Raw genomic sequence first — 57,671 nt, 5'->3', positions numbered from 1 at the left:
AGGTTATTCGAAGCGCGAGGGGTCGCCGGCACCGACGCGGACGACGTCGGGGAACCCGTCGGACCAGTCGACGACGGTGGTCGGCTCGGTCCCGGCGTCCCCGCCGTCGACGACGGCGTCGAGCACGTGGTCGAGCTCTTCCTTGATGGTCCAGCCATCGGTCAGCGGCTCGGCCTGGTCCGGCAGGATCAGCGTCGAGGACAGCAGCGGCTCCCCCAGCTCGCGCAGCAGCGCCTGCGTGACGGCAGAGTCCGGGATGCGCACGCCCACCGTCTTCTTCTTGGGGTGGGCAAGCCTGCGGGGCACCTCGGCGGTGGCCGGGAGGATGAACGTGTACGCCCCTGGCGTGGCGGACTTGATGGCCCGGAACGCCGAGTTGTCGAGCTTCACGAGCTGGCCCAGCTGAGCGAAGTCCGAGCACACCAGCGTGAAGTGGTGCTTGTCGTCGAGCTTGCGGATGCTGCGGATGCGGTCCGCGCCGGCGTGGTAGTCCATGCGGCAGCCCAGCGCGTAGGAGGAGTCGGTCGGGTAGGCGACCAGGGCGTCGTCGCGGAGCATGGCGACGACCTGCGCGATCGTGCGCGGCTGGGGGTCGACGGGGTGGACGTCGAAGTAGCGGGCCATGCCACCGAGCCTAGTGCGGCACGCGGGTCCGCGCGCAGTACTCAGCCGGCAGAGAGGGCGCGCCGCAGCTCGTCACCGCTGGCGTTCCCGCCGGTGCACACGACGCCGACACGGCGGCCCGCGAAGCGACCCGGATCGGCCAGGACGGCCGCGAGCGCCGCCGCTCCGGCACCTTCGGCGACGGTGTGCGCGCCGGTGAGGTAGAGGTGCTGGGCGGCGGTGATCTGGTCGTCGGTGACGAGGACGAAGTCGGTGAGGTGGTCGCGCATGAGCGCCTGGGTGACCTCGAACCCGCAGCCGACGGCGAGGCCTTCGGCGCGGGTGGTGTTGGCGCGCTGGGCGAGCGTTCCGGTGTGCCAGGAGTCGTGGGCGGCGGGTGACGCGGCGGACTGGACGCCGATCACGGCAGTGCCGGGGGCGACGGCGGTTGCCACGAGGCCGGCCGCGGCGGCGCCGGACCCGCCGCCGACGGGCACGACGAGGACGTCGAGGCCCGGTGCCTGCTGGAACAGCTCGAGGTAGAGGGTGCCGACGCCGGCGATGATGTCGGGCTCGTTGGCGGCGCCGACGAGGCGGGCGCCCGACTCCTGGGCGAGCTCGGTGGCCCGGGCGCGGGCGTCGTCGAAGGTGGCGCCGTGCAGGAGCACGTCGGCGCCCTGGTCGAGGACGGCGCGCAGCTTGACGGGGTTGGGGTCGTCGGGCATGACGATGGTGCAGGCGGTGTCGGTGAGCCGGGCGGCGTAGGCGACCCCTTGGGCGTGGTTGCCGGTGGAGTAGGCGACGACGCCGTGGGCGCGTTCGGTCTCCGTCATGGAGAGCAGGAGGTTGCCGGCGCCGCGGGCCTTGAAGGCTCCGGTGCGCTGCTGGTTCTCGTGCTTGACGACGATCGCGGCGTCGGCGGCCCGGTCGAGCTCCGCGTACTGGCCGACGGGGGTGCGCACCACGGTGCCCTCCAGGCGGGCCTGGGCGGCGAGGATGTCGGCGATGGTGGGGAGGGCCGCTGGCGAGTGGCGGGGCGGCAGGGTCGCGAGCGTCATGGATCCAGCGTGACCCGGACATGACCCATAGGTCTAATACCTGTTACGAAGACTTTCGATCGATGTCACCTATCTTTCTGCGTTAGCCTGGGGACATGACCGCAGAGCTCGACCTCACCCGGCTGCGCGTCCTCGCGGCGGTGGCCCGTACCGGTTCCGTCACGGCGGCAGCGAAGGAGCTGCACTACGCGCAGCCCTCGGTGAGCCATCACCTGTCCCGCCTGGAGGCCGACGCCGGGATCCCGCTGCTGCAGCGGCACGGCCGCGGCGTCCGCCTCACGGAGGCCGGCCGCCTGCTCGCGACCCGGGCCGAGGAGATCCTCGGCCGGGTCGAGGGCGCCCGCCGTGAGCTCGACGCGCTGGCCGGCCTGCGTGCGGGCCGCGCCCGCCTCGCGGCGTTCCCCTCCGCCCTGGCCACCGTCGTGCCCGACGCCGTCGCGCGACTCCAGCAGGAGCACCCGGGCCTCTCCGTCGGCCTGGTGGAGCACGAGCCGCCGGACGCCGTCGACGCCCTGCAGTCGGGCGCCGTCGACGTCGCGCTGGTGTTCGAGCACACCGACGTGCGGCACGCCCGCTCCATGGAGGACCTGTCGCGCTACGAGGCGACGACGATCCTCGACGACCCGGTCAACCTCGTGACCGCGATCGATCTCGACGCGGCTCCCGTGCCCGGCTTCGTACCCGACCTGAAGCTGCTCGACGACGCGGAGTGGATCGCCGGCTGCGAACGGTGCCGGGCGGACATGGTCGCCCGCTGCGCCGCCGTGGGATTCGCCCCGCGGATCGCGTTCGAGACCGACGACTACGTGGCGGTCCAGGCCCTGGTCGCCGCCGGTGCGGGCGTGAGCCTGCTGCCCGGGCTCACGCTCCGCGCCCACCGGAACCCCGGGATCGCCTTCGCTCCGCTGCAGGGCGCCGTCCGCCGGGTCATGGCCCTCACCGTGGGCCCGCCCGCTCCCCCGGCGGCGGCGCTGATTCGGCAGCTCGTCGCCGCAGGCGCTAACGTCCCCCTGTGATCCAGGCCACCCACGCGTGCCCGGCCGGCTGAGGACGGACGACGGCCCCGATGCTCCTGCTGTCCACCTTCTTCTACTCCGCGGGCGCCGCCGTCGCGGCGTTCCTGGCGCTCGAGGCGTACCTGGTGGTCGCCGCCACCGACAACACCTACCCGAGCATGGTGCTGGCCGCCGTGGCCGCCACCGGCCAGGTCGCCGGCAAGCTGCTCTGGTACTGGGCCGGCGCCGGGACCACCCGCCTGCCGTGGCTGCGCCACAAGCTGGAGTCCCCGAAGCCGGCCGCCGCGATGGCCCGCTGGCGCGACCGCACCGACGGCCGCCCCGTCTACATGGGCGTCGTGCTGCTCGCCTCGGCGTTCGCCGGTCTGCCGCCGTTCATGGTGATGTCGGTGGTCGCGGGCGTGCTGCGCGTGCGGCTGTGGCTGTTCATCGGCACCGGGCTGGTCGGGCGGTTCTTCCGGTTCTGGATAGTGCTCGAGGCCGCCGACTACGCCTGGCTCCTGCTCTAGGGTCTCCGGCCCGAGGCACGCCGAGCCGCTCGGAGGTCGGTGGCGCTCAGAGGTCGGTGGCGCCGTCCAGCGCCTCCCGCAGCAGGTCGGCGTGCCCCGCGTGCCGGGAGTACTCCTCCACCATGTGCACGAGGATCCAGCGCAGGGAGATGTAGCCGCTGCGCCCCGGGCGCACGGTGGTCCGGTCCAGGACTCCCGCGCCGTCCGGCGGCGTCTCGCCAAGCACCTCGTCGAGGATCCGGTCGGAGGCCGCGACGGCGTCGTCGAACACGGCGGTGAGCTGCTCGGGTGTGTCCTCGAGGGCGCTGTGCCAGTCCCAGTCGGCGTCGGCCGCCCAGTCGACCGTGTCCCACGGCGGGGCCGGCTCGTTGCCCGCCAGCCGCACGTTGAACCAGACGTCCTCGACGTAGGCCAGGTGCTTGAGCATCCCGGCCAGCGTCATGGTCGACGGCGGGAGCGGCGTGCGCAGCTGCTCCGCCGTCAGGCCCTCGCACTGACGGCGGATCGTGGCGCGGTAGAAGGTGATGAACGACCGCAGCATCGTCACCTCGTCGGCGGCGAGCGGCGGGTCGGTCCGGGGGACGACGCTGCCGCCGGCGTCGGGCACGGTCGGCTGCGTGCTCGGCTGCGTGCTGGGCTGCGTAGTGGGCTGGGAGCTCATGCACTGACCGTACCGATCGCCAGAACGTGCTGGCTCATGTCGGTGACCCCCGGCGTCGTCGACAGCGCGCGGGCGATCGTGAGCGCGGCGCCGATCAGCTCCGGCGCCTCGGGGGCGTCGAGCCGGACCCGTTCCAGGGCGCCGCCGGCGGGCCCCTCGACGCCGTGCACGACGACGTCGGACAGGCCGGCCTCTGTCGCCTCCGCGGCGAGCTCGGCCGCGTCGTGGAAGTGGGCTGCGGGGAACACGATGTCGTCCGGGGCCTGACCGTGCTCCAGGACCGCCTGCCAGGCCGGCGGGCCGAACGTCGCGTAGCCGCCGCCGACGAGCGCCGCGAGCCGGGTGATCCCGGCCGCGACCACCGTGCCGCCCGGACGCGTCACCCGCACCGCCTCGCGCAGGGCGAGCAGCCGGTCGGCCCGGGTCGCGAGGTGGTAGAGCGGACCGAGGAGCAGCACGGCGTCGAAGTCGTCGTCGCCGAGGCCCAGCCCCGCTCCGGCCAGGTCCCGGGCATCCCCGACCCGCGCCTCGAAGGTGCCGTGCGCAGCGGCGCGTGCGACCTGGGCGGCGACCGGGTCGACCAGCACGACGTCGTAGCCGTCGTCCGCCAGCGGCGCCGCGTGCACCCCGGTGGCGCCGCCGACGTCGAGCACCCGTGCGCCGGGCGCGAGCCGCTGCCGGATCAGCTCCTGGGTCCGGGTGTGCTCCACCGGGCCCTGCGCCGAGCCGACCGTCAGGCGCGCGTGCTCGTCCCAGCCCGTCCGCCCGGAGTAGTACTCCTGGACCCGGGCGTCGACACTGCTCTGCTCGGTGGCATACCGCCCGGTCCCGCCGCTGTCCCGCTGGTCGCTCCCCATGGCGGGACCGTAGCGGCGCCGTCGAAGGGGCCGCCACATGTTTCCGGGAGGAAAACACTTGAGCAATTCACCCGCGCCGAATCGTTACGTGTCCGGTTCGCCTCTTTTGCTCGGAGTGTGAGCATGGCAACATGCGCAAGGTGCACCTGATCCGAGAATTCGCACCTGACGCCTATGATTTCGCGCTGTCGTCCTGGTCGTGGATCGGGACCGGTGACAAGACCCCGCGCTTCGCGTCCTGCTTCGGCGACATGTTCCTCGAGTCCGCCGACGGCTGGTGGTTCCTCGACAGCGTGGAGGGCACGCTCGATCGCTGCTGGGACTCCATGGAGGGCATGTTCGCCGACCTCGAGGGCCCCGACGGGCGCGCCGAGTACCTGCTCGAGGAGACCCTGAACGCCGCGCTCGGACAAGGGCTGAGCCTGGGCGAGGACGAGGTCTTCGCCTTCCTGCCGCCCCCGGCCGTCACGGGCACCATGTCCGTCAGCTCTCTCGCGCCGCTGCGCTTCGCCATCGCCGCGAACCTCGCCGGACGCATCCACGGTGAGCTGAACGGTGTGCAGCCCGACGCCGGCGCGTCCGCGCTCTTCGCCGCCCAGCGGTACGCGGCCCAGCAGGCCGCGGCGCAGGAGGCGGCGGCACGCGAAGCGGCGGCAGGGCAGACGGCAGCCCAGCAGACAGCGGCTCAGCAGGCCGTGGCCAGGCAGGCGGCAGCCCGGCGGGCGGCAGCGCAGGAAGCGGCAGCCCAGCAAGCAGCACGCTTGGCGGCCTCGCCCGTCGCGACGTCGCAGCGGGTCGCCGCGGCGTCCACGTTCGACGCACCGAACCCCCAGACCGACCGGTGGCAGCCTGCCGCGCAGCAGGCAGGTTACGAGCCCCAGTACGCGGCGGGCTCGGAGCTGGACTACGGGTCCGGTCAGACCTCGGCCTACGACACGGGTGGCTACGCCCCGGTGCCCGCCGCGGCCGGGTATGCGGCCGGGTATGGGGCGCCTGTGGCGGAAGCCCACGCGGCACCGGCCGGGGTCGGCACCTACGACTACGTGGACACCGCGCACACCGCCGACTCCGGCCAGTTCAGCCAGTACATCGCCGACCAGTACAACACCGGTCAGATCGCCGCCGTCGACCACGGTGCCGCAGCCCCGGCGCGGCCGGGACCGCAGCAGGGCGGACGCTGGTCGTTCGCCTGACGCCGGCCAGGCCCGTACCTATTCCTCCAGGCCCGCCACGGCGGCCAGGATCAGCGCGGACCCGACGATCCCAACCGGGCCGAGCCGCTCCCCCAGCACGACGGCCGCCGCGACCGCCGCCGTCACCGGCTCCAGCAGGGTCGCGACGACCGCCGCGCCGCTGCGCGTGGTCCGCAGGCCCGCGTAGAACAGGCCGTACGCCAGCGCCATCGTGAAGATCCCGAGATAGGCGAGGGTGGCGAGCGTCGTCGGGTCGCTCGTGACGAACGGTCCGCCGCCCGCCAGCGCCACGGGAACCAGGCCGACGGCGCCCGCCGTCGTCGCCACCGTCGTCAGGGCGAGCGGGTCCACGCCGTCCGACGCGAGCAGCGTGCCGCCGAGCGCCGTCGTCGCCGCGTAGACGGAACCCGAAGCGATCGCGAGCAGCAGGCCGAGCAGGGGCCGCGGGCCGACGGCGCTCGCACCGGACGACGCACTCACCAGCACGAGGCCGGACAGCGCTGCGCCGACGACCAGCGTCAGGCGGACGGTGCTGCGGGCCGCCGTCCGGCGTCGTGCCCGCACGAGGTCGACGACGGCGAGCAGGACCGGCGCCAGCCCCAGGCTGACCACCGTGGCGACCGTGACACCGGCGGTGGCCACGGAGCCGAAGTACAACGCCTGATAGGCACCGGTCCCCAGGCCGACGACGGCGGCGCGGACCGGATGAGCCCGCACGAGAGCCACGAGCCGTGGTCCCCTGCGCAGGACGAGCGAGGCCGCGACCAGCGCGACGGCCGCGATGGCCATGCGGTAGGCGCTGACCGTGAGGACGGACATCGACGAGTGGTCGCGGAGGATCTCGAGGGCGAGGCCGCCGGTGCCCCAGAGGATTCCGGCGAGGCTGACGAAGAGCAGCCCGATACGAGTCGATGAGATACGAGTTGATGACATGTGTGCTCCTGGCCGGTCCCGAAGGCTCCGGCCCGTTCCGAGGGACGGGGAATCGTCGTGGAGCACGCCCCGGCGCCGGCCCGCGCGGGCCGGTCGTGGTGCCGCTCCGGTCAGACGACCGGGGGCGGCAGGACGGAACGAAGAGGAGTCACGACCGGGATGCTAGCAGCGCCCGTCGGGATGTCGGTGGGGTGCGCCCGTCCGCGTCCGTCCGGACCCTTCTTCCCCCTTTCGAGACGAAGGGCCGACGGCGAGTCCGCGGACGGCGGGTCAGGCCTGGCCGAGCTCCCTCACGCGGCGGAGCACGTGCTCCGGCACCACCTCGGACACGTAGTCCTCGGTCACGGGCGCCGACGCGACCCGGCGCACGGGCACGTGCCCGGCCCAGCCGGCGAGCTCCAGGTCGCCCGGCTCCAGGGAGGCGCCGCCCGCGCGCTGCTTCATCGAGGCCTCGGCCAGCGGCAGCGCGATCACGGCCGTCGCCGCGAGCTCCTTGCGCGTCGCCGGGGGCAACGCCGCCGCCCGCCCGGGCATCATGTGGTCGACGACGAGGTCGAGCGCCCGCCGCCGTTCGTCCGGGTCCGTGACCTGGCGCGGTCGCCCGATCACCACCGCCGACCGGTAGTTCATCGAGTGGTGGAAGCCGGTGCGCGCCAGGACCAGGCCGTCCAGCTCCGTCACGGTGACGCAGACGTCCTGCTCCAGCGCCGGCGCGAGCCAGCCCGCGGCGACCGACCCGTGCAGGTAGAGCGTGCCGCCGGCGTCGGGTCCGGACTCGTCCACGGCGAAGGCCGTGGGCAGCACCACCGGATGCGTTCCCGCGACCACACCCAGGTGCGCCACGAGCGCGTCGGAGAGCAGCGCCATGAGCCGACGCCGGTCCTCGACCTGGCGGTTCCGGCCGCGGGTCGGGGTGGTGCGGGGGGTCGGTGAGAGATGCTGCGTCGTCATGCCGCTAGCCTGGCCCGAAAGTGGCCGGTGGACACGAGCCAGTTCGCCACGATTCGAACAGGCCACTTGCCCGCCTCCGCGATCACCCCACCCGAGAGAGGCTCATGCTCCCCGTACGTCTCGACCGCGCCCGCCCCACGCCGCTTCCCGCGCAGCTCGCGGCCGCCGTCCGGGGGCTCGTGACCGACGGCACGCTCACGACGGGCGACCGCCTGCCCTCGAGCCGCGCCCTGGCGGCCGACCTAGGTGTGGCGCGCGCCGTCGTCGAGCAGGCGTACGACCAGCTCCTGGCCGAGTCCTGGGTCGAGACGCGCCGGGGTTCAGGCACGTTCGTGGCGTCCGGCGAGGTTCTTCCCACGGCCGCTCCCCCACCGTGGCCCGCGACGCGCGAACCGCAGTACGTGCGCCTCGACGCGGGCACCCCGTGGATCGACCCGCGCCACCTCGCAGGCTGGCGGCGGGCCTGGCGCGAGGTCTCCGCCGCGGTCCCGCCGCGGGGCTACCCCGACCCGCGCGGGCTGCCCGACCTGCGGGAGGCCCTGGCCGAACGGCTCGCCCGCACCCGCGGGCTGACCGTGGAGCCCGACGAGATCCTGGTCACCGCCGGCACGACGGACGGACTGCGGCAACTTTTGGGCGCGCTGGGCCCCGGGGGCGTCCTCGTCGAGGACCCCGGCTACCGCGCGGCCGTCGAGACGGTCCGGTCGGCAGGACGTGCCGTCGTCGACCATCCCGCGCTCCTGCCCGTCACGGACCTGGCCGGCTGCGCCGCCGCGTACGTCACGCCCGCCCACCAGCACCCGCTGGGCCGGGTCATGCCCGCGGCCGACCGGCTCGCACTCCTGGCGGCCGCCCGGGACGCGGGCGCCGTCGTGGTCGAGGACGACTACGACTCCGAGTTCCGGTACGACGTCGCGCCCGTACCCGCCCTCGCCGCGCTCGACCGGTCGCGGGTCGCGTACCTGGGCACCGCCTCGAAGTCGGTGAGCCCGAGCCTGCGGCTGGGCTGGCTGGTCGCGCCGCCGTCGCTCAACGAGGACCTCGTCCGGCGCCGCGCGGTCACGCACGACACACCACCGTGGCCCAGCCAGCACGCCCTGCTGACCCTGCTGCGCGACGGCTGGGTCGACAAGGTGGTGCGCACGGCCCGGCGCGTCTACGCGGACCGGGCACCACGGGTGGCGGCCGCGCTGGCGCCGCACGCCCAGCCGGCGGGTCCGCTCGCCGGGATGTACTCGACATGGCTCACCGACCCCGCGTCGGCCGAGCGGGCGCGCGCGGCCGGGCACGCCGCCGGCTTCGACGTGCCGCTCCTTGCCGACTACTGCCGCAGAGCGGACCGGACCGGCCTCGTCGTGGGCTTCGGCGGGGTGACCGATGTCGAGCTCGCCCGCGCGCTCGACGCGATCGTCGGCGGGCTGGCCGAGGGCTGATCCGGCAAACCGCGGCCGCAAACCTCGGCGGCGGGCTCGCCCGTGGCCCGCACACCTGCCGCCGCGTGTACGCGATCTTGTGCGGCGTGTCGGAAACCGGTTGCTCGCACCCCTTTTCGCCCCGCCATGTGAGCGCTAACATCGCGATGCCGGGCAGAGCCGCCCGGCCCTCCCGCAACGACGCCAAGGAGCCCGCCATGCGAACGCCACGCCATCACGAGCACGCCCCACCTGCTGGGTCAGGAGCCACCGGACCAGGTATCACCGGACCAGGTATCAACAGGTTAGGAACCACCGGATCAGGCCCGCGGCCGGCCTCAGCCGCTCAGCTGCCGCCGACGCTGCCCCGGCCCCGAGCACCCCACCGGCCACCCGCGGCGCGGCGGACTCGGGTCGGTGCGCTCTTCGCGGGTGCGCTCGTCCTGGTCACCGCGGCGACCGGCCTGTCCGCCCAGGCCGTGCCGACCACCCAGGTCCCTCCCCCGCCCGAGACCACACGGCAGGAGGCGGCACAGGCCGCGGCCACACGCTCCGAGTCCGCGCGACCCGAGACCGACCAGCCCGAGACCGACCAGCCCGGCATCGAGGCTGCCGCCGACCCTGCGGTCCAGGCCCAGGCCCAGGCCGCTGACCTCACCAACCCCATCCGGTCCAACGGCGCCGACCCGTGGCTCGAGTACTGGGACGGTTACTACTACCTGTCGACCACGACGTGGGACTCCACGGTGATCATGCGGCGCGCCACGACGCTGGCGGGCCTGAAGACCGCCTCGGACACGGTGGTCTGGAACGACGCCGGGGTCGCCAACCGGTGCTGCTCCCACTGGGCGCCCGAGTTCCACCGGATCGGCGGCACCTGGTACCTCATGTACACGTCGGGCAACAGCCAGACCAACCTGGACGGGCAGAAGCTGCGCGTGCTGCGCTCCACCGGCCCCACCCCGATGGGCCCGTACGAGTTCATGGGCACGCCGCTGCCGAACCAGTGGAACATCGACGGCACCTACCTCGAGCTCGACGGGCGCCTGTACCTCGTCTGGTCGGAGTGGAACGGGCCGAACCAGACGGTCCGGATCGCGCGCATGTCGAACCCCTGGACGGTGTCCACGAACGGCTACACGATCGCCCAGCCGAGCCATGCCTGGGAGACCATCGGCAGCCGGGTCAACGAGGCGCCGGCCGTGCTGCAGCGAAATGGCCGCACGTTCATGACCTATTCGGCCTCCAGCTGCAACACGCCTGACTACAAGCTCGGGCTGCTCACGCTGACCGGCAGCGACCCGCTGCGGGCCGCCTCGTGGACCAAGAGCTCCCAGCCCGTGCTCCAGCGAGGCAACGGCGTGTACGGGCCGGGCCACAACGGGTTCTTCACGTCGCCGGACGGTACCGAGGACTGGCTCGTCTACCACGGCAACACGACCGCGAGCCAGGGCTGCGGCAACACACGCCAGACCCGCGTGCAGCGCATCACCTGGAACAGCGACGGCACGCCGCGCTTCGGTGCTCCGGTGCCGAGCGGCCAGGTGCTGACGCCGCCGTCGGGCGAGTAGCCGACCCGGGCGACCCAACTCTCCTTCGAGGTCTAAGCTTCTCCGTACTGAAACGTCTCAGAGCGGAGAAACTTAGGCCTCGAAGGAGAGGGCCGACGCCGGGAGCGGGCTCAGCCGCACCGGCCGACGCGGTCAGACCAGCGAGTCCAGCCAGGCCTCGTGCAGGCGTGCGTACTGCCCGTCCCCGGCGATGAGCTCCGCGGGCGTGCCGTCCTCGACGATCCGCCCGTGCTCCATCACCAGCACCCGGTCGGCGATCGCCACCGTGGACAGGCGGTGGGCGATGATGATCGCCGTCCGGTCCGCGAGCAGCGTCTGCAGCCCGCGCTGCACGAGCCGCTCGCCGGGCATGTCGAGCGAGGACGTCGCCTCGTCGAGGACGAGCACCGCCGGGTCGGCGAGGAACGCCCGGGCGAACGACAGCAGCTGCCGCTGCCCGGCCGACACACGCCCGCCGCGCTTGTTCACGTCGGTGTCGTACCCGTCGGGCATGTCGAGCACGAACTCGTGCGCCCCGACCGCCCGGGCCGCCGCCTCGATCTCCTCCTGGGTGGCGTCCGGGCGGCCGAGCGCGATGTTCTCGCGCACGGACCCGCTGAACAGGTACGCCTCCTGGGTCACCATGACGACGGCGCGGCGCAGGTCGCTCGACGACAGGTCACGCACGTCGACGCCGTCCAGGCGCACCGCGCCCTCCGACGCGTCGTAGAACCGGGTCACCAGCTTGGCCACCGTCGACTTGCCGGCGCCGGTGGTGCCCACGACGGCCACGGTCTGCCCCGCGGGGATCGAGAGGTCCAGGTCGGGCAGCACCACGGGTCCGTCCCCGTACTGGAACCGCACGTGGTCCAGTCGCAACTCGCCGCGGGCCCGGCCGCCGTCGCCCAGCGGCAGGGACGTCGGGTTCGCGGGCTCCGTGACGGTGGGCTCCTCGGAGAGCAGGCCCGACACCTTCTCCAGCGCCGCGGTGGCCGACTGGAAGGAGTTGTAGAACATGCCGAGCTGCTGCACCGGCTGGAAGAACCGCTTGCAGTAGAGCAGCACGGCCGCCAGGACGCCCACGTCCATCGTGCCGTCCAGGACACGCCAGCCGCCGACCGCCAGCGCGGCCACCACCGTCATGTTGCCGATGAGGATGAGCCCCGGCTGGAACCGGCCGTTGACGCCGAAGATCTGCAGGTTGGCGTCGCGGTAGTCCTCGCCCAGCTTGCGGTAGTCGGCCTCGGTGGTGGGCTCGCGGCGGAACGCCTGCACGGCGCGCATGCCGGTCATGGTCTCGACGAACTTCACGATGAGCCGGGCCGACGCCGTCCGCTGCTCCCGGTAGAACACCTGCGACATGCGCTGGAACCAGCGGGTGAGCAGCCACGCCGGGAGGAACGCCACGGCGAGCACCAGGCCGGACCGCCAGTCGATGAGCAGCAGGCTCACGAACGTGAACACCATGAGCAGCAGCGACGAGACGACGCCGGTCAGGCCGCCGTCGAGCAGCTCGCGCAGCGCCTCCAGGTCGGAGGTCTGCCGGGAGATGATCCGGCCCGACGTGTACGACTCGTGGAACTCCAGCGACAGCCGCTGGGTCTGGCGGAACACGCGGCGGCGCAGGTCCAGCAGCACCGCCTGGGCGATACGCGCGGCGGCCCGCACGTACGCGCCGGCGGCCACCCCGCCGAGCACGGCGGCCGCGAGGTACCCGGCGCCGCTCAGGACGAGCGGCGTGACCGACCCGTCCTGCAGGGCCGGCACCGCCCGGTCGATGGCGACCGCCACGAGCCACGGGCCCGCGACCTGGCCGAGGGTGGACGCGACCACCAGCACGGCGGCCCAGGCCAGCGCCTTCTTGTGCGGGCGCAGCAGGTCTCCCAGCAGGCGCATGGACCGGCGGCGGACGCTGCGCGAGGCCTCCTTGCCGAGGCTCGTCTCGTCGTCCGCCGCGGCGTCGGTGGGCCGACGGCGGTCGGCCGGCCCGGTCGTGGGCTGGGTGGTTGCCGTCATGAGAGCGCCCCCTCGTTCTGCTTGTCCCGCTCGTCCGGACCGTGCTCACGGTCGTGCTCGTGCTCGTGCTCGTGCGCCTCGTAGTCGTCCTCGAGGCTCGAGATGATGTAGCGGTAGTGCGGGTCGCTCGCCAGCAGGTCGTGGTGGGTCCCGACGGCGGTGATCCGGCCGCCCTGGAGCACGGCCACCCGGTCCGCGAGGGCGACCGTGGACGGCCGGTGCGCGATGACCAGCGTGGTCGTGGCCACGAGCACGTCGCGCAGGCGGGCCGTGACGGCTTCCTCGGTGGTGACGTCGAGCGCGGACAGCGGGTCGTCGAGCACGAGGACCCGGGGCCGGGCGGCGATGGCGCGGGCCAGCGCGAGGCGCTGTCGCTGCCCGCCGGACAGCGACATGCCCTCCTCGCCGATGCGGGTGTCGACGCCGTCGGGCAGGCCGGCGACGAACTGTGCCTGCGCGATCTCCAGGGCCTGGGTCAGGAGCGCCTCGCGCTCGGCCCCCGGGAGGGTGTCGGAGACGCCGAGCAGCACGTTGTCGCGCACGGAGGCGGAGAACAGCGTCGGGTCCTCGAAGGCGACGGCCACCCGTTCGCGCACCTGGGCGCGCGTCATGTCGCGGACGTCGACGCCGTCGACCTCGACCACGCCCTCGGTCACGTCGAAGAGGCGGGGCGGGAGCATCGCGAGCGTCGACTTGCCGGAGCCGGTCAGGCCGACCAGCGCGGTGGTGGTGCCGGGCGGCAGCTCCAGGTCTACGTGGTCGAGCACGGGGCGGGCGGCGTCGTCGTACCGGAAGGTGACGTCGCGGAAGGCGACGTGCCCGCCGGCCTGCGCGGCCTGGCCCGGGGTGACCGCCGGGACGTCGGCGGGTGTCGCCGGGTCGGTCAGCGGGTTGACCGTGTCCGTGACCTCGAAGAACCGGTCAACGGCGGTGCGCGCGTTCAGCGTCATCGAGAGCGTCATGCCGAGGTCGACGACCGGGCCGTTGATGACCTGGGCGGTGGCGAAGAACGCGACGAGCGTGCCGAGCGTCATGTCCCCGGACGCGACCAGGTAGGTACCCACGACCAGCGCGATCCCCTGGGTGACCTCGGGGATGACGCGCAGGGCGGTGGTCAGGCCGGCGTCGGTCGTGGCCTTGCGGAGCTCGGTCTCGCGCAACCCCTCGGCCTGGTCGGTGAACTGGTCGAGCGCGTCCGGGCCGCGGCCGAACGCCTTGAGGACGCGGATGCCGTGCACCGACTCCTCGACGGTGGTGGCGAGGTCGCCCGACTGGTCCTGGGAGAGCCGCGAGATCTTGCGGTACTTGCTGGAGAACCGGAACGCCAGGATCGTCACCGGGATCGACCCGCACAGGAAGATGATGCCGAGCCAGCCGCCCGTGGCGACGAGCAGGCCGACGCCCACGACGATCGTCACGAAGCTGACCACGAGCTGCAGGACGCCGAACACGAGCCAGCGGCGCAGCAGGCCGAGGTCGCCCATGATGCGGCTCAGCAGCTGTCCGCCGGGCCAGCGGTCGTGGAACGCCACGGGCAGGTCCTGCAGGTGGCGGAACAGGGCCATGCGCATCCCGGCCTCGACGCGCGTGCCGGGGAACATCACGAGGGTGCGGCGCAGCAGGATGAGGCCCGCCTCCCCCGCACCAAGCACGGCGACGAGGACGACGGACCAGATCAGGCCCGACCAGTCGTGGTCGCGGGCACCCTGGGTGAGCGGGCCGTCGGTGACCCACCGCAGCACGGCGGGGATGGAGAGCGCCATGAGGCTGGCGCCGAGCGACGCGACCAGCCCGCCGATCAGGCGGGGCAGGGCGGTGCGGACGTAGGGGTGGAGACGACGGATCGAGGCGAGAGTGCTGCGCTCGGACGAAGGATCAGATCGATTCGAACTGTCGGCTGTTTGAGGCATCAGGTCCATTATCCCGCCGCCCGCAACTTGTTAGTTTGGGTAAGCACCTTGTTTGGGTGTGACGTGGGCCACACCACCTGGCGGGTCTGGAGCGACGGCTCGGAGCCCGCTCAGCGCACCCGCACCGACAGGCACGTGACGCAGCCCTCGAGCTTCTCGAACTCGGTGACGGGCGTGGTGAGCACGGTCAGCCCGCGGCCCCGGAGCAGGTCGGCGGTACCGGGAGCGGCCGCGGACATCAGCACCGTCGTCCGGTCCAGCACGACGACGGCGCTGCCCTCCGCCTCGGGGACAGGCAGGAACGCGTCGAAAGCTCCGGTGTCCTCCACCAAGGGCTCGTACCCGATGACCGTGCCGTCGGGCAGGGCGGTCACTGCCGACTTCAGGTGCAGCGCCCGGGTCATGGGCACCTCGACGACGCGCCACCCGCGCGGCTCGAGCAGCACCCGGAGCTGGGCGGCGCCGTCGGCATTCGTGCGCGCCGTGCGCCCGACGTAGACGGTGCGGCCCACCTTGAGGACGTCGCCGCCCTCGAGCGTGCCCGGTTCGATGATCTCGGCGAGCTCGTGCACCGCTCCCTCGACCACCGGCCGCACCGACTCGACCTCGCCGCGCCGGGACAGGGCACCCGGCCGGGTCAGGACGGCCAGGCCGTCGAAGACGACCACCGCGTCCTCGACGAACACCCCGTCGGGGTACGCCTCGGCGGCCGGCACCGCGCGCACGTCCCAGCCGTAGCCGCGGAACACCTCCACGTACCGCTGCCACTGCTGCGCGGCCAGGTCGGCGTCGACCGGCACGCGCTCCAGGTGGGTGAGCTCGCCGTCGGCCAGGCGTACCGACGGCGGGCGGACGAGCAGGGTGGGCCGGGCCCGCCCTGCGGCCGGCTCAGCGGCCGGCTCAGCGGCCGGCTCGGTGCTCGGCTCGGTGGTCGATGCAGTCGTCGATGCAGTGGTCGGTTCGGTCGCCATCCCGCGACGTTAGCGGACCACCCCGCCGACGGCCGCCTGCTCGCGCGTCAGGTAGGCCATCCGGGCCACCTTGGGACCCTGCGGCGACTCGTACGACACCCGCTCGCCGGCGGTGAACCCCATGACCGCCATCCGGTGCAGGGCCTTCTTGTTGTTCGCGTCGGGCTCACCGACCAGCCGGCGGGTTCCCGGCCCGGCGAAGAGGAACTCGCGCGTCGCCGGCCCGAGCACCTTCCACGGGTCGTCGGGCGAGCCGTGCCGGGCGACCGGGCCGCGGCTGCCGAGGAAGAAGTGCATGCCGAGATCGCCCGGCCGCACCTCGTAGGCGGTGGCGACCGGGTCGTGCTCGGGGTGGTACGCCTGGAGCAGCACGACGGGCTCGCCGTCCCACCGCACCAGGTACGCATGGTGCGTCGGCAGGGACTCGACGAACGCGTAGGTGTCGCGCACCTCGTCGCGCGTGTGGTCGCCCATCCCCCAGAACGCGGCGCGGGGCTGGATGAACCAGCCGTGCAGGACGTCGGCATCGGCGTCCGGGTCGAGCATGTGCACGGTGACGAGGCCGTCCGCACCGAAGTCGCGGCGCCACACCTCCTCGCCGCGAGCGCCGTTCAGCAGCCGGAGGGTGGTGTCCGCGGGGTGCAGGAGGTCCCAGTCGGTGACGACGGGTGTGGTGGCGGCGTCGGCCCAGGTGGCGTGCTGGTCGTCGAAGTGGGCGCTGCCGGGCCGGCCGTCGGCGCCGAAGGGGACGCCCCAGCGGCTGCCCGCGCGGTCGGCCAGGTCCCAGACGTAGCGGGCGACGGAGCCGCGGTAGGCGGTGGGCGCGACGCCGGGTGACCCGCCGGTGCAGCGCACGGTCTCGTTGTTGCCGGAGACGGGGGCGAGGGCCACGCTGTCCGTCGGCTCGCCGGGGCCCGGTACCGGGGGCAGGGGGTCGGGGACGTGCAGCTCGCCCCACGTGGGCTCGCTCTGCCCGACGGCGCCTCCGGCGCTCCGTCCGACAGCACCTCCGGCGCTCTGCCCGACGGCGGCACCCGCCACCTCGGCCAGCGCCGCGCTCGCCTCGGCGGCGGAGTCGATGCGCAGCCAGTCGGCGGCGAGGATCCGGGTGAGCCCGGCGCCGACCGCCGTCGGCACGTCGAGCACGCCGCCGAGCACCGGGGCGAAGGCCGGGTCCTGTCCGTGCGGCTCGTGCAGGGCGGCGAACACGGGGTGCGCGGCGAGGCGGCGGGTCAACGCGTCCCGCCACCGCATGTACAGGGCGGCGTCGGACGAGCCGGCGTCGACGTGGGCGCCGTCCGCCACCCAGGCGCGCAGGCGCACGGCGGCGGCCGAGGTGTCGGCCGCGAGGTGCTCGACGAGGCCGGGCGCGCCCAGGTCGCGGGTGTCGCCGTGGATGCGCCCCTGCGTCTCCGGCGACTCAGGGACGGTCGCCGCGGCGAGCAGCTGCCGGATCCGATCCGCACGGTGCGGCGCGTAGGACCAGCCCAGGTCGTGGGCCTCGCGGCCGGGCCTGGTGTCGCGGGGGCCGAGGCCGGGGCGGCCGTCCAGCTCGGCGGGCGCCTGGGTCCGCGGCCGCTCGTTCGCGTCGACGGCGACCTGGGTCACCGGGACGGGTGCGGGGAGGTCCACGTAGCCGTCCGCTGGCTTGGCGGCGGGCAGGGCGCGGTCGGCCGCCGCGGGGACCTTGCCCGCGGTCATGCTGAGCACCTCGCCGGTGCTGTCTGCGGTCAGGACCCGGTTGACCGGGTCCACCCACCGGCTGAACGCGTCGGCGACGTCGCGCGCGGTGCGGGCGTGCAGCAGGGCGCGCCAGGACGCGACGCCGACGTCGGACAGCTCCCGGGCCGGCCAGTGCAGGTGCCAGCCACCGGGGCCGGCGCCGTCCGCACCGTCGGTGACCACCTCGACGTGGTGCGCGGCGGCGTTGGTGATACCCCAGGCGACGGAGCCCGCGTGCCCGAAGTGCGGGATGCCGGGCACCCCGGGGAAGGCGAACCCGAGCACGTCGTAGGGGCCGTCCGGGTCGGTGCAGACCAGCCGGACCTGCTGGTAGGGACCGGGCAGCTCGAGCGTGCGGTGCGGGTCCCCCGCGACCAGCGGGCTGCCGGACTCCGTGAACGAACCGTGCACCGCCCACGCGTTCGAGCCGGAGCTCGGGCCGGCGTCGGCGGCGAACAGGCCCAGGACCTGCTCCAGGGGCACCCCGGGCACGTGCAGGTGCCTGGCCACGTGCGCGCGCCACAGGATGCTCGGGAACCCGTTGAACAGCACGTGCGCCGCGAGGAACACCCCGATGGGCGTCCACGGCCGCCACGGCCGGTGCGGTACCACGGCCAGCTCGGGCACGTCCCGCCCGCCGGCGAGCAGCCCCGCGGTGACGCCGTCGGCGTACGCGGCGAGCCACTCCTGCTCCGGCCGGTCCAGCGCGTCATGGATGCGCCGGGCCGTGGCGGCGAGGCGCTCCCGGGCGGCGAACCGGTCCCAGGCCGCGCCCGCCGCGCCGGCGACCTCCGCGTAGCGCTCCTCGGCCCGCATCCGGTCGGCCTCGATCTGCAGGCCCCGGTCCTGTGCGGTCACCCAGCCCTGGCCATAGGCCAGTGCGGCCTCCGAGGCGGCCCGCACGTGCGGGATACCGAGGTCGTCACGGAACAGGTCAAAGTCCACGTTACTCATCATCCCTTGATCGTCCGTGAGTTCTTCGGCCGGCCGGGTTGGCGAGGGTGCCGGCGTAGATCAGCGACTCCGACTGGTTGGTCAGGTCGACCATCTGCAGGGTGTTGCGCAGCTGGAGGCGGTTGAGGCACGAGTGGGCGAAACGCGCGGCCCGCAGGTCGATGCCGGGCCTGCCCCCGCGGGCGGCCGTGTCCGGATGCTCCACGGCGTGCCGGTCGATGGTCTCCGCGACGAGCGCCCAGAAGCGCTCCTCACCCAGCACGCCGTCCTCGGCGAGGATGCCGGACAGGTGCCGCAGCACGCCGTCGAACACGTCGGTGAAGACCGCGAGCGCCTTCTCCTCGTCGTCGACGACCGAGCGGATGCGCTCGATCCGGTCGGGCAGGGGCTGCTCGCCGAGCACCGCGACCTCCTCGCCGATGTCCTTCATGACGGCGCGGCGGACCACGCCGTCGCGCAGCACGAGGATGAGGTTCTCGCCGTGCGGCATGAACGCGAGCTCGTAGGTCATCAGGCAGTGCACCAGCGGGTACAGGTAGGCGTCGAGGTAGGCGCGGAGCCACTCCTCGGGCGCGATGCCGGACTCGCGCACGAGGGCGGTGGCGAACGACCGCCCGCCGGCGTCGCGGTGCAGCAGGCTCGCCATGGTCACGAGGCGTTCGCCGTCGGCGAGGCCGGGTACCGGCGACTCGCGCCAGAGCGCGGCGAGCATCTTGCGGTGCGCGTTGGGCTGGGGCGTGCGGTGGTAGACGTCGCCCGTGTAGCCGATCGAGGCGACCTCGCGCAGCACGCTGAACCCGGCGCCCCGCAGGGTGGGGTCGTTCGCCACCAGGTCGGCCACCCAGTCGTTGATCTGGGGGGTGGCGCGCATGTAGGCGGGCGACAGGCCGCGCAGGAAGCCCATGTTCTGGATGGCGAGCGCCACCTTGACGTAGTGCCGTTCGGGACGGGTGCGGTTGAACATGGTGCGGATCGACTGCTGGGGCTGGTACTCGTCCGACCCGGGACCGAGCGGCACGAGGTCGCCGCGGGCGACGTCGGCGGCGAAGGTGATCGCGACGCGGTGCTCCCACTGCCAGGGGTGCACGGGCAGGTACAGGTAGTCCGCGCTGTCGTGGCCGCGGGCGGCGAGCCGGTCGGCGAAGGCCGCCCGTTCGGCGTCGGACAGCTCGCCGGGCAGACCGGGGGCCCCGTAGTGGCCGGCCTCGGTCTGGTCGGCGGAGAGCGCGAGGTGGGTGTGCTCCCGGCGGGCGGCGAGCCACAGCATGCGCAGACGCGCGCCGCGCTCGGGCGCGTAGGCGCGGTAGTCGCTCAGGGAGAAGCCGATGCGGCCGTTGTTCGCGAGGAAGCCGGGGTGGCCCTCGGACATGGCCGCCTCGACCTGCTGGAAGCTCTCGGCGACGGCGCGTGTGCCGGACGCCGTGCGCATCGCCTCGAGCAGACCGCTCACCGACGGCGTGTACCCGTCGATCTCGCGCTCGCGCTTCGCGGCGGCGCTGGCCAGGGTGGAGGACAGCTCTTCGAGGTAGGTCGCGAGCAGGGCGTCGGGCACCTGGAGCAGGGGCTGCAGCTCGGCGACCAGCTCGAGCGCGTCCACGGGGAGCACGACGTCGCCGCGCATCCCGGCGGTCGCCGTGCGCCGGACGGACGCCGGGTCGACCACCCAGTGCTCCAGGGCGTACCGGCGGGCGGTGAACCGGTAGGTGACGCCGTCCAGGGCGAGGCGGTAGCCGTCCGACGGTGCGCCCGGCGTGTCGTCGGGCTCCGGGTGGAACAGGCGCTCGTGGGCGAGCTCCGCGAGCGCCTTGGCCACGAGGTGCCGGTGGGCATGCTCCATGTGGTCGGCGGTCAGGTGCGTGGCGACCATGCCGGGGCCGGACCCGTCAGAGCCGGCCAGGTCGGAGCCGGCCAGGTCGGAGCCGGCCAGGTCGGAGCCGGCCAGAGCGCCGTCGCCGAGGGCGGAGAGCGCGAAGTCGGCACGGGTGGCGACGCTCAAAGCGGCCCGCTTGGCGTGGGCGCCGCGGCCCAGGTCCACCTCGCGCAGCACGCGGAACCCCGCGGCGGCGTTCTTGGCGGCGATCTTCCGGTTGCCGACGTCGGGCTCGACGACGACGCGGGTGGCGCCCCGGCCCGCGCCGGAGCTGCGCGGCGAGTCGCCGTCGGCCCGGTCGCCGGAGAGGCAGAACCGCATGACCGCCGTCATGACGGCGTCGGTCAGGCCGTGCCGCGGGGTGACGGGCGGAGCGACGAGCAGGTGCATGCCGAGGTCGCCGGGCAGGGCGTCGTGGACGTCGGTCAGCACCACGTGGGCCGGGTCGTAGGTCTCGGTCATGAAGACGGGCTCGCCGTCGAGGCGGCCGAGCCAGGCGGCCTCGTGGGGGCCGGCCTGGACGCCGGCGAGGTACTCGCGCACCTCGTCGACGCGCAGGTGACCCATCTGCCAGTACGAGGCCGCGGGGTGGGAGAGCCAGCCCTGGACCAGGTCGGCGTCCCGCGCCGGGGCCACCGGCTCGATGGTGACCTCGCCGAGACGGGTGGTCGTCGTGAACGTGTGCACGGTCGTCGGGGCGCTCACCGAGCGGCCTCCATCTCGTCGTCGGGCCGGCTGTCCGTGGTCTCGACGGGCTCGACCCGTGGGGCGGGCCCGGCCTGCGACGTCGGCAGGCCGAACTGCTGGAACGCGATCCGACGCTCCGTCGGGTACGGATCGCGGCCCGTGACGCCGGCAAGGATCACGGAGTTGCGCCAGGCCCCGAAGCCGAGGTCGGGCGCGGTGACGCCGTGGGTGTGCTCCTCGCCGTTCACCACGTGGATGCGCCGGTCGTCGTCGACGGTGTAGTCGCGGGTGACGGCGTACCGGCCGCGGTGGTCGAGGTTGACCAGACCCGGCGCCAGGAAGCCCGGCACGGTGGCGGCGTAGCCCGTGGCGGCGACCAGGGCGCGGGTGCGGTGCTCCGCCGTCGTGCCGAGCTGGGCGTGGCGCAGGGTCAGGACGTACTCGCCCGCCCCGCCCGCGCCGTCGGCGTCGAACCGGGCGGCGGACACCTCGGTGTCGGACAGCAGCGTGGTCGGCACGTGCGCGCCCAGCGCGGACTTGCGGTAGAGGGTGTCGTAGATGTCGTCGACGAGGTCGCCGCTGATGCCCTTGTAGAGGTTGCGCTGCTCGCGCCCCAGGACGTCGCGCTGCTCGATCGGCAGGGACACGTAGTGGTCGGTGTACTCGGGCGACGTCATCTCGAGCGTCAGCTTCGTGTACTCCATCGGGAAGAACCGCGGCGAGCGGGTCACCCAGTCCAGCCGGTGCTCCCCCGGACCCGTGCCACAGCCGTCCAGCAGGTCACGGTAGACCTCGGCGGCCGACTGCCCGCTGCCGACGACCGTCACCGAGCCGGAGGCCGCGAGCGCCGCCCGGTGCGGCAGGTAGTCGCTGGTGTGCACGACGGGGCCCGCGCCCTCGAGGCCCTGGAGGTGGGCGGGCAGGCGGGGCTGCGTGCCGGTGCCGAGCACGAGGTGCTTGGCACAGTATTTCTCTACGCCGTGGGCGGTCTGAGCGGTCACCTCGAACACGTAGTCGCCACCGGCGCCGTCCGCCGCCGGGTCGGCGACCCGCACGACGCTCGTCACGCGCCGCCCCCAGCGCAGCGTCGGCAGCTGGCCGGCCACCCAGCGGCAGTACTCGTCGTACTCCGCGCGCAGCGGGTAGAACGACTCACGGATGTAGAACTGGTACAGCCGGCCGGTCGCCTTGAGCCACGCCAGGAACGAGTAGCGCGACGTCGGGTCGGCCATCGTCACCAGGTCGGCCAGGAACGGGACCTGCAGCGTGGTGCCCTCAATGAGCATCCCGGCGTGCCAGGAGAACCCGTCGCGCTGGTCGAGGAACACCGCGGTGACGTCGTCCAGGGGCTCCGCGAGCGCCGCGAGGCCGAGGTCGAACGGGCCGATCCCGATACCGAGCAGATCATGGGCAGGGGGCGGTGCGGCGCTCATCGGGTCTCTCCGTCGGTCTCCGGGCCGGTGCTCTGCTCGGCGCGGGCCAGCCGCGGGTGCACGTCGCGGCACGGCGGCTCGTCCGTGTCGAGCAGGGCCTCCCCCGCGAGCAGGCCGTGCGCGGCGGAGCGCACGAGCTCGAGCACGCCCCGGATGTCGGCGAGCGTGGCGTCGGGGTTCAGCAGCGTGAGCTTGAGGCAGGGGCGGCCGTCGATCACGGTCTTGGCGACCAGGGCGCGGCCCGAGTCGAACAGCACGCGCCGCACCTGCGGGACGAGGGCGTCCGCGCGGGCGGCGTCCAGCCCCTCGGGCTGGTAGCGGAACAGGACCGTGGACAGGTCGGTGGTCCCCACGAGCCGGAAGTCGCGGTCCGTGGCGAGGTCCTGGTGCACGGCGGCGGCCAGGTCGCAGACGGCGTCCACCATCGCGCCGACGCCGTCCGCGCCGAGCGCGCGCAGCGTGACCCAGAGCTTGAGCGCGTCGAACCGCCGCGTGGTCTGCAGGGACTTGTCGACCTGGTTGGGCTCGGCGTTCTCCTCGGGGTTGAGGTAGTCGGCGTGCCAGGCGACGGGCGCGAGGTCCGCCCGCTCCCGCACGACCAGCGCGCTGGACGACACGGGCTGGAAGAACGACTTGTGGAAGTCCACGGTGACGCTCCGGGCCCGCTCGATGCCGTCCAGCAGGTGCCGGCGGCGCGGGCTCACCAGCAGCCCGCAGCCGTACGCGGCGTCGACGTGCAACCAGGTGCCGACGGCGTCGCACAGGTCGGCGATCGGGCCGAGCGGGTCGATGCAGCCGCGGTCGGTGGTCCCGGCGGTCGCGACGACGGCGATCACCGTGTCGCCGGTGCGCTCGATGTCGACGAGGGCCTGGGCCAGGGCGTCCGGGCTCATGCGACCGTCGGCGTCGGTGCCGACGGTGACCACGGCGCCGTCCGGCAGGCCCAGCAGCAGCGCGGACTTGGCGATGCTGAAGTGGCTCACCGCCGTGGCGAGGATGCGCATGGACTCCAGGCCGGTGCCCGCGCGGCGGGCCTTCTCGCGCGCCAGGAACAGCGCCTGGAAGTTGGACTGGGTCCCACCGGAGGTGAAGATGCCGTCGGCACCGGCGACATCGCCCTCCTCGCCGACCGCGAACCCGATACGGCCCGCCGTCCACTCGACCAGACGGCGCTCCATGAAGGTCGCGACGGTGGACTGGTCGTACGTGTCGACCGAGGTGTTGATCGCGGCGAGCATCGTCTCCGCGCCCACGGCGGGCAGGGCGACCGGGCAGTTCAGGTGTGCCGTGTAGGTCGGCTCGTGGAACCAGATGGCGTGCTTCGCGTACAGGTCGCCTGCCTCGCGCAGCGCCTCCCGCGTGCCCGACGGCGGGCCGTCGAGGTCCACGGCGTCCACCAGGGAGCGCAGCTCGGAGCGGCTGGCGCCGGAGAACGGCTGTGTGACCGCCACGAGGCGGGCGGCGACGTCGTCGGCGACCTCGCGGACCGTGTCCGCATAGACGCGCGCGGTGGCCCCGCGCAACAGCGCGGTCGTGTCGTGGCTCGCACCCGGCGAGGGTGCCGTGGTCACTGGCTGCGTCACTGCGGGCAGGCGTGAGGGCATGCGAAAGGCTCCTCTGAGGAGGGTTGCGGGAAGGGCGAAGTACGCCGTCCGCACCTGAGGGCGAAGGGCGCTACTTAGGTTTGCCTGACCTAACTTAATCGTTCGGGAAGCCGCGTCAAGCCATGGCTGTGACCCGAAACGTGGCAAGGGTCACTCCGGACGCCCGTCCGACCGCCTCGGCCCACTACCTCAGCCCGCTGGGTCAGCCCGCTGGGTCAGCCCGCCGCGTCAGCCCGTCACCGTGGTGACGACGGAGTAGATCCCGAGACCCATGATCGCCACGGCGCTGACGATCAGCGCGACGCGGATGAAGCCCCCTCCGCGCAGGTCCGGCTCGACGAGGCCGCGCAGGTAGAGCGCGGCCACCGCCACGGCGGCCAGGAAGATGCCTCCCGCGATACCGCCGACCATGATCATCACCAGCGGCGAGCTGATCCAGAGGAAGGTCAGCAGCCACACGATCGGCAGGACGACGATGAAGACCCGCATCCACCGGTTGCGTGCCCGGCTGTCGGCCCAGTCGAAGACGCCGACGATGGACAAGGCGTTGGCCCAGGACCGCGACCACGACGGGATCGCCGCCCAGATCGTCGACCCCAGGGCCGCCAGCGCGCCGATCAGGAAGACGACCCGGCCCGCCTCACCGAAGACGCCGGAGAAGGTCTCGGACAGCGTCTGGATCATCTCGTTGCCCTCCGGGACCAGCCCCTGCGGGTGCAGGACCGCGGCCCCGAGGACGTAGAACGCCGCCGTGGAGACCGTGTAGACCACCCAGGAGACGATCGCGTCCTTCTGCATGACAGCTATCCAGCCGCGCGCACGCCGCCGGTACGCCTCCGTGCCGTCGTTCGGCCCGGACCACCGGGCGTACCCCTTCTCGAGGCACCAGTAGGTGTAGGCCGTGATCTCCTCGGACGCGACGCCGGTCAGGCCGAACATCGTCAGCGCGATCCCGAGCGCCCCGACGGGCAGCTGGAAGCTGAGCCCGGAACCCAGGTCGGCACCCGAGTACGCGAACTCACTGAACGGCAGCGCGATCACCACGAGAACCGTGACGACGACGAACGCCATGGTCAGGAAGGTGGCGACGTTCTCGATGAGCCCGTACCGGTTCGCGATCAGGGTGGCGATCGCGACGGCCGTCACGACGACCGCCCAGATCGCCATGGCGCCCGGCGAGAGCGGCCCGAGACCGAGGGGCATCAGGATCGACAGGGCCGCGGCCATGCCGCCGATCAGGCCTCCGGTCTGGATCAGCTTGCTGATCGCCATCAGGCCCCACATCAGCAGGACCCAGCTGATCCGCCCCATCCGCGGCGGGACGCGGTTGTAGCCCTCCATGCCGCCCTCGCCGGTGACGATGGCGTACCGCGCCATCTCCACCTGGACGGCCACCTTGACGATGGTCGAGACGAACACCAGCCAGAGCAGCACGAAACCCGCCTGGGCACCGAGCGAGGTCGCGGTGATGAGCTCGCCCGCACCGACGACGGACGCGGAGACGATCAGGCCGGGCCCGAAGAACTTCGACGACGCCCGCCAGCCGACGGGCGGCTCCTTCACCGCCGCGGGGTCCAGGGCGTACGGGTCGCCCTGGACGAACCGCTCCGGGGGTGTGTTCTCGACGTCGGAGGAAGGTGTGGGTGCGGTCAACGGTGACTCCTGGTCGTGACGGGGCCCCCGGGTGAGCCGGGAGTGCCCAGCACCTTACCCCCGGATTTCACCCGCGAAGGTGCGGTTTCACGGAGCGACCCGCAGGCCCCGTCCGCCGCCATCGCGCCGTGCGCACCGTGATGAGCACGACGCCGATCACCCCCGCGACGAGCAGGAGCGTCGTCGCCGCCGGCCACAGCCCGAACGCGTCCACCGGCGTGGCCGGGTTGTCCCGGCCCGCCGTCAGACCGAGAAAGAGGATCCCTGCCAGAACCGGCATCACGGCCTGCGGAAGCTGCCGCAGCACGAACCGCCACACCGGGAAGCCCGCCCGCGCGTCGGCCCACCGCCGACTGCGCAGGACGCCACGAACCCCGAGCACGAGCACGAGCACGGTGAGCCCCGCCAGGACCAGGTCGATGATCATCGCGGTCGGAGCGCCCGGGTCGGCCACCCGCCCCTCGGTGAGCTCGATGAGACCCGTGCTGATCTCGAACGGGTGCTGGAAGGTCGGCGTGTAGCTGTCGAGCAGGACCACCACCCCGTACCCGCTCGACGGCACGAGATCGACGCGTGCGCTCCACCGGGTCAGGGAACCGTCGTGCCCCACCCGCGCAGGCTCGGCGGTGGACGTGTGCTGCCACCCGAGGCCGTACGTCCCGGCGTTCGGCTGCGCGGTGCGGGACTCCTCCACGAGATCGGCCGAGAGCAGCCGTTCGCCGTCCGCCGTGGTGCCGCCCCGTTGCTGCATCGCCAGCCAGCTGGTCATGTCGCGCGCGGTGCTGACCACTCCCCCGGAGCCTGCCATGGCGCCGGCCATCTCGGGGAGCCGGAGGCTCGAGCCGTAGGCCGTCACGTGGCCCTCGTCGAAGACGTCCGAGCCGCCGGGAGTGAAGAACGAGCGGGTGTCGTGCATGCCGAGCGGGGCGAACACCTCGTCGTGCAGGTAGACGTCGAACGCCTGCCCTGAGACGACCTCGACCAGGTACGCGAGGGTCCAGTAGTTCAGGTTGCTGTACCGGTACGAGCTGCCCGGGGTCGATGCGACCGTCAGGTGAGCGATGTGCCCCACGTCGTCGGCCAGGTCACCGGTCGCGGGCACGATCATCGGGTTCGGCAGGCCGGAGGTGTGGTCGAGCAGCGTCCGCACGGTGATGTCAGCAGGGTCGGTCCCGCCCACGGAGAACGACGGCAGGTAGTCCGTGACGGGTCCGTCCAGCTCCACCAGGCCGCGGTCCACGAGCTGGAGAACCGCGAAGGCGGTGATGGACTTGGACACTGAGGCCACGGGCATCAGGGTGTCGGCCGAGACCCCGCCCGCGCCGCCGACCGTCACGGTCTCACCATCCAGGACCACCGCGTAGGCGGCGCCGGGCAACCCGTGGCGCTGGACGTAGTCGCTGACGTACGCGGCCGCCTCCTCATCGAGCGCGGAGACCTGGACAGCGCTCGCCCGAGCGGGCACGGACCAGGCCGTGACCAGCAGGGCGACCCCGAGCACGGCGAGCAGACGACGGACCCGGGGCGGTGAGACGAGAGGCACCCGGCCAACCTACTGTGTCCAGCCCAGGAGACCACGGCCGGCTGCGCCGAGCGGCCGACACGAGACTGGGTGTCTGTCATCGTCACCTCAGATGACGGGCGCGCGAGCCGCCATCTATCCAGCAGACTGCGGGCGATTCCCCACGGCCCGCGCGATGCGGTCCAGATCAGCTCCGAGGCGCGCCCAATCGAGGTCGCCGACCGTGGCCTCCAGGTCCGCGACCCAATCGCGGTGGGCGCGCTGGATCGCCTCTAGCGCACTCTTTCCGGCTGCTGTCGTGACGAGAAACCGCGACCGCCGATGACGCGGGTTGTCCTCGTAGCGCGCCAGGCCCGCCTCGACCAGATCGTCGGCGACACGCTGGACGCTCTGTCGCTGGAGCCCGAGCCGGCGAGCGATGTCCGGGACGGTGGCGCGATCACCGGCGGCCTGGAGGACCATGCGCCGGGAATGCGTCTGACCCGCCGCTGCGGACACTCGCTCCCCGGCGTCACGCAGGAGACGGTTCACCTCGAAGACGGCATGCAGAGCTCCGTCGGCATCGGCGTTCACGAAAACCTCCTTTGACAGCAACCTGTCATTCTTCTACAGTGGCAATGTGACAGCATGCTACCAACTTGTGGTGGGTTCGCTCGGGTCTCTCGACGCGTACTGGCTGACCGCGAGTGCAGGAAGCGGCATGCGGATCTACTCGATGAATGCCCCTGGCCTGGACCCGCACGACGGCGGCGGCCACGTCGCCTCGCTGGATTCGCCCGCCGAGCTCATCGACGACCTGACCGACTTCATCAACCGCGTAGGAGCAGACACATGACAGCGAACAGCCCCATCGTCCTCATCGGAGGTGGCGGACTGGGCCCCTGGGCCTGGGAACGTGTCGCACCAATCCTGAACGACCACGGCCTGCACACGATGACGCCACAGCTGCGCACCACGGGTGACGACGCGACGTCTGCGGCCGGCGTCGGGCTGGACGACTGGGTCGAAGACGTCAGCGGAGCCCTCACCGGCCATCGGGACGCCACGCTCGTCGCCCACTCGTTCGCCGGCTACGTCGCGGCAGCGGTGCTCGAGAGGCGACCGCACAGCATCCGCCAGCTCGTTCTCATCGATGCCGTTCTGCCGCGGCCAGGCAAGTCGTGGTTCGACGTCATGGGTTCCGACGTCGCCACGTTCATGACGAGCCTGGCCCACGAAGGGTCGATCCCGTGGTTCTCCCGGGAGCAGCTCGACCAGCTCTACCCGGACAACAGCATCGGCGACGCCGACTTCGCCTGGATGCAGCAGCACCTGACCGCGCAGCCGATCGGCACCTACACCCAACCTGCGATCAACAAGCCCTTGAGCGCGACGGACGCGTCCGTGGCCTACGTGCGCTGCCTCCGGACCAGCCCTCCGGCCGCTGACGTGTCGGCGGAACAGCTCGGCTGGCGCTACCGCACACTCGACGCCGGCCACTGGCCGATGATCACCCATCCGGCCGAGACGGCGCACGTCATCATGGATCTGGCCGCGTGATGACACGTGTACACGTTCCACGCCCGGGGCACAGCCGGTATACCCGAGCGAGCAACCCTTCGGACGGCCCGGCTCAGCCCCGCAACCGCGCCGCCAGGCCCGTCGCCCGCCGCGCCCGCCGGCCGACGGCGGCGCGCACCGCCTCCGGGGTGCCGACCACACGCACACGCCGGCGCGCACGCGTGACCGCCGTGTAGAACAGCTCGCGCGTCAGCAGCGGTGACGTGACGTCCGGCAGCAGCAGCGTCACCGCGTCGGCCTGACTGCCCTGGCTCTTGTGCACGGTCATGGCGTGCAGCGTGTCGACGTCGCCGAGCCGGGAGACGGCGAACGACGCGCCGCCGTCGATATGGGCGCGCAGGTTCTCACCGTCGGCGACCACGACGCCGGTGTCGCCGTTGAACAGCCCCAGACCGTAGTCGTTGGCGGTGATCAGCACGGGCCGCCCCGGGTACCACCGAGCGCCGACCGCGGCGCCGAGCGAGGCACCCGACGCCTCGCCGAGCCGGCGTTCGACCTGCTGGTTCCAGTGCTCGACACCCCACGGCCCCTCGCGGTGGGCGCACAGCAGCCGGTGCCGCCCGGCGGCGGCCAGCGCCCCGGCCGCGTCACCGGCGAGCGCCAGGCCGCGCACGTCGAGGGCGTGCCGCGTCAGCTCGTCCTGGAGGAGGCCGAGCCCGGCCGCGTCGTCGGGGTGCACGAGCTCCACGGCGCCCTCGCCCTCCGCCAGGACCGCGAGCACCGCTTCCGGGTCACCGCCTTGGATCGCCGCGGCGAGCCGCGTGATGGCGGTGCTCTCGGACCGGTGGTCGGTGACCAGGGCCGCCACGGCGTCGGCGTCGCGCTCCCCGAGCCCGGTGACGAGGTCCGCGAGGACGGCACCGGCCTCGACGGACGCGAGCTGGTCGGGGTCGCCCACGAGCACGAGCCGCGCGTCGGGACGCACGGCCTCCAGGAGCCGGGCCATGAGCGTGAGCGAGACCATCGACGTCTCGTCGACGACGACGACGTCGTGCGGCAGGCGGTTGGAGCGGTCGTGCCGGAACCGGGTGCTCGAGCCGGGCCGCCGGCCGAGCAGCCGGTGCAAGGTGCCCGCCCGGAGCCCGGTGAGCCGGCGCCGGTCGTCCCCGGTCAGCTCGGGACCGCCGGCCTCCGGCGGGGCGCCGAGCGCGTCGGCCACCGCCTGCTGCAGGCGTGCGGCGGCCTTCCCGGTGGGCGCGGCGAGCGCGATGCGCAGGCGCCGCCCGGCGGTGTGCTCCGCCTGCTCCGCGAGCAGCGCGAGCAGGCCGGTCACGGTCGTCGTCTTGCCACGCCCGGGCCCGCCGGTGAGCACCGTGGTGCGGCGGCGCGCGATCGACAGCGCCGCTGCGCGCTGCTCGGCGTACGCGTCGCCGGGGAACAGCCGCGCGGCACTCTGCTCCAGCAGCAGCTCGTCGACGTCGGGCGCCGGGAGCGCCAGCCGCGTGACGACGTCGTCCCGTACCTGCTGCTCCTCACGCCAGTACCGGTCGAGGTAGAGCAGGCCGAGGTCGGCCCGCACCACCGAACGTGCGGCGAGCGGGCTGGCCGCGACGCGCTCCAGCCAGCCCTCGGCCACGGGCCAGGGCAGCGGATCTGGCTCGGTGCCGGACCCGCCCTGGACGGCGGGGGCAGCGGCCGGGACGACGGCGGGGGTAGCGGCTGCGTCCGACGCGCCCGCGCCGAACGAGCCCAGGTCCACGCAGACCGACCCCTGCCGCACAGCGCGTACCGCGAGCGCGACCGCGAGGCGCACGGTCTCGTCGTCCTCGCCCACGACGTCGGCGGTGCGGCGTGCGACATGGACGTCGGCGGCCGTGAGCACCCCCGCGTCGTTGAAGGTGCGCAGCAGCCCCGTCGCGCCGAGGGCCAGGCGGGCGTCGTGGGGGTCGTCGCCGGTCCAGCGCTTGATCGCCGGGCTCATGCGGCCCCCCGACCCGGCGCACCGTCGGCACCAGCGACGCCGGCGGCACCGCCGGCCCCGGCGACGCCGTCGAGCAGGTCCGACAGCGCCAGCACGAGCGACGACGGCGTCCGCCACGAGAACACACCCGCGGGGCTGCCGTCGGCGTCGGGGGTGTCCGGACCCGCCATGCCGCGCACGAACAGGTAGAGCGCCCCGCCCAGGTGGGCGTCGGGGTCGTAGCCGCGAAGCCGCCAGCGCAGGTAGCGGTGCAGCACCGCGCCGTACAGCAGCGCCTGCAGCGGGTAGTGCGAGTGGAGCATGGCCTCGGCCATGCGGGGCCGCGAGTAGTCGGCCACGGCGGGGCCGAGGAAGTTCGTCTTGTAGTCGACGACGAGGAACCGCCCGGTCGGCAGCCGCAGGACCGCGTCGATCGAGCCGGTGAGGTAGCCCCGCAGCGGCTGGTCCCCCAGGACCGGCTGCTCGAGGTGCTCCGCGTAGGCGGCGAGCGGGTCGTCGGCGGGCAGGTGGGCGCGCACCAGCGGGGCGAGGTCGCCCAGCCGCGCCTCGCCCGGGCCGGGGCCAGGGCCGGGGCCCCGCAGGTCTCCCCCGCTCAGCGGTAGCTCGAAGGTCAGCTCGCGCAGCCGGTCCGGCAGGCCGATCTCGCCGAGCGTGCGGCCGTCGGCCAGTGGTCCGAGCGGCGTGCGGTGCAGCGGGACGAGCGCGTCCGCGAGCGCCACGGGGTCCGCCGGCACGGGCCACCAGCGCAGCTGGTCGACGACGTGCTCGAGCAGCTCGGCGCGGAGGTCCGGCGCGTGCGGGTCGGCGTGCTCCAGCACCGCGTGCACGAGCGAACCGAAGGCGGCGCCCCGGGGCAGGTCGGCCATGGGTGACGCCGCGGCGGGCGCGACCGTTTCCTCGAGGCCGGGCCCAGGTACGGCGGGCTCGTCGTCGGTTCCGCCGGTCTCGGGCTCGCTGCCCACGGAGGGAGCGTCGGCGGCGGTCTGGACGAGGCCGCTGTAGGACGTGCGCCGCCACGCGGTGTCGACCGTACGGTGGAGCTCGCGCACCCCGAACGGCGGGTGCGGATCCGCCGGTGCCGGTGCGGACGCCGCCGCCGGGACCGCGAGCTCGGCCGCCGGTCCGCCCAGCGCCTGGAGCTTGCGCAGCACGTCGGTGACGTAGTCGTCGTCCTTGACCGGCTGCGTGCCCGGCACCTCGCGCGTACCGGGCACGCGGCCGAACACGAGCCGGTGCAGGCCGCTGGTCGGCGTGCTCGACGTCGGCGCCCACCAGGCCACGACCTGCGACTGCGCGCGGGTCAGGGCCACGTAGAGCTTGCGCAGCTCCTCGCCGTCCGCCTCCGCGCGGTGCGCGGCGCAGTGGGCGTCCCAGTGCGCGCCGGAGCCGGAGACGTCGATGGTCCGTGCGCCGCGCTCGTCGTGGAACAGGGCCGTGTCGACCGGTCGCGCGTAGTTGTCGTAGGCGAACGGCAGGTACACCACGGGGTACTGCAGGCCCTTGCTGCCGTGCACGGTGACGATCTGCACGGCCGCGGCGTCGGAGTCGAGGCGGCGGGGCCGCTCGGTGGCGCCGCTGCGGCGCCGCTCGTCGCGGAACCAGGCGACCAGGGCGGTCAGCCCGAGCGACTCGGTGACGCTCAGCTCGTGCAGCAGCTGGCCGAGGTGGCGGACGTCGGTCAGCAGGCGTTCGCCCTCCGCCCTGGCGAGCAGGCGGCCGCTGAGGCCCCGCTCCTCCGCTACCTCCAGGAGCGCGGCGATGCCCCGGTGGCGCGCCAGGAGCGCCCAGCCGTGCAGGGTGTCGGCGTCGCGCGCGGTCACGTCCTCGCCGCCGGCGTCGAGGTCGGCGGGGGTGCGTCCGAGGAAGCACGTCAGCGCCGCGGCGCGCACCAGGCCGGACCGGTGAGGTGACTCCAGCGCCTCCAGCAGGGTCAGCCACTCGTCGGCGGCGGGCGTGGCGAACACGTCCCCGCCCGCCATGACCGCCGCGACGCCGCGCTGGGCGAGCGCGTCCTGCACCAGGCGGCCGTGCGCCCGGATCGAGACGAGGACGGCGACGTCGCCCGCCGCCAGGGGGCGCCCGTCCCACGTCGCGCCGGAGGCGAGCAGGCCCGCGACGTCGGCCGCGAGGTCGGCCGCCACGTGCTCGCGGGCCGGCGCGGCCTTGACGAGGCCCTTGTACTGGGGCAGTCCGTCGCGCAGCACCTGCCGCAGGCGCACCGGCGCGGGGTGCGGCGCACCCGCCAGCCGGCTGCCCGCACGCTCGGCGGTCACCGGGTGCACCACGATCTCCTCGTGACCGAGCGCCGCGTTGCGCAGGACCACGCCGAGCGTGTCGACCAGCGGGGCGTCGGAACGCCAGTTGGTGCCGAGCGTCGCACGCGTGGTCGCGCCCCGGGCGGCGTCGAGGTAGGCGACGACGTCGCCGCCGCGGAACGCGTAGATCGCCTGCTTGGGGTCACCGACGAGCACCAGGGCCTGGGCCCCGCCCGCACCGAAGGCCCGCTCCAGCACCTGCCACTGCACGGGGTCGGTGTCCTGGAACTCGTCGACCAGCACGACCTTCCAGCTCTCCCGCATGCGCGCGCCGACGGCGGTGCCGCCGTCGGCCGAGGCCGGGTCGAGCGTGTCGGCGAGGCGGGCGAGCAGGTCGTCGTAGGACAGGATCCCGAGCCGCCGCTTGCGGCGCTCCATCTCGGCGCGCACCTCCCGGGCGAAGGCCACCCGCGCCGAGCCGACGGCGTCGTCCGGGTCGGCGTCGGCGAGCGCGGCGCGCGGGTCCTCGACGGCGTCGCGGGCGACCTCGAGGGCGCCCGCCCGGTCGAACGGGGGCGGGTGCTCGGCGTTCCCGTACCGGCGCAGGTACAGGTCGTCGACGACCTCGACGGTGAGCTCCGCCAGGGAGTCGACCAGCTCGGCGCCCGGCTCGGTGTCCCCCGCGACACCCAGCGAGCGCAGCACCAGCTGGCAGAACTGGTGGATCGTGGCGATGGTGGCGTGGTCGAACGTGGCCAGGGCGTCGGCCAGCCGCCGGTGCCGGGCGACCCGCTCGGCGTCGTCGACGTCGAGCAGCGCCGCGAGGACGGCGTCCACCGGGCCGGTCTCGCGGCCCGCGAGGGCGGCGGCGAACGTGCGCTCGGCCCGCAGCAGTGCGCCACGCACCCGGTCGCGCAGCTCCTGGGTCGCGGCCCGGCCGAAGGTCACGACGAGCATCTCGTCGAGCGGCACGACACCCTCGGCGACGTACCTGGTCACGAGCGCGCCGATCGCGAAGGTCTTGCCGGTCCCCGCGCTCGCCTCCAGCAGGGCGGTCCCCCGCGGCAGAGGCCCGGTCAGGTCGAAGACATCCATCAGTCGCTGAACCTCTCGTTCTGCAGCAGCGGGCTCCACATGCGCATCGCCAGGGCGCCGAGGCGGGTCGTCTCCCCGGGGTGCTCCTCGCCCGGCCGCGGCTCCTGCCCGGTCGCCGGCAGCGGAGCGTCCGCCCCGTGGACCCGCACGTGCTCGGGTTCCGCGGCCTCGCCCTGCGGGCGCCCGTCGGACCCCTTCTGACCCCATCTCTGCCCGACCCACTGCTGCTCCGCCCGGAACCGCGCGTCACCGGGGTCGGCGCCGGTCCGGCGCGCCTCGGCGTAGGCCAGCGACGCCTTGACCGGCAGCGGCAAGGGCTCGGTCAGCCCGCGGTCGCGCAGCGCGACCAGGTCACGCAGCAGGTCGACGGCCGTGTGGTCGAGCGGCCCCTGCCGCGACCCCTGCCACGTCCCGCGCGACCGGGGGTTCGCGGGCCGGCCGAGCGTGTAGCCGACCCAGGGGCGGTCGTCGTCCGACGCCGCGAGCGCCAGCAGCCGGACCCACGACTGCAGGCGGTGCCTTCCGCTGAGCCTGCTGTACGCCACCGCGACCAGGCGGTCGCCGTGCACGCCCGGCACCGTGCCGCGCAGGCTGCGTCCGTCGGCCAGGTCCACGTCGACGTCCACGGCTCGCGCGGGGCTCGCCCGCAGTCCTCCGGCAGCCTCGGCGAGCGGCCCCACCTCGTCGGCGATGCCCCGCAGGAGGCGCCAGCCCAGGCGTCCCGGCGGCAGCTGCCCGCGCCGCCACTCCTTCTGGACGGCGTCGGCGAGCACGGCGCCGGACAGGACGTCCCGCAGCACGCGCTCGCCGACCGCCCAGCGGCCGATCCCGTCGAGCTCGACGGGCAGGCCGTCGTCGAGCGGGTCCTCCGCCCAGGCGCTGCCGACGTCGAGGCGCTGGGTGAGGAACCCGCGCGCCGGCGAGCGGTAGAACGCGAGCAGGTCGTCGAGCGCGACGACGCCGTCGTCCGGAGGTGCGGGCTCCGGGAGCGGCGCTGCCAGGAACGGCGCCGACGGCGCTCGCGTGCCGGCCGCCGCGCGGGCACCCGTGAGGGCCGCGCGGTCGAACGTGAAGGCGGACCCGGGTACGAGGGCTCCCGGCTCGACGTTCCGCCGGTCGAAGGGCTGCAGCGGGTGCCGGACGGTCACGGCGTCCGACACCGGGCGCCCATCGGGCGTGCGTGCCGTCTCGTCGAGCGCGTCGAGCAGCTCGCCGAGCGGCACGGCCGGGGGCCGCTCCTGGCCCGAGTACTCGTCGGCACCGCTGTACGTCACCACGAGGGTCTCGGTGGCGGCGAGGATGGCGTCGAGGAACAGCTGCCGGTCCTCGCTGCGGGGATCGCGCTCGCCCGTCCTCGGGTCGCGCGCCAGCACGTCGTCGCCGTCGGTGACGCCGACACGCGGGAACACGCCGTCGTCGAGGCCCAGCAGGGCGACCACGCGGTGCGGCACGGACCGCATCGGCACGAGCGTGGCGACCGTCAGCGTGCCGGTGCGGAAGTTCGCGCGGGTCGGGCGGCCCGCCACCCGGTCGGCGAGCAGCGCCCGCATGTCCGGCAGCCGCAGGACCACCGCCGGGTCGGCCGCGTCGTCGCGCACCCGGGCGAGCTCGCGCCGCACCTGGGCGAGCTGCCACGTGTCGGTGGCCGGCACGGCGGTGAGCGCCGCGACGCCGTCCTCGAGCACGGTGAGCCAGTGCCCGAGCGGATGCTCGCCGACGAGCGCGTCGGTGACGTCGCGCAGCCGCTCCACGAGCTCGGTCAGCCGGCCGACGAGCTCGGCCTGCCCGCTGCCGACGTCGTCCAGCGGCAGGGTGCGGTCCAGCCAGGTGCCCGTGTCGTCCGACATCGCGACCCCGGCCAGCAGCCGGTCGACGCCCGCCTGCCAGGTGCCCGACCCGTAGTCGGACAGGCCGAACTCGGCGCGGTGCTCGGCGTCGAATCCCCACCGCGCGCCGGTCTCGCGCGCCCACCGGGCGAGCTGGTCCAGGTCGTCGTCGCGGAACCCGAAGCGGCGGCGCACGGGTTCCGCGTGGGCGAGGTCCAGGACGTCGCGCACCCCCGCCCGCCCGCCGGCGAGGTCCAGGAGGCGCGCCAGCACGGCGAGCAGCGGGTTGGTCCGGTCCAGCGCCCGGTCCGCGAGCCGCACGCGCAGGCCGTGCGCGGGATGGCCGTGCGGCCCGACGACGTCGGCCAGCCCGAAGGCTGCGGCGACCAGGGGCGCGTAGGTCTCGATGTCGGGGCACATGACGAGGACGTCGCGCGGTTCGAGCGAGGGGTCGTCGGCCAGCAGGCCGACCAGCACGTCGCGCAGCACCTCGACCTGTCGCGCCGGGCCGTGGCAGGCGTGCACCTGGACCGAGCGGTCGGCGGGGTCCAGCAGGCGTGCGCTCGCCTCGCCGACGGCGTCGGCCCGCAGGTCGTGCTGCAGCATCCCCAGGAGGTTCGTGGGCGCCGTGCCGCCGTCGCCGCCGACCGGCTGGTCGCGCAGGTCGACGGCGGACTGGTCGACGGCGGACGGGCCGAGGGCGGAGAGCGTGCGCTGGAGCTCCCGCGTGTCGCGGCCGAGCGTGGCCAGGAGCCGGTGCCCGACCCGTTCGTGGGAGCGGTCGGCCGCCCGGTCGACGGGCCCTCCGAGGTCCGCGAGCGCCGACCAGAGCCGGGCCGACGGGTGCGGCAGCCACAGGTGCACGTCGCGGTGCCCGCCGAGCGCACCGACCAGCTCCACCTCGCTCGCGGCGAGGCGTGTGTGGCCGAACAGGGAAAGGCGTCCCGGGAGGTCGAACGCGTCCGGTTCGGTGCGCAGCCGCTCGACGACGGCGGCCTGCCGCACGTGCGGCGGTTCGGCGTCGACCCGCTCGGCCGTCGCCCGCCACAACGGCGGCTGCCACGCGAGGTCCGCGGGTACCGGGCGCCCGCACCCGTCGGTGTCCCGGCCCGCGACCCAGTCGGCGACGAGAGCCGGCCGCTGGGTGGCGTAGCCGGCGAAGAGCCGGGCCAGGCGGCGCGCGACGGCGAACCGCCGCCCGCGGCGCAGGTCGCCCTCCTCCCCCGGCATACCGTGTCCCAGGTGCTGGGCGAGCAGTGCCGCCCACGGCTCGTCGAGGTACGCGTCGATCGCCGACAGCAGCGGCCAGGTCAGGGCGTCCGGCGCCCACGGGTCGTCGTCCCTGGTGCCCGTGACGTCGGCGAACAACGACGCCGGCGAGCGCAGGTCGACGCCGGCGCACACCCCGTCGTCGCGCCCGGGGGCGGCACCGAGCCGGTGGCTGAGCCGCTGCGCGAGCCAGCGTTCGACGCCGCGCGCCGGCACGACGACGACCTCGGTGGCGAACGGATCGTCCAGGGGCGCCGCCAGCAGGTCCCCCAGCCCTCGTACGAGCAGGTCCGTGCGCGACGCACGATGGAGGACGACGGCCATGGCGCCAACGTATCGCCACAATGGTGGCCATGCCGCAGAACAAGTACCTGACCGCTCTCGCCACGTTCGTCATCGCCGCCCTGACGACGGCGACCTGGTGGACCCTCGGCCGCGACACGACCCGTGAGGTCGATGCCGCGACCGGGAACGTCTCCGGGCCCTACGAGGCGCCTCAGGTGATCGCGTGCGTCGTCGTGCTCGTCGGGCTGGTGGTGGTCGGTTCCGTGGTGCTCCCGGCCTGGCTCGCGGTGCTCGCCGTCAGCATGCCCTTCACGGCGGCCTGGACCCTCCACGCCGCGTCGACCGACGACTCCGGGCTGTGGGCGGTCGGGGCGATCCTCGTGCTGGTCGGCACGCTGGTGGGGGCCACGATCGTCGTCGCGGTCACGCGTGCCCTGGTACGCAACCGGTGACGACCCCGTCCTGAGACGGTCGCCTCAGACCAGGTCGCGAGCGATCCGTCGCTGCCAGTTCTGCGAGTAGACGCGCGGGTCTCCCTGTGCCTCGTCCAGCTCGTACGCGTCGAGCTGCGCGTTGATCAGGAAGTCGGTCGCCGTGCATGTCAGGACGGTGCGCGTGACCACCTCCACGCGCCAGTCGTCGCCGTTCTCCAGCCGGCGGACGGTACGGGTCTCGCCCCGTACGGAGGTCACGTCGTTCCACCGGAAGCTGTACCACTCGCGGGTGTCGCGATGGATCACCGTGCCGGTGTCCTCGAGCCGGAAGGTGCCCTGGTCGTTGACGATCTCCAGTGTCGAGACGTCCGTGGCGAGGTCTCTCGTCACACGCCACGAGTGCTCGCCGGTGGCGAGCACCGTGGTCGCGTCCTCCTCGGCGGCCTCCGGCTCCCCGAAGGGGCGGAGGTCCTCGTCGTCGGGACGGGGGCGGCGGACCGGCAGGTGCAGGGCGCTGCTGCCGGTGGTGATCGTCACGGTCGCCGGCTCGGGGGCCGGCCAGACCAGCGGCCAGTACGACGTGGAGATCGAGACCCGCAGCCGGTGCCCGGCGGGCAGGGACTGGGCGATGCCGTTGAGCTGGACCGTCACCGGATAGATGCGGCCGGGCTCCAGCGGCTCGGGGTGCTCGCTGCCGTCGCGGTGCGTCAGGTTCAGCACCCCGTACGTCACGCGGGTCGCCTCCCCGTCCGGGGAGACGTCGGACAGCCGGACGGCGAGCTGTGCCACCGGACGGTCCGCGGAGACCTCGAGCGCGACGCACGGCAGCCCGAGGAGCTCCAGGGGCTCCGCGAGCGGCTCCGTCTCGAACACGAGGGCGCCGCCGTCCTCCTCCCGCTGGTCGTACGGCAGGTCCGGCACCGCCGAGTAGGAGGCCCACTTGCCGGCGAACATCCCGACGCTGAGGGGCGAGCGCAGGCTCACCTGCTGCTCGCCCGACCCGTCACCCTCCAGCGCCACGTGCGCGCCGCCCACCGGCGACAGGTGGTGGGGCGTGAAGCGGTACTCCCGGTCCTCGACCCCGGGCGCCGGCCAGCTCGGTTCGGCCACCCAGCGGCCGGGCCGGTCCTCGTAGGACGCGCTGGGCGGGACGCTGTCCTGCATCCACGCGCGCAGCATCGGCTCGTCCTCGAGACCGGTGTCGATCCCCTTGAGCCAGTGGTCCCACCAGCGCACCATCTCCTGGAGGAAGCCGATGGCCGGTCCCGGCACGCCGAGGTGCGGATAGCGGTGCCCCCAGGGGCCGATCAGCCCCTTGCGGGGGACGTCGAGGTTCTCCAGGAGCCGGAAGATGGCGTTGGTGTAGCCGTCCGCCCAGCCGCCGACGGCCATCACCGGGCACCGCACCCGCGAGTAGTCCTCGCAGACCGACGCCGGCTTCCAGTAGTCGTCCCGTCGTTGGTGCCGCAACCAGGTGTCCAGCCACAGCCCGCTGCCCTCGAGCCGTTCGTGCCACATCTCGCGCCAACGGTCGCCGACCACGGCGGGGTCGGGCGGCAGGCTGTTGAACGCGAACATCACCGTCGCCTCCGACAGGTTGTCCGCCAGCAGGCAGCCGCCCATGTAGTGCATGTTGTCGACGTACAGGTCGTCGGTGGCCGACGCGCTGACGACCGCCTTGAGCGCCGGCGGTGCCCCGGCGGCCACCTGGAGGCTGTTGAATCCACCCCACGAGATGCCCATCATCCCGACGTTGCCGTCGCACCACGGCTGCTCCGCGAGCCAGGCGATCACGTCCTCGGCGTCATGGAGCTCCTGGTCGCGGTACTCGTCCACCAGCACGCCGTCGGAGTCTCCGCTGCCGCGGAGGTCGACCCGCACGCAGGCGTACCCGTGCCCGGCGATGTACGGGTGGTTGTACGCGTCCCGGCCGCGCGTCGCGTCCCGCTTGCGATAGGGGATGTACTCCACGACCGCGGGGACGGGACGCGTCGCGGCGTCGACCGGTGCCCACATCCGCGCGGCCACGTGCTGGCCGTCGCGCACCGGGATGAACACGTTCTCGACGGTCTCGACCTCGTGCGGCAGGTCGGTGGCTGTTCTCATCCGGTGGCCTCCTCGGTGACGGGTTCGAGCTCGAAGGGCAACAGGTCCACCGCCTGGCGGAACCGGGCGGCGAGCTGGTCGTGGTCGTCGGCCCCCAAGTAGACGCTGCCCAGCTTGAACCGGTAGCTGTCCTGGTGGGGCAGGTCGGAGAGCCGGTCGCCGGGTGACACCTGCAGGGTGACCTTCGTGCCCGGCAGGGCGCGTTCGAGGGCGGCCAGCTCCTTCTCCCCGGGGACGCCGCGCACCACCGCGTCGGCGTCGTGGAAGATGTGCCACTGGCCGGCGACGGCGAACGGTCCCTCCCCGTGCGGCATCTCGGGCGCCTCGCCCAGCGCGACGTCGATGGCGACCTCGTGGTTGGACGTGCCGTCGACCTTGAGGAAGAGCTCGGTGTGGGACTGCGAGATACGCGTGTTCACCTCGATGAGCCGCAGGAGGTCCGTCTCCGGGTCCCACATGTACTCGACGTTGAAGGCGCCGTTGTCGTACCCGATGTGCCGCAGGAACCGCTCCGCCGTGTCGACCATGCGCTGCTGCACCTCGGCCGGGACGGTCACCGCCGGGTAGTCCAGGTGGTCGATGCTGTGCCCGGAAGGGTCCTTGTGCATGTCGACGATGCCGTGCACGCTGAACCGGCCCTGCGCGACCACACCCTCAGGGGCGACCTGGATGCCCGTGATGATCTCCTCGGCGAGGCAGGTGTTCCCGTCCGCCCCGCGGAGGCTCTCCGGGAGGTCCACCCGGCTCAGCACCTGGTTGAACGCGTCACCGACGTCGGTGATCTCCGCCCGGATCTCCTCCAGGGCCGCCTCGAACTCCTTCTTGTCGTGGATCTCGAAACCCAGGTTCGACGAGTGCGCCTTGACCGGCTTCACCCAGAACGGGTACGGGAGACCCACCTGGTCCAGGGCGTCGTCCGCGAACGGGTCGAACGCGGCGAAGCCGGGGACCACCTCGGGGACCGACCGCTGCTGCTCCAGCCGGCTCCAGTACTTGTGCTCGCACTGGAGCATGCTGGCCACGGACGGAGCGGGAATGCCGTGCTCGTGCGACAGCACGGGCGCCAGCAGCGAGCTCGGGAAGTCCCAGTGGCACACGATGGCGTCGACCGGCCCGGAGAACTCGGCGAGCTGGGCGCGGGCCTGATCGAGCAGGGCGTCGAAGTCGTAGTTCGTGTCGCGGACGAGCGTCTCGTAGTCGAGCAGCGAGTGGAACCGGTAGCGCGCGGCGTTCCGCATGCTCTGCAGCTCCTCCCGCTGCAGGTCGGTCATGCCGAGCACGAAGACGTTATGGGACTGGCCGTCGGATTTGCTCATATTGTCGAGGCAACCACGGGCCCCTTGTGCTCGCAACGACGCCTCCCGGTGCCGGCCGCACGGCTGTCCGGGTGGGCTCAGCTCGGTTCGCTCAGGCGGTGTCCTCCGCGGCGAGCGCGTCGGTGAGCAGGCCGACAAGGGCGTCGAGCTGGACGTCCGTGGACGACGCGGTGTCCTCCTCGCCTGCCCCGTCCAGCGCCCTCGCGGCCAGAGAGGACTTGCTGTCGATCAGCTCGGCGATCTTGGAGTCGATGGTCTGCGCCGCGATGACCCGCCAGGCGGTGACGGGCTCGGCCTGGCCGATCCGGTGGATCCGGTCGATGGCCTGGGTCTGCTCGGCGTAGGTCCAGGACAGCTCGGCCAGGACCAGGTTGGAGGCCACCTGGAGGTTCAGCCCGACTCCGGCCGCCGTCAGGGAGCACACCACGATCGTCACGTCGGGGTCGTCCGTGAACGCGGCGATGCTCTTCTCGCGCGCCTTGGGCGTCTGGTCGCCGCGGATCGAGGTGTAGCCGATGCCGCGGTCGGCAAAGGTCTGCTCGGCCTGATCCATGACGTCGACGTGCTTGGCGAAGAACACGACCTTGCCGACGTTGCGGGCCAGCTGTGCGGCGTAGTCGGCGGCCAGCCCCGCCTTGGCCTGGCCGATCCGGCGGACCATGGTGAACACGTTCTCGCCCTTGGCCTTCGAGCTCGAGTCCTTCAGCTCGGCCGCCGCCACCCGGCGCGCGAGGTCGAGGTCCACCCCGTCCGTGACGACGTCGTCCACCACGGAGCTCTCGGCACGCGCCTGCACGGCGGACCGATAGCGGTCCACCAGACGGCGGGCGAGCGCCGCCTCGGCGGCACGGATCGAGCGGCCGGCGGCGCCGTCGAGCTCGACCGGCAGGTCCGCCACCCGGCGGGCCGGGATGTCGGCGACGACGTCGGCCTTGCGGCGGCGCACGATGCCCATGTCGATCACGCTGCTGCGGGCGGCAGGGTAGAACCCGGGATCGGCCGGGGTGAGCCCGGTGTCCTCGAGGGCGGCCAGCAGCGGACCGAGCGGCTTCTCGTCGTCGATCCAGCCGAGGAACTGCCAGATCGCCCGGAAGTCCTCGATGTCGTTGATCAACGGGGTGCCGGTGAGCGCCATCAGGAGCGGCCGGGCGGCTCGGTCCCGGATCCGCTCGGAGACGGCGAGCACGTGCCGGGAACGCTGGGAGCCCTTGTTCTTGATGAAGTGCGCCTCGTCGACGATCATGCCGCGGAAGCCGAGGTCACCGAGCCACCCGACGTGCCGGTCCAGGACCTCGTAGTTGACGATCACGACGTCCGCGAACCCGTCGACCCGCTCACCGTCACCGTGGACGACCGTCGGACGTCGGTTCGGCGTCCACATCCCGACCTCCCGCGCCCAGTTCGTCTTGACCACGTTGGGCGCGACGACCAGCAGAGGGTAGGCGTCCGCCGCCTGGGCGGCGAGCAGCGCCTGGGCGGTCTTGCCGAGCCCCGGCTCGTCGGCGAGCAGGAAGGTGCGGTGCCCGCGGGCCGTGGCCTCGACGACCTCGGCCTGGTGGGGCATCAGCTTTCGGCCGCGGGGAGCCGACACCGACCGCGCACCAGGCAGCGGCATGCAGGCGGGCGCGCCGGGGCCGGCGTGCTCGAAGGAACGGAAGAGCGGCTCGAGCAGCTCCCAGCCGGCCAGCCGGCGGACACGCGGAGTCTGCCGCTCGGCGGCGGCCTCGAAGTCCGGGGCGAGGAACGGGTTAGCCAGCTGGCGCGAGATCACCGAGCGGGGCACCACGCGCTTCTCGGCACCGGGCGCCGGGGCGGCCGGCGGGGCCGGCGGCGGCTCCTCGGGCGGCTCCAGCCCAGCGGCGCGCATCATGGTCGCCTTGAAGGTGCGCGCGGCGTCGGAGACCTTGGCGTCCTCGGCGAGCAGCTCGAGCAGGGAGGTGTCCCGGGCAGCGATCCGCGCCAGCAGCGTCCCCACCCCGTCCAGCCGCTTGAGCTGCTGAGCCCGCTGGGACTCGGACAGCTCGCCGTCGGCCCGCACCCGGTCCCGCTCCTCGCGCATGAGGAGCGCGACGACCTGGAACTTCGTCCGCACCGCCGGGCGCGTCGGCGGTCGGCGCACCGCGTCGTCGACCTCGCGCGCGACCTCCGCGAGCACCGGGATGATCCCCTGCTCGGCGGGCCGCGGGGCGCGACGGCGCTGGCCGCCGGACCCCGTCCGTGCGCGACCGGGCCGGCGTTGTCCTGCTCGGGCCACATCTCCTCCTTCGCTGCGTGCGTACGCGCCTGCGGCGCTACGCACCGTTCCCACACCCGCGCCCGGGACCGTCCGGACGTCGAGCAACCGGCCCGGGAGGCAGGCAGCCCCCGGCCAGGGCGCCCGATCGGCCGCCGAGACACCGCGCGGTTCACCCGCGGGCACCGCCCCGCCCCGCGCACACGCCGATGGTGACACGCCGCCGGACGCTTCCGTGAACACAGGCGAGATCCGGCCCGGCGTCGGCTCCGGCAGGCGAGGCCTGCGGGTGCGCAGCCTTGGCGGGCCGAGTCGTTCCGGTTCCCGGCCGGTTCCCGAGCTGGCGGGCAAGGCAACCGATGTGGCCGGACTCCGACTCTACCTGGCCGCGACGCAGAACACGGCAGAGCGATCCGTTGCCGTCAGCGCCGGACCCGGCGGTCCACGGCGATCCAGTTCGTCTCCCACGTCGTACCGCCGTCGGCCGAGAACGCCTGCTCGAACCGCGCCTCGTCCTTGCTCACGCGGACGACGAGGAACCGCACCTTGATCGGACGGTCACCGAGCCGGTCGTCGCCGTAGAACTCGCCGACGCCGTCGCGGAACCCGCCGTACACCGCGGGCGTGAGCAGGCCGTCGCGCAGGTTGACGAAGGTCAGGCTCCACCGCTGCGCCTGCGGCTCGTACAGCCTCAGGTTGAGCGCCTCGATACGGCCGTCCGGCCCCGACACGTCGAGCTCGACGACGTTGGCCCGCCGGTCCGCGAGCGGCCGCACCGTGCTGGTGCCGGTGAACCGGAGCCACTCGTCCGGGGACTCCGAGAGCGGGTCGGCGAGGACCCGCACGCTGGTGCGCCAGGTGCCGATCTCCCAGTCGAAGTCCCGTTGGCCGTCGACGGTCGTGGACGACGCGGGGGGTGGTGCGGCGCCGCCCGATGCCGCCGTCGCGAACAGCGGGAGAGCGGAAAGGCTTGCGGTCAGGATCTTTCGGTATGGAATGGTCATGACCCGACTATCGAGCGGGGCACGACAGTGAACAAGAAGGCACCTGCGGGTAACCCCTCTCGTCCCAATCCGCTGCCGGGCTGCCCGATGGCGGCGGCGTTCACCGCGATCGGCGGGAAGTGGAAGCTGACCCTGCTCTACTGGCTCGCCCACGGGGAGTCCCACTTCGCCGGCCTGCGCCGCAGAGGGGTGCCCATCACGGCCAAGGTGCTGGCCGAACAGCTCCGCGAGCTCGAGGCCGACGGGCTCGTCGAACGTGTGGTGACCGGACCGGTCCCCGCGCCCGTCATCTACCGGCTCACCCCGTACGGGGCCACCGTGCTGCCCGTCGTCGAGGGAGTGCGGGTGTGGGGTGAGGCGCACCTGCGGCGCACCGGTGGTGCTGCCCCGTCCGACACGGCGATGGGCTGCGCCGGCGCGATCGCGTAGGCCGTCCGGCATGCGTCCGGCATGCTGTACCCATGCCGAAGACCTTGCCCTCGGGCCCCACGGTGATCACCGACGACAGCGAAGTGCGTTTCGTTTCCGGGACCGACCAGTTCGCGATCCGTCTCAAGGACGGGCACGTGCACGTGCGCGCCATCGACACCGGCGGCAGCGAGGCCCAGCTCGCCGTGATCCCGACGTCGCGCAGCACCGTCAACCTGCAGATCGAGCACCGCGGGGCACCCGGGCCGGTGGCGGTGGAAGGGCCGACGCTGCGCTGAGAGTCATGGGCATCCCGGTCGTGGGAGACGGGCCGGCCGCCCTCCTCGAGTCCCGGGAGGGCGGCCCTGCCGTCGCTGCTACCGGGCCGGGATGCCTGCCGACTCGCCGCCGTCGGCGATGAACTCGCCTCCGGTGGAGAAGGCGGAGTCGTCGCTCGCCAGGAAGAGCACGAGGGGCGAGATCTCCGTGTCCTCCGCCTGGCGGTGCAGGGCGACGTTGGCGGTGTTGTCGCCGAGCTCCTCGGTCATGGGCGTCCGCACGAATCCGGGGTGCACCGTGTTGGCGCGGATGCCGAACCCGCCGAGGTCGAGCGCCGTCGCCTTGGTGAGGCCGCGCAGCGCCCACTTGGACGCCGAGTACGCGGGCAGGTACGCGTAGCCGGTGATGCCCGCCGTCGACGAGACGTTGATGATGGAACCACCGCCGGCCTCGCGCATGGCGTCGATGACGGCCTTGGTCCCGTTCCACACGCCGGTCAGGTTGACGCCGATGACCTCGTCCCACATCTCGTGGCTGTGCGTCTCGATCGGCTCACGGCGGAAGATCCCGGCGTTGTTGACCAGGATGTCGACGCGGCCGAACTCGCGCACGGCGGTGTCGACCACCACCGTCCACCGGTCCCGGTCACGCACGTCCAGCTCGACGAAGCGTGCGGCGTCACCGAGCTCCTTGGCGACCTGCTCGCCCTGCTCGGTGAGCACGTCGGCGAGCACCACCTTGGCACCCTCCGCCACGAAGAGTCGTGCGTGCGCCGCGCCCATCCCACGAGCGGCTCCGGTGATGATGGCGACCTTTCCGTCCAGCTTTCCCATGAGGGTGTTCCTCTCTGTGTCGCGACTTCTTTCTCGGGTCACGGAGCGGTTCGCCGCTCCGTAGGTCAGTGGTCAGGCGGTCAGTGGTCAGGCGGTCAGGTGCCGGGTGAGCTCGGCGAGCCTGTCCTGGGTGGTCGTGTCGAGCGCGTCGTCGCTCGCGGCGACGACGTCGCCGTCGTCGATGTAGGTACCGGAGGGGACGTCGGCGAGCACCGCCTCGCGGATGCGCTGCGCCCCGTGGGCCACCGGTGCTCCACCGCCGCCGAACATGGCGTGCAGCAGGCCGGTGCTGATGACGCCGGGGCTGATCGCGACGACGCTGATGCCGCGCGGCAGCCGGCCGGCGAGCCAGGCCGAGTAGGTGACGATCGCGAGCTTGGACTGCGCGTACGCCCGCACCGGGTCGTACCCGCGCCGCAGGTTGATGTCGTCCAGCGCGAGGGAGGTCATCCGGTGCGTCGTCGAGCCGACGTTGACGATGCGTCCGCCGTCGTTCATGCCGGGGACCAGAAGGTCCGACCAGAGGGCGAGGGCCAGGTAGTTGACCTGGATCGTCCTCTCGTTGCCGTCGGCCGTGAGCTGCCGGCCCATGCTGCCCGGCACGCCGGCGTTGTTGATCAGCACGTCGATCCCCTCCGCCGTCCCGAGCACCTGCCGCGCGGCCTTGCGGACCTCCGCGAACGACGCGAAGTCCGCGCTCACGTACTCCACGCGTGCCCGGCCCGCGGCGCGCAGCTCCCGCAGTAGCGGCGCGACGTCAGTCTCGGGCTCCGGACCCTGCACGACCAGGAGGTCCGCCTCCTGTGCGAGTCGGCAGGCCGCCGCCGCGCCGATCCCGCTGGTCGCGCCGGTGAGCACGACGGTCCTGCCCTCGATCTCCATCTCTCGTCTCCCTCCTGTGTCTTCCTGCTCGTGTCTTCCTCCGCCGGGCGGCGCGGGCGCACCCGCGCCGCCTCGGTCGTCAGTCGTGGGTCAGCGCTTCCCACTTCGTCATGCGCGCCCGCAGGTCGATCCGCTCGCCGTTCGCGGAGAACGTGCCGTCGCCGCGGTGATGGATCTCCGCACCGGCAGGTGCGGCCGGATCGATCCAGGCCCGCTCGATCCGGAGCAGCCACAGGCTGTAGTCGTCCACGAGGCGGTCGTCCGCGACGGTGCACTCCACGTTGGCGAAGCACTCCGCCACGAGCGGGGCCCGCACCGTCGCCGCGGGCGCCGGGGTCAGGCCGTAGCGGTCCCACTTGTCGACGTCGGCGCCCGACACGTTGCCGATGTCGACGACCGTCTCGAGGAGCTCACGGCCCGGGATGCCGATGACGCACTCGCCGGTCTCACGCAGCGCCGTGTACGAGTGGTCCCACGGCCCGACGACCAGGGCGAGCGTCGCCGAGTGCCGCACCGGCATGTTGAACCCGTTGGTCATCAGGTTCGCGCGCCGCCCCTCCGAGGTGGAGACCAGCACGACGGGTCCCGGCTCGAAGAGCCGGTGGACCTTGTCCAGCGGGTACTGCGCGAACCGGTCGGTGGATCGATCGGTCATGACGGCCCTCAGATGATCTGCTGCGTCGGCAGGATCGTGATCTCGGTGAGGTTCACGTGCCTCGGCAGGCCGGCGACGAACGAGACCGTCTCGGCGACGTCGCGCGACTGGAGCACGTCGATCTGCTCGATCAGGTCGGCCATGAGCTTGCTCGCGTCCGGATCGGTCACGTGGTCGGGCAGCTCGGTGTCGACCATGCCCGGCTCGACGGTCGAGACGCGGACGTTCTTGCGGCCGAGCTCGGTGCGCAGCAGGCGGGTGATGTGGCTGACGTACGCCTTGGTGCCCGAGTAGACCTGGAACTTCTCCAGGACCCGCGTGGCGGCGATCGACGACGTGGTGACGAGGTCCGCCGTCCGGCCCGCGGCAGCGGCGGACTCCAGGGCGGGCAGGAAGCCCTGGATCGTGTTCATGACGCCCTTGACGTTGAGGTCGATCTGGGCGTCCCAGTCCTCGACCTTCAGGTCGCTGATCGAGGCGATGAGCTGGACGCCCGCGTTGGCGAACACCAGGTCCACCTCGCCGAGCTCGTCCGCGATGCGGCCTGCTGCGGCCAGCACCTGCGCGCGGTCCGTGACGTCCGTCGGGACCGCGAGCGCCGTGCCGCCGTTCTCGCGGATGCGTGCCACGACGGCGTCGAGGCGGTCGGCGCGGCGGGCGAGCAGGGCGACCTTGGCGCCGAGGGCCGCGAACATCTCCGCGGTCGCCTCGCCGATGCCGCTCGACGCTCCCGTGACGACAGCCACGCGTCCGTCGAGGGCACCAGGGGTGATGATTCCGGTCATGGTCGTGACTCCTTCTACTGGGTGGTTTGTGCCCCTCGTCCGGGGGCACAACCAGAGTCACGTGCGGCGAGCGGGTGAACCAGGCCGTCGGTTTCCTAGCCGTGACGCAACCAGGCAACGGGCCTGGACGGGCGCACGGCGGCGAACGTAGGGGTGGTCGCCTGATGAGCGCCCATGGAGCGACCGCTCCTACGTTCGACGGATCAAAGGTGCGGGGTGGCGGCGAGGTCTCAGGCCGGCAGGTGGTCGAGCAGGGGGAGCAGCCGCGACGTCGCGGGCCGCGGCGTCGCGACGCGCAGCAGGAGGCCGTCGCGACGGAAGGTCCGGCGGTCGAAGGTCAGCACACCGAGGTCGGGGTGGCGTACCGCGTACGTGTCGAGGAGCTTGAGGCGCAGACGACGTCCGCCCCACAGGCTCTCGAAGCGGGGACTCTCCTCCCGGAGCCGGCGGACGGCGGCTCGTGCCGCCTGCCGGGTGTGCTCGTCGTCGACGGCGTCCAGCAGGGCTGCCACCACGTCGTGCTCCTCGTGTCGGCGGTCGACGAAGAACGACGCGGCGGCAGGGTCGCGGAACACCATCCTGCCTACGTCGGACAGGTCGGCGAAGGGCACGTGCAGGGTGCGCCACCGCCGGTTCGCCTCGACCACGAGCAGCCCGCCGTCGAGCACGACGGCGGGCTCGCGCTCGGGGAGCGCGAGAGCCTGCGGGACGGTCGTGCCGGGCACGACCGCACGCTAGTCCCGTCGTGCCCGGCGAGCCTGGCCCTGTTCCTCCCAGGAACGCGCGGCGGCTCAGGCGGCGATCAGGTCGTCCGGGCCACGGGTACCGAGTCCGCCACGGGCACCGGCTCCGTCACCGGCGTCGATCCCTGTGCGAGCGTACGGAACGCCTGTTCTCCGGTGCTCGCCGGCTCGGCCCGGTACACGACGAGCTGGTGCCCGGGCATGGCGGAGACCTCGAAGGCGTCGAATGTGATGGTGAGCTCACCGACGTCGGGGTGCCGCAGCACCTTCTCGTCGTGTGTCTTCGGCTCCACCTCGTGCGCCGCCCAGAGCTCGGCGAAGTCCGGGCTGCCGGTGGTGAGCCGGTCGAGGAGCTCCTCGCGGCGGGCGGTGCCGGCGTAGAGCCCGGAGGTGGCACGCAGGTTGGCCACGCATCCCGCGGCCGCGCGTTCCCAGTCGGCGTAGAACCTGCGGCCCTCGGGGTCGAGGAACACCATCTCGACAAGGTTCCGCGTGGCGGTGAACGGCCGGAACAGGGCGGTCGCGAGCTGGTTGGCCGCCACGACGTCGAGCAGGGGGTCGAGGACGAAGCAGGCCGCGCCGGGCCAGCCGTCCATGAGGCGCGCGAGGGTCGCGTCGACCGGCTGCGCCGTCTCCGCGAGCTCGGGGACCCACGCGATCTGCGCGAGGCCGTAGGCGTAGCGCCGCTCGTGGACGTTCAGGTCCAGGGCGTGGGCGAGCGCGTCCAGCACCTGCGCCGAGGGGCTCTGCTCGCGGCCCTGCTCCAGGCGGGTGTAGTAGTCCACGCTCACACCCGCGAGCATCGCGACCTCGTCCCTGCGGAGCCCTGGGACGCGTCGCCGTCCCGAGGAGGGAAAGGGCAGGGACTCGACCGAGGCCGCAGCCCGCTTGGCCCGGAGAAAGTCGCCCAGCTCGCTCACTATCGCTCCCGTCGGCAGTGCGACCACCGCGGCGTCCTGTCGACCTCCGCGGAAAGGCTGTCGCAAGGGTGGTTCATGGCTGCGGGCACGATCTTAACCAGGCCGTGACCCGGGCCGCGGTCAGCCGGACGGTGAGAGGGCTGGTCACTCCCCGGAGGCTGCCGCAGGCCGTAGGGTTGCCGCGCGCTTCCTGGGTGCGCGGCGACCTGGTTCGGCGGTGGAGCGGCCGCCAAGGATGGGGGCATTCCACAGACCGGAAGGACACCCCCATGAACTCCCCCGCCAACGCCCGCGCCGTCTCGGACCACGTCCTGCGGAGCGCCGCCGACGACCACCGCCGGATCCTCGTCAAGGGCGCCTACGTCGTCACGATGGATCCCGCGCTCCCCGACCTGCCGCGAGGCGACGTGCTCATCGCGGGCAGCCGGATCGCCGCGGTGGCACCGGACCTGTCCGCCCAGGGAGCCGAGAACGACGCCGTCGTCATCGACGCCGAGGGCTCGATCGTCGCACCCGGTCTGGTGGACACGCACCGCCACGCCTGGGAGGCGACGCTGCGGCGCAGCATCCCCGACGTGAACGACCTCGGGGAGTATGTCGTCTCCACGCTCAGCGGCGTCGCCCCCGTGCTGACCCCCGAGGACGTGTACGTCGGGACACGTCTGGCCGCCCTGACCGCGCTCGACAGCGGCATCACCTGCATGCTCGACTTCGCGCACAACTCCCGGACAGCGGAGCACTCGGACCGCGCCATCGCCGCCCTGACCGACTCGGGGATCCGCGGGGTGCACGCCTCGATGGGCCCGCACTTCGGCGACTGGGACCACCAGTGGCCGGCTGACCTCACCCGGCTGCGCTCCACCTACTTCCCCACCGACGACCAGCTGCTCACCCTGCGCGTCGCGGCCCTGGCCACGGACGAGATCGCCGGGCCGGAGATCGCGTACGGGCCCCGGCTCGCGCAGGTCGCGCGGGAGCTCGGCATCGGCGTGAGCGTCGACGCCGTCTTCGGCGAGCCGTCCTCCCGCGCGGTGCTGGAGTGGGCACGCCAGGGCATCCTCGGCCCGAGCACCACACTGATCCACAGCACCGGCCTGACGGCGGACGCCTGGAAGGCCATGGGCGACACGGGCGCCACCGTCTCTCTCGCCCCCACCTCCGATGCGCAGATCGGGCTCGAGACCGCGGTCCCCGCCGTCGACGAGTCGCTTGCCGCGGGCATCCGTCCCGGGCTCAGCATCGACGTCGAGGTCGCGCTCGTGAGCGACATGTTCACCCAGATGCGTGCGCTGCTGGCGATCCAGCGGATGCGGGCGGTCAACGCCGCCTACGGCACGGACGCCGACGTGCGGCGCATCACCGCGCGCGACGTCCTCGACTTCGCGACCCTCCAGGGCGCCCGGACCAACGGGCTCGGCCACGTGACCGGCTCGGTCACCCCGGGCAAGCAGGCCGACCTGGTCCTTGTCGACGCCGAGGCGGTGAACAACATGCCCCTGAACGACGCCGTCGGCACCCTCGTGCTCGGCACCGACCCGCGCAACGTCCGCGGCGTGTTCGTCGGGGGGCGCGTGCGCAAGTGGGACGGCGAGCTCGTCGGAGTCGACGTCGCCGAGCTGCGGCGCAGCGTGCACGCCTCCCGCGACGGGATCCTCACGCGGGCAGGCGACGGCGCGGCAGCGCTGTCCGTTCCCGGACGCCACTGAGGGGCGGACTGAGCGGCGAACGCGCTCACGGCCTGCCGCTCAGCGGCCGCGAGCGCGTCCAGCACCTCCTCCGCCGGACCTACCTCTGTGCGCCTACCTCCCCGGGATCGGGACCTGCGACCAGTCGGTGTCGGACGCCAGGTAGAAGCCCGGGTGCGCGGGCTGGTTGTAGGTGGTCTGCTGCCTGGCCACCTCGACGCGGTACTGCGGATCGTGCAGCAGGGTGTACATCTTGATGTCGCTCACCTCGGTGGAGAGGTACAACCGGAGCGCCGACGAGTCCTCGGTGCGCACCAGCATCTCCTCGCGCCAGTCGCCGAGCACGTCCGCCACCAGCGAGGGGTTGCCCTTCCAGTAGTTGTTGGTGCGCGTGCCCTCGGCGGTCAGCACGGTGCCGCGTGACCAGTCCTCGATGGTCGGCGTCTCCTCGCGGTCACCGCTCACCACCTGTGTCGTGCCGTCGCCGGCCCAGCGGATGCTCTGGTTGAGGCCCGGGCCGGACTCCTCGAGCGATCGGCCCGTCGCGCTGAGCAGCCCGGCCGCCTGCGGCCGGTCGTCGCCCGCCTGACGGCTGTACCAGACCTCGAGCCCGGGCACGTCGGGGCGCACGTCGCCGATCATCGAGCGTCCGGTGTCGACGCCGGTGTACGCGCCGAACAGCACCTCGCCCGTGGCGGCGTCCCGCATGGCCGCGCCGTAGGGGACTCCGGCTCCTCCCTCGTGGCACGTCCAGATCTCCAGCCCGGGGCGCCCGGGGTCGATGTCGGAGACATGCATGGCGTCCCCGTGCCCCAGGTTCGCCACCGTGCCGGGAGCGGACGAGCCCTCGGGCAGCGTGTCGGAGGACGAGTACATCAGCGTGCCGTCGTCGTCGAGCGTGGCCGAGCCGTAGACGATCTCCTGCCTGCCGTCGGCGTCGACGTCCGCGGCGGACAGCGAGTGGAAGCCCTGGCCCCACAGCTGCGTGAGCTCGTTGTCAGGGTCGGGCCGTACGCCCTTGTTGGCACTGTCGTCGAACGGGTTGCTCATCGGTTTGAACCCGGAGTCCGCGGTCCACCGGGTCGTGATCCGCCGGCCGTCCCACTCGTGGGCGACGATCGCGGCGCGCGTGTAGTAGCCGCGGGCGAAGATCGCCGAGGGGTGCTCGCCGTCCAGGTAGGCGACACCCGACAGGAACCGGTCCACCCGGTTGCCGGGTTCGATCCGCGACCACTCGTAGTCGCCCCACCGCAGGCCGTCGTCCGTGCGGCCGGGCTCGTAGTCCACCGTGTCCAGCGGGCGGCCGGAGCCGCCGTCGAAGACGGTGAGGTACTCGGGTCCGGTCAGGACGAAGCCTTCGAACGTGCGCAGGTCGTTGCGGTTCGACCGGGCCGGCGCCCACTCGTCGATGTAGTAGTCCGCCAGCGCTCGGGCGTCGTCCTCGGAGAGCGGGTAGTCGTACCGCGGCTCGATGCCGAACGCCGCCTCGAGCGTGGCGGGCCACTGGCCGCTGCGGACCTCCGGTTCATCGCTCCAGCCCTGGAACGTGCCCACCAGGTGGTCGGCGTAGTCGGCCGCGCTCCAGCGGTAGTCGTCCTGGTTCGTGACGCCGGCCCTGCGGTCGCGCTTCGAGATCGGGACGTACCGCTCGGCGGCCGGTCTCCCGTTCCGGTACGTCGTCACCGTGGTGCCGGGGGCGGTCTTCACCATGAGCTCGGCCTGGCCGTCCCCGTCGAAGTCGTACACGGGGAACTGGGTGTAGTGCGCGCCGGAGCGGATGTTGACGCCCATGTCGATACGCCACAGCTGGGTGCCGTCGAGCTCGTAGGCGTCCAGGTAGGTGTTGCCGGTGTAGCCCTTCTGCGACACGTCCTTGGAGTTCGAGGGATCCCACTTGAGCACGATCTCGAGCTCGCCGTCGCCGTCCAGGTCCGCGACCGAGGCGTCGTTCGCGGAGTAGGTGTAGCTCTCCCCCGCCGGTGTGACGCCGTCGGCGGGCTTGTTCAGCGGGATGTCGAGGTGTCCGTCGGCCCACGCGGTGACGGGCGCGCTGGGCCGGCCGGCCCGGCCGTCGATCACGGGCGCGACGGTGTAGCGGGCGTCGGCGGCGTCGGCCGCGGCGGCGGTGTCCAGGTAGTTCGTCGAGTCCGTGACGGTGGCAATCCGCTTCCCGTTCCGGTGGACGGCGAAGTCCGGGCCGGCCATCCCGGTATCCGTGTGACCTGTGACCTCAGCACGGAGCAGGCGCCAGGACAGGAACACGCCCTCGCTGGTGCGTGCGGCCACGAGCCCGCGGCCCAGATCCTCCAGCTGTGCACCACCGGATGCCGGGGCGCTCTTCGGCTCGACGGCGGTCGCCGTCGAGCCCGTGGCGGCCAGCAGCCCTGCCATCACGGCAGCCACCGCGCAGGTTGTCGCTCTGTTCTTTCCCGTTCGGTTGGTTCTCATTCGCTCGTTCCCTCCATGCGCCATCGCACGTGCGGTCGTTCGCGAGGCGTCGCCCGGTCGAGCCACGCCGAGACGGCCGGGCGAGCAAGCGAGATGTGGCGCACCCTCGTTGGTGCGTGGCATCTCGGCAGTCCGGCGCCCACCGACTGAATCGATAAAACACGAATCGGTAAGCGTTGTCCACCCCCGACCGTGCGGCTCACCGCAGCTGGTCGTACTGCTCGCGCGCGTCGAGGACCTCCGTGATGTGCGCCTCCGCCCACTGTCCGAGTGCGCTCAGCGGCGCGTGCAGCGTCCGCCCCAGGTCGGACAGCTCGTACTCGACACGAGGCGGAACCTCGGCGTAGACCGACCGGTTGACCAGCCCGTCGCGCTCCAGGTCCCGCAGCGTCTCGGTCAGGACTTTCCCGCTGATGCCTTCGACGGCGCCCTTCAAGTCCCGGAACCGCGTCGGCCCTCGACCCAGGACGATCACGATCATCGCGGTCCACTTGTTGGCGATCCGCGCCAGCGACGTGCGCGAAGGACAGGTGGCGGTGAGCACGTTCCAGTCAGGTTCGTATGACATGGGTCACGAGGCTCCATCGGTTACGTTGAGGTGACTGGTTTCGAATAGTGACTATAGGCGAACAAGGAAGCCACGCACCAAGGAGAGTCAGATGAGCGAGTCAGTCAACACCGCAGCGGTGGCCCAGCGGTACTACGCGGCGATGTCCTCCGGCGACATCCCGGCGGGAACAGCCCTCTTCGCCGACGACATCCAGTGGCACCAGCCCGGCGCCAACCAGTTCTCCGGTGACCACGACGGCGCCGCGTCCGTGGCCGCGATGCTCGGCGGCATGATGGCGGCATCGGAGGGAACGTTCGCACTGACGTTCACCGGCGCGCCGATGGTCAACGGCGCACTGGCGACGATCCCGGCGCACTTCGCCGGAAGGCGCGAGGGCGCCGAGATGTCGATGGACGGCGTGGACGTGCTGCGCGTCGACGGCGACAAGATCGTCGAGATGTGGCTGTTCTCGGCCGACCAGGACGCCGAGGACGCCTTCTGGGGCAAGGGCTGAGCCCATTACCCCCGGCCGCCCGTCCGGCGTGGGGTGGGCGCCGCGGCGAATATGATCGCGGCGCTTTCCCTTCGCGGTTCAAGGCGTTTCCAGGACGGGCGCCTTCACCCTTCTCGACCCTTCGCGCGTCCCTTGACACCATGGGATGCATTGTCCAACCCAGAGCGGGCGCCGCGATCGCGAAACGCACCAGCCGAAAATTTCACCCTCGGCTTCGGCGGCGATCAAAATGACCTGAGATGTCGCATAATCTACCGGCAGGAAAAACACTTTCCCGAGGCATCTGATCTCGCGCGGCGATATCCCCGAGCCACATTCTCGCAGGTCAATCTCGATTGTGATGGCAACACGCAAGACGATACACGCGACCCCTGGGACCACTGCCGCGATTTCCAGTCCGAAACGCCACGTTGCCCAGAATCGGCGAGACCACCCTCAGCGAGCAAAATGATCCTGAATTGACACCGTTCCGGGCGCGCAATCATCCACCTCTGCGTAGTGTCCAACGCATCCACAATGCGCGATTGCGTCTCCGTGGTTCAGAGGACCGGAAGGGGTTTTCATGAGAAAGCATAAAGTCCAGCGCGGAGAGGCGACCACACGGCCACGTTCGCCCCGACGCGCTGCCATGGGTACGGCCCTTGCACTGGGCGGCTCACTCACACTTGTGCTCGCGACGCAGCAGGCGTGGGCGATCGGCACGCCCGTCGACCTCGGCACCGCCGGCACGTACTCGGTGCTCGGTGGCCAGACCGTCACCAACACCGGGCCTTCGGTCCTTTCCCACAATGTCGGCGTGAGCCCGGGTACGGCGATCACAGGGTTCCCACCCGGCCTCGCCCTGGGCGACACACACGCCGCGGATGCCCACGCGCTCCAGGCGCAGAGCGACCTCGTCACCGCGTACAACGACGCCGCGGGCCAGGCGCCCGACGCCAGCATCTCCGGCGATCTGGGCGGGCTCACCCTTGAGCCGGGGGTCTACAACGCCTCCAGCTCGATCGGGCTCACCGGGACGCTCACCCTCGACGCCGAGGGCGACCCGGACGCAGTGTTCATATTCCAGGTCGGATCCACCTTGACGACCGCGAGCGACAGCACCGTCGCGCTCCTGAACGACGCGCAGGCCTGCAACGTGTTCTGGCAGATCGGGAGCTCGGCCACGCTGGGCACGGACACCACATTCGTAGGCACCATCATGGCGCTGACATCGATCAGCGTCACCACCGGCACCACCGTGGACGGGCGCGCCCTGGCTCGCAACGGGTCGGTGACCCTGGACACCAACGTCTTCAGGCGGAGCGGCTGTGAGACCACTCCGCCGTCCTCGCCGCCGCCGACAGGCAGCCCTTCGCCCACGGACAACCCGACGGGGCCACCGACAGATGGTCCCACCACACCGCCGACCGACGGCCCGACCGGACCCCCCACCCCGACTCCGCCCGGAGACGGCGGTCCCGGCGATGACAACGGGACCCCCGGCGGTCCGGGCGACGGGAACGGGAACGGGAACGGGAACGGCAACGGCAACGGGAACGGAACTGGCGAAGGCGACCGGAGTCCGGACACTCTCGCCGCGACCGGGCCGTCCGTCAATGCGCCCCTGCTCGCCGTGTCACTCGCTGCGATCGCAGCCGGAGTTGGCCTCATCGCAACCAGCCTCCGGATACACCGTCGCAGGCCCTGACACGCGCGCGGTCGTGGTGGCCTTGACCGAACCACCACGACCGCCCCGCAGGCGCACGCCGGACTTCCCGGTGTCGCAGCACGGGACATGAGATTGCGAGTGCATGGCCATCTGTTTAGCCTCGCACGGTGAACAGCCGCCCTCATGCCAAGCCGCTGCCGACACGAAGGACGAGAGCCATGCCCACTCGCTCCGCTCGAACGCCGACGACGCCCCAGAGGACGACCGCACCTGGTCACCGGTACGTGGAAGCATTTCGACAGCTGACGGCCGAGGCCCACGATGCGGGCCTGGTGCGGCGCCGATACGGCTTCTACTGGACCATGATGCTGTTCTGGACACTGTTCACGGTGGCGATCCTGGTCGGTGTGACCATGCTGGGTGACACCTGGTACCAGCTGCTCCTGGCAGCCCTGCTCGGCCTGGCGATGGCGCAGTTCGCGTTCCTCGGGCACGAAGCGGCCCACCGGCAGATCTTCGCTTCGCGCGGCTGGAACGAATGGACAGGCCGTGTCATCTCCGGTCTGTTCACCGGACTCAGCTACGGCTGGTGGGTGGACAAGCACAACCGCCATCACGCGAACCCGAACAAGGACCGCGTGGATCCCGACGTCAGGGCCGGGGTGATGTCCTTCACGCCGGACGTGACCGACGAGCGCACCGGCCTCGCCGCGCGGCTGAGCCGGTACCAGGGCTACTACTTCCTGCCGCTGCTGCTCTTCGAGGGCTTCTCCCTGCACGTCAGCTCGTTCCGGGCCATCTTCGCGGGCAGGGGCGTCGCGCACCGGTGGACCGAGATCCTCTTCGTCGGGATCCGGGTGCTCGGCTACCTCGCGTTGCTGTTCCTCGTCCTCCCGCCCGGGATGGCGGTCGCCTTCGTCGTCGTGCAGGTC

The 57,671-nt window shown here is 72.8% G+C and carries 45 protein-coding genes (1 of these 45 running past the window's edge); 14 read left to right on the top strand and 31 right to left on the bottom strand.

All coding sequences use genetic code 11. The features are described from left to right. Positions 1 to 3 precede the first annotated feature (3 nt). On the bottom strand, positions 4 to 624 hold the full coding sequence (locus tag LUU90_RS11445; protein WP_275003550.1) for an L-threonylcarbamoyladenylate synthase: 621 nt from the start codon (positions 622 to 624) through the stop codon (positions 4 to 6). Positions 625 to 665: 41 nt separating this feature from the next. After that, the gene (locus tag LUU90_RS11440) at positions 666 to 1,661 is read right to left on the bottom strand and encodes a threonine ammonia-lyase (protein WP_275003549.1); all 996 of its coding nucleotides are present in this window, start codon (positions 1,659 to 1,661) and stop codon (positions 666 to 668) included. 95 nt (positions 1,662 to 1,756) lie between these two features. Between LUU90_RS11440 and LUU90_RS11435 the strand changes: the two genes are divergently transcribed. Further along, on the top strand, positions 1,757 to 2,677 hold the full coding sequence (locus LUU90_RS11435) for a LysR family transcriptional regulator (protein WP_275003548.1): 921 nt from the start codon (positions 1,757 to 1,759) through the stop codon (positions 2,675 to 2,677). 50 nt (positions 2,678 to 2,727) lie between these two features. Next, a complete protein-coding gene (locus LUU90_RS11430; protein ID WP_275003547.1) occupies positions 2,728 to 3,186 on the top strand; it encodes a hypothetical protein in 459 nt (152 codons plus the stop codon). Positions 3,187 to 3,232: 46 nt separating this feature from the next. Here LUU90_RS11430 and LUU90_RS11425 read toward each other — a convergent pair whose 3' ends face one another. Together LUU90_RS11425 and LUU90_RS11420 are read right to left on the bottom strand one after the other, a co-directional pair. Continuing rightward, the gene (locus LUU90_RS11425; protein WP_275003546.1) at positions 3,233 to 3,847 is read right to left on the bottom strand and encodes a DinB family protein; all 615 of its coding nucleotides are present in this window, start codon (positions 3,845 to 3,847) and stop codon (positions 3,233 to 3,235) included. Further along, positions 3,844 to 4,704, bottom strand: a complete 861-nt coding sequence (locus LUU90_RS11420) for a class I SAM-dependent methyltransferase (RefSeq protein WP_275003545.1) — start codon at positions 4,702 to 4,704, stop codon at positions 3,844 to 3,846. The genes LUU90_RS11425 and LUU90_RS11420 overlap by 4 nt, the downstream gene beginning before the upstream one ends. Positions 4,705 to 4,835: 131 nt before the next feature. Between LUU90_RS11420 and LUU90_RS11415 the strand changes: the two genes are divergently transcribed. Then, the gene (locus LUU90_RS11415; RefSeq protein ID WP_275003544.1) at positions 4,836 to 5,897 is read left to right on the top strand and encodes a hypothetical protein; all 1,062 of its coding nucleotides are present in this window, start codon (positions 4,836 to 4,838) and stop codon (positions 5,895 to 5,897) included. 18 nt (positions 5,898 to 5,915) lie between these two features. Here the strand turns inward: LUU90_RS11415 and LUU90_RS11410 are convergent, their stop codons facing one another. Then, the gene (locus tag LUU90_RS11410; protein ID WP_275003543.1) at positions 5,916 to 6,830 is read right to left on the bottom strand and encodes a DMT family transporter; all 915 of its coding nucleotides are present in this window, start codon (positions 6,828 to 6,830) and stop codon (positions 5,916 to 5,918) included. Positions 6,831 to 7,100: 270 nt separating this feature from the next. Continuing rightward, complete coding sequence (locus LUU90_RS11405; RefSeq protein ID WP_275003542.1) at positions 7,101 to 7,781, bottom strand: pyridoxamine 5'-phosphate oxidase family protein; 681 nt, start codon at positions 7,779 to 7,781, stop codon at positions 7,101 to 7,103. A gap of 104 nt (positions 7,782 to 7,885) precedes the next feature. Between LUU90_RS11405 and LUU90_RS11400 the strand changes: the two genes are divergently transcribed. Both LUU90_RS11400 and LUU90_RS11395 read left to right on the top strand, forming a co-directional pair. Continuing rightward, positions 7,886 to 9,214, top strand: a complete 1,329-nt coding sequence (locus LUU90_RS11400) for a PLP-dependent aminotransferase family protein (RefSeq protein ID WP_275003541.1) — start codon at positions 7,886 to 7,888, stop codon at positions 9,212 to 9,214. 458 nt (positions 9,215 to 9,672) lie between these two features. After that, positions 9,673 to 10,764 carry a glycoside hydrolase family 43 protein gene (locus tag LUU90_RS11395; protein ID WP_275003540.1) on the top strand — a complete coding sequence of 364 codons (1,092 nt, stop codon included), beginning with the start codon at positions 9,673 to 9,675 and terminating at the stop codon, positions 10,762 to 10,764. Positions 10,765 to 10,896: 132 nt separating this feature from the next. Here LUU90_RS11395 and LUU90_RS11390 read toward each other — a convergent pair whose 3' ends face one another. The 10 genes from LUU90_RS11390 to LUU90_RS11345 form a co-directional block, all read right to left on the bottom strand. Further along, positions 10,897 to 12,759 carry an ABC transporter ATP-binding protein gene (locus LUU90_RS11390; RefSeq protein ID WP_275003539.1) on the bottom strand — a complete coding sequence of 621 codons (1,863 nt, stop codon included), beginning with the start codon at positions 12,757 to 12,759 and terminating at the stop codon, positions 10,897 to 10,899. Then, positions 12,756 to 14,669 carry an ABC transporter ATP-binding protein gene (locus LUU90_RS11385; protein ID WP_275003538.1) on the bottom strand — a complete coding sequence of 638 codons (1,914 nt, stop codon included), beginning with the start codon at positions 14,667 to 14,669 and terminating at the stop codon, positions 12,756 to 12,758. The genes LUU90_RS11390 and LUU90_RS11385 overlap by 4 nt, the downstream gene beginning before the upstream one ends. Before the next feature lie 110 nt (positions 14,670 to 14,779). Beyond that, a complete protein-coding gene (gene ddaH / locus LUU90_RS11380; RefSeq protein WP_275003537.1) occupies positions 14,780 to 15,640 on the bottom strand; it encodes a dimethylargininase in 861 nt (286 codons plus the stop codon). Between the two features lie 9 nt (positions 15,641 to 15,649). Continuing rightward, positions 15,650 to 18,319 (bottom strand): GNAT family N-acetyltransferase, encoded by a 2,670-nt coding sequence (locus LUU90_RS11375; RefSeq protein ID WP_275003536.1) that lies wholly within the window; start codon positions 18,317 to 18,319, stop codon positions 15,650 to 15,652. After that, positions 18,309 to 20,891, bottom strand: coding sequence for a GNAT family N-acetyltransferase (locus LUU90_RS11370; protein WP_275003535.1), 2,583 nt, complete (start codon positions 20,889 to 20,891; stop codon positions 18,309 to 18,311). The genes LUU90_RS11375 and LUU90_RS11370 overlap by 11 nt, the downstream gene beginning before the upstream one ends. Beyond that, the gene (locus LUU90_RS11365) at positions 20,888 to 22,306 is read right to left on the bottom strand and encodes a lysine N(6)-hydroxylase/L-ornithine N(5)-oxygenase family protein (protein WP_275003534.1); all 1,419 of its coding nucleotides are present in this window, start codon (positions 22,304 to 22,306) and stop codon (positions 20,888 to 20,890) included. Before LUU90_RS11365 ends, LUU90_RS11370 begins: the two co-directional genes overlap by 4 nt. Further along, positions 22,303 to 23,910 (bottom strand): pyridoxal phosphate-dependent decarboxylase family protein, encoded by a 1,608-nt coding sequence (locus LUU90_RS11360; RefSeq protein WP_275003533.1) that lies wholly within the window; start codon positions 23,908 to 23,910, stop codon positions 22,303 to 22,305. The genes LUU90_RS11365 and LUU90_RS11360 overlap by 4 nt, the downstream gene beginning before the upstream one ends. 228 nt (positions 23,911 to 24,138) lie before the next feature. Next, positions 24,139 to 25,563: an Nramp family divalent metal transporter gene (locus LUU90_RS11355; protein ID WP_275003532.1), complete on the bottom strand. Its 1,425-nt coding sequence runs from the start codon at positions 25,561 to 25,563 to the stop codon at positions 24,139 to 24,141. A 67-nt stretch (positions 25,564 to 25,630) separates the two neighbouring features. After that, positions 25,631 to 27,106, bottom strand: a complete 1,476-nt coding sequence (locus LUU90_RS11350) for a serine hydrolase domain-containing protein (RefSeq protein WP_275003531.1) — start codon at positions 27,104 to 27,106, stop codon at positions 25,631 to 25,633. A 114-nt stretch (positions 27,107 to 27,220) separates the two neighbouring features. Continuing rightward, positions 27,221 to 27,658 carry a MarR family winged helix-turn-helix transcriptional regulator gene (locus tag LUU90_RS11345; protein ID WP_275003530.1) on the bottom strand — a complete coding sequence of 146 codons (438 nt, stop codon included), beginning with the start codon at positions 27,656 to 27,658 and terminating at the stop codon, positions 27,221 to 27,223. Between the two features lie 46 nt (positions 27,659 to 27,704). Between LUU90_RS11345 and LUU90_RS11340 the strand changes: the two genes are divergently transcribed. Then, positions 27,705 to 27,920, top strand: a complete 216-nt coding sequence (locus LUU90_RS11340) for a hypothetical protein (protein WP_275003529.1) — start codon at positions 27,705 to 27,707, stop codon at positions 27,918 to 27,920. Next, positions 27,917 to 28,624, top strand: coding sequence for an alpha/beta fold hydrolase (locus LUU90_RS11335; RefSeq protein WP_275003528.1), 708 nt, complete (start codon positions 27,917 to 27,919; stop codon positions 28,622 to 28,624). Before LUU90_RS11340 ends, LUU90_RS11335 begins: the two co-directional genes overlap by 4 nt. Before the next feature lie 73 nt (positions 28,625 to 28,697). Here LUU90_RS11335 and recD read toward each other — a convergent pair whose 3' ends face one another. From recD to recC, 3 genes are read right to left on the bottom strand one after another with little or no spacing between them, the layout of a single operon-like run. Beyond that, complete coding sequence (recD, locus tag LUU90_RS11330) at positions 28,698 to 30,566, bottom strand: exodeoxyribonuclease V subunit alpha (RefSeq protein WP_275003527.1); 1,869 nt, start codon at positions 30,564 to 30,566, stop codon at positions 28,698 to 28,700. Next, the gene (locus tag LUU90_RS11325; RefSeq protein WP_275003526.1) at positions 30,563 to 33,916 is read right to left on the bottom strand and encodes a UvrD-helicase domain-containing protein; all 3,354 of its coding nucleotides are present in this window, start codon (positions 33,914 to 33,916) and stop codon (positions 30,563 to 30,565) included. Before LUU90_RS11325 ends, recD begins: the two co-directional genes overlap by 4 nt. Beyond that, the gene (gene recC / locus LUU90_RS11320; protein ID WP_275003525.1) at positions 33,916 to 37,335 is read right to left on the bottom strand and encodes an exodeoxyribonuclease V subunit gamma; all 3,420 of its coding nucleotides are present in this window, start codon (positions 37,333 to 37,335) and stop codon (positions 33,916 to 33,918) included. Before recC ends, LUU90_RS11325 begins: the two co-directional genes overlap by 1 nt. A gap of 29 nt (positions 37,336 to 37,364) precedes the next feature. Here recC and LUU90_RS11315 point away from each other — a divergent pair, with 29 nt between their 5' ends. Continuing rightward, positions 37,365 to 37,748 (top strand): hypothetical protein, encoded by a 384-nt coding sequence (locus LUU90_RS11315; RefSeq protein ID WP_275003524.1) that lies wholly within the window; start codon positions 37,365 to 37,367, stop codon positions 37,746 to 37,748. Between the two features lie 24 nt (positions 37,749 to 37,772). On the opposite strand, the gene LUU90_RS11310 is transcribed toward LUU90_RS11315, so the two are convergent. The 4 genes from LUU90_RS11310 to LUU90_RS11295 all read right to left on the bottom strand — a co-directional run bounded on the left by LUU90_RS11310 (position 37,773) and on the right by LUU90_RS11295 (position 44,389). Then, complete coding sequence (locus tag LUU90_RS11310) at positions 37,773 to 39,836, bottom strand: CocE/NonD family hydrolase (protein WP_275003523.1); 2,064 nt, start codon at positions 39,834 to 39,836, stop codon at positions 37,773 to 37,775. Further along, positions 39,833 to 41,152, bottom strand: a complete 1,320-nt coding sequence (locus LUU90_RS11305) for an ATP-grasp domain-containing protein (RefSeq protein WP_275003522.1) — start codon at positions 41,150 to 41,152, stop codon at positions 39,833 to 39,835. The genes LUU90_RS11310 and LUU90_RS11305 overlap by 4 nt, the downstream gene beginning before the upstream one ends. Positions 41,153 to 41,243: 91 nt before the next feature. Next, entirely contained in the window at positions 41,244 to 43,406 is a 2,163-nt protein-coding gene (locus tag LUU90_RS11300; protein WP_275003521.1) for a DEAD/DEAH box helicase, read from the bottom strand. A gap of 401 nt (positions 43,407 to 43,807) precedes the next feature. Continuing rightward, positions 43,808 to 44,389 (bottom strand): hypothetical protein, encoded by a 582-nt coding sequence (locus tag LUU90_RS11295; protein WP_275003520.1) that lies wholly within the window; start codon positions 44,387 to 44,389, stop codon positions 43,808 to 43,810. A gap of 27 nt (positions 44,390 to 44,416) precedes the next feature. On the opposite strand from LUU90_RS11295, the gene LUU90_RS11290 reads away from it, so the two are divergent. Together LUU90_RS11290 and LUU90_RS11285 are read left to right on the top strand one after the other, a co-directional pair. Beyond that, a complete protein-coding gene (locus LUU90_RS11290; RefSeq protein ID WP_275003519.1) occupies positions 44,417 to 44,818 on the top strand; it encodes a winged helix-turn-helix transcriptional regulator in 402 nt (133 codons plus the stop codon). A 32-nt stretch (positions 44,819 to 44,850) separates the two neighbouring features. Further along, on the top strand, positions 44,851 to 45,096 hold the full coding sequence (locus LUU90_RS11285) for a hypothetical protein (RefSeq protein ID WP_275003518.1): 246 nt from the start codon (positions 44,851 to 44,853) through the stop codon (positions 45,094 to 45,096). A 78-nt stretch (positions 45,097 to 45,174) separates the two neighbouring features. Here LUU90_RS11285 and LUU90_RS11280 read toward each other — a convergent pair whose 3' ends face one another. From LUU90_RS11280 to LUU90_RS11255, 6 genes are all read right to left on the bottom strand, one after another. Next, positions 45,175 to 45,909: a glucose 1-dehydrogenase gene (locus LUU90_RS11280; RefSeq protein WP_275003517.1), complete on the bottom strand. Its 735-nt coding sequence runs from the start codon at positions 45,907 to 45,909 to the stop codon at positions 45,175 to 45,177. An 87-nt stretch (positions 45,910 to 45,996) separates the two neighbouring features. Then, positions 45,997 to 46,791 (bottom strand): SDR family NAD(P)-dependent oxidoreductase, encoded by a 795-nt coding sequence (locus tag LUU90_RS11275; RefSeq protein ID WP_275003516.1) that lies wholly within the window; start codon positions 46,789 to 46,791, stop codon positions 45,997 to 45,999. A 79-nt stretch (positions 46,792 to 46,870) separates the two neighbouring features. After that, complete coding sequence (locus LUU90_RS11270) at positions 46,871 to 47,446, bottom strand: flavin reductase family protein (RefSeq protein WP_275003515.1); 576 nt, start codon at positions 47,444 to 47,446, stop codon at positions 46,871 to 46,873. Between the two features lie 8 nt (positions 47,447 to 47,454). Then, positions 47,455 to 48,231, bottom strand: coding sequence for an SDR family oxidoreductase (locus LUU90_RS11265; protein WP_275003514.1), 777 nt, complete (start codon positions 48,229 to 48,231; stop codon positions 47,455 to 47,457). 230 nt (positions 48,232 to 48,461) lie between these two features. After that, positions 48,462 to 48,956, bottom strand: coding sequence for a hypothetical protein (locus LUU90_RS11260; RefSeq protein WP_275003513.1), 495 nt, complete (start codon positions 48,954 to 48,956; stop codon positions 48,462 to 48,464). A gap of 77 nt (positions 48,957 to 49,033) precedes the next feature. Further along, a complete protein-coding gene (locus tag LUU90_RS11255) occupies positions 49,034 to 49,921 on the bottom strand; it encodes a helix-turn-helix domain-containing protein (protein WP_275003512.1) in 888 nt (295 codons plus the stop codon). Between the two features lie 242 nt (positions 49,922 to 50,163). Between LUU90_RS11255 and LUU90_RS11250 the strand changes: the two genes are divergently transcribed. Then, positions 50,164 to 51,600, top strand: coding sequence for an amidohydrolase family protein (locus LUU90_RS11250; RefSeq protein ID WP_275003511.1), 1,437 nt, complete (start codon positions 50,164 to 50,166; stop codon positions 51,598 to 51,600). A gap of 93 nt (positions 51,601 to 51,693) precedes the next feature. Here the strand turns inward: LUU90_RS11250 and LUU90_RS11245 are convergent, their stop codons facing one another. Together LUU90_RS11245 and LUU90_RS11240 are read right to left on the bottom strand one after the other, a co-directional pair. After that, positions 51,694 to 54,027: a rhamnogalacturonan lyase gene (locus LUU90_RS11245; protein ID WP_425596219.1), complete on the bottom strand. Its 2,334-nt coding sequence runs from the start codon at positions 54,025 to 54,027 to the stop codon at positions 51,694 to 51,696. 199 nt (positions 54,028 to 54,226) lie between these two features. Further along, positions 54,227 to 54,595 carry a winged helix-turn-helix transcriptional regulator gene (locus tag LUU90_RS11240; protein WP_275003510.1) on the bottom strand — a complete coding sequence of 123 codons (369 nt, stop codon included), beginning with the start codon at positions 54,593 to 54,595 and terminating at the stop codon, positions 54,227 to 54,229. 91 nt (positions 54,596 to 54,686) lie between these two features. On the opposite strand from LUU90_RS11240, the gene LUU90_RS11235 reads away from it, so the two are divergent. From LUU90_RS11235 to LUU90_RS11225, 3 genes are all read left to right on the top strand, one after another. Continuing rightward, positions 54,687 to 55,091, top strand: coding sequence for a nuclear transport factor 2 family protein (locus LUU90_RS11235; protein ID WP_275003509.1), 405 nt, complete (start codon positions 54,687 to 54,689; stop codon positions 55,089 to 55,091). A gap of 628 nt (positions 55,092 to 55,719) precedes the next feature. Further along, entirely contained in the window at positions 55,720 to 56,778 is a 1,059-nt protein-coding gene (locus LUU90_RS11230) for an ice-binding family protein (RefSeq protein ID WP_275003508.1), read from the top strand. Positions 56,779 to 57,023: 245 nt separating this feature from the next. Further along, positions 57,024 to 57,671, top strand: the 5' portion of a protein-coding gene (locus LUU90_RS11225) for a fatty acid desaturase family protein (RefSeq protein ID WP_275003507.1). The gene runs 378 nt beyond the window's last position; the window shows 648 of its 1,026 coding nt (coding positions 1-648); its start codon is at positions 57,024 to 57,026; its stop codon lies beyond the right edge, outside the window.

The organism is Promicromonospora iranensis, from assembly GCF_028994775.1.
GTDB lineage: Bacteria > Actinomycetota > Actinomycetes > Actinomycetales > Cellulomonadaceae > Promicromonospora > Promicromonospora iranensis_A.
Note: the sequence above shows the minus strand (reverse complement) of the source record. Positions and strands in the feature narration are given on the sequence as shown.

Bases quoted from the DNA above. Each gene is read 5' to 3' on its own strand.
- LUU90_RS11440 (WP_275003549.1), bottom strand. From the start codon at position 1,661: ATGACGCTCGCGACCCTGCCGCCCCGCCACTCGCCAGCGGCCCTCCCC.
- LUU90_RS11430 (WP_275003547.1), top strand. From the start codon at position 2,728: ATGCTCCTGCTGTCCACCTTCTTCTACTCCGCGGGCGCCGCCGTCGCG.
- LUU90_RS11400 (WP_275003541.1), top strand. From the start codon at position 7,886: ATGCTCCCCGTACGTCTCGACCGCGCCCGCCCCACGCCGCTTCCCGCG.
- LUU90_RS11250 (WP_275003511.1), top strand. From the start codon at position 50,164: ATGAACTCCCCCGCCAACGCCCGCGCCGTCTCGGACCACGTCCTGCGG.
- LUU90_RS11415 (WP_275003544.1), top strand. From the start codon at position 4,836: ATGCGCAAGGTGCACCTGATCCGAGAATTCGCACCTGACGCCTATGAT.
- LUU90_RS11335 (WP_275003528.1), top strand. From the start codon at position 27,917: ATGACAGCGAACAGCCCCATCGTCCTCATCGGAGGTGGCGGACTGGGC.
- LUU90_RS11305 (WP_275003522.1), bottom strand. From the start codon at position 41,152: ATGAGCAAATCCGACGGCCAGTCCCATAACGTCTTCGTGCTCGGCATG.
- LUU90_RS11270 (WP_275003515.1), bottom strand. From the start codon at position 47,446: ATGACCGATCGATCCACCGACCGGTTCGCGCAGTACCCGCTGGACAAG.
- LUU90_RS11275 (WP_275003516.1), bottom strand. From the start codon at position 46,791: ATGGAGATCGAGGGCAGGACCGTCGTGCTCACCGGCGCGACCAGCGGG.
- LUU90_RS11385 (WP_275003538.1), bottom strand. From the start codon at position 14,669: ATGCCTCAAACAGCCGACAGTTCGAATCGATCTGATCCTTCGTCCGAG.
- LUU90_RS11360 (WP_275003533.1), bottom strand. From the start codon at position 23,910: ATGCCCTCACGCCTGCCCGCAGTGACGCAGCCAGTGACCACGGCACCC.
- LUU90_RS11425 (WP_275003546.1), bottom strand. From the start codon at position 3,847: ATGAGCTCCCAGCCCACTACGCAGCCCAGCACGCAGCCGAGCACGCAG.
- LUU90_RS11445 (WP_275003550.1), bottom strand. From the start codon at position 624: ATGGCCCGCTACTTCGACGTCCACCCCGTCGACCCCCAGCCGCGCACG.
- LUU90_RS11405 (WP_275003542.1), bottom strand. From the start codon at position 7,781: ATGACGACGCAGCATCTCTCACCGACCCCCCGCACCACCCCGACCCGC.
- LUU90_RS11245 (WP_425596219.1), bottom strand. From the start codon at position 54,027: ATGAGAACCAACCGAACGGGAAAGAACAGAGCGACAACCTGCGCGGTG.
- LUU90_RS11240 (WP_275003510.1), bottom strand. From the start codon at position 54,595: ATGTCATACGAACCTGACTGGAACGTGCTCACCGCCACCTGTCCTTCG.
- ddaH (WP_275003537.1), bottom strand. From the start codon at position 15,640: ATGGCGACCGAACCGACCACTGCATCGACGACTGCATCGACCACCGAG.
- LUU90_RS11420 (WP_275003545.1), bottom strand. From the start codon at position 4,704: ATGGGGAGCGACCAGCGGGACAGCGGCGGGACCGGGCGGTATGCCACC.
- recD (WP_275003527.1), bottom strand. From the start codon at position 30,566: ATGAGCCCGGCGATCAAGCGCTGGACCGGCGACGACCCCCACGACGCC.
- LUU90_RS11280 (WP_275003517.1), bottom strand. From the start codon at position 45,909: ATGGGAAAGCTGGACGGAAAGGTCGCCATCATCACCGGAGCCGCTCGT.
- LUU90_RS11230 (WP_275003508.1), top strand. From the start codon at position 55,720: ATGGGTACGGCCCTTGCACTGGGCGGCTCACTCACACTTGTGCTCGCG.
- LUU90_RS11365 (WP_275003534.1), bottom strand. From the start codon at position 22,306: ATGAGCGCCGCACCGCCCCCTGCCCATGATCTGCTCGGTATCGGGATC.
- LUU90_RS11325 (WP_275003526.1), bottom strand. From the start codon at position 33,916: ATGGATGTCTTCGACCTGACCGGGCCTCTGCCGCGGGGGACCGCCCTG.
- LUU90_RS11435 (WP_275003548.1), top strand. From the start codon at position 1,757: ATGACCGCAGAGCTCGACCTCACCCGGCTGCGCGTCCTCGCGGCGGTG.
- LUU90_RS11310 (WP_275003523.1), bottom strand. From the start codon at position 39,836: ATGAGAACAGCCACCGACCTGCCGCACGAGGTCGAGACCGTCGAGAAC.
- LUU90_RS11390 (WP_275003539.1), bottom strand. From the start codon at position 12,759: ATGACGGCAACCACCCAGCCCACGACCGGGCCGGCCGACCGCCGTCGG.
- LUU90_RS11295 (WP_275003520.1), bottom strand. From the start codon at position 44,389: ATGACCATTCCATACCGAAAGATCCTGACCGCAAGCCTTTCCGCTCTC.
- LUU90_RS11375 (WP_275003536.1), bottom strand. From the start codon at position 18,319: ATGATGAGTAACGTGGACTTTGACCTGTTCCGTGACGACCTCGGTATC.
- LUU90_RS11235 (WP_275003509.1), top strand. From the start codon at position 54,687: ATGAGCGAGTCAGTCAACACCGCAGCGGTGGCCCAGCGGTACTACGCG.
- LUU90_RS11285 (WP_275003518.1), top strand. From the start codon at position 44,851: ATGCCGAAGACCTTGCCCTCGGGCCCCACGGTGATCACCGACGACAGC.
- LUU90_RS11315 (WP_275003524.1), top strand. From the start codon at position 37,365: ATGCCGCAGAACAAGTACCTGACCGCTCTCGCCACGTTCGTCATCGCC.
- LUU90_RS11410 (WP_275003543.1), bottom strand. From the start codon at position 6,830: ATGTCATCAACTCGTATCTCATCGACTCGTATCGGGCTGCTCTTCGTC.
- LUU90_RS11265 (WP_275003514.1), bottom strand. From the start codon at position 48,231: ATGACCGGAATCATCACCCCTGGTGCCCTCGACGGACGCGTGGCTGTC.
- recC (WP_275003525.1), bottom strand. From the start codon at position 37,335: ATGGCCGTCGTCCTCCATCGTGCGTCGCGCACGGACCTGCTCGTACGA.